Origin of the sequence: Polaribacter sp. PL03 (assembly GCF_033875165.1) — a bacterium.
In the GTDB taxonomy this organism is placed as follows: Bacteria; Bacteroidota; Bacteroidia; order Flavobacteriales; family Flavobacteriaceae; genus Polaribacter.
In genome coordinates this window covers 519,043-576,713 of sequence record NZ_JAWZSV010000001.1, presented here as the reverse complement: position 1 = coordinate 576,713, position 57,671 = coordinate 519,043, and the positions used below count along the sequence as shown (strand labels likewise).

Annotated in this window: 56 protein-coding genes (2 of these 56 only partly in view); 22 read left to right on the top strand and 34 right to left on the bottom strand. The window is 29.7% G+C overall.

Going from position 1 to position 57,671, the window contains the following annotated elements:
• The 5 genes from SHK09_RS02590 to SHK09_RS02570 form a co-directional block, all read right to left on the bottom strand.
• Positions 1-813: the 5' end (the start) of a T9SS type A sorting domain-containing protein gene (locus tag SHK09_RS02590; RefSeq protein WP_319809210.1), read on the bottom strand. The gene continues 1,860 nt to the left of window position 1, outside the view; only the first 813 of its 2,673 coding nucleotides appear in the window; the start codon lies at positions 811-813; its stop codon lies off the left edge, out of view.
• 51 nt (positions 814-864) lie between these two features.
• The gene (locus SHK09_RS02585; protein WP_319809338.1) at positions 865-2,202 is read right to left on the bottom strand and encodes a deoxyguanosinetriphosphate triphosphohydrolase; all 1,338 of its coding nucleotides are present in this window, start codon (positions 2,200-2,202) and stop codon (positions 865-867) included.
• A 70-nt stretch (positions 2,203-2,272) separates the two neighbouring features.
• Entirely contained in the window at positions 2,273-2,938 is a 666-nt protein-coding gene (locus tag SHK09_RS02580) for an SMI1/KNR4 family protein (RefSeq protein ID WP_319809209.1), read from the bottom strand.
• 221 nt (positions 2,939-3,159) lie between these two features.
• A complete protein-coding gene (locus SHK09_RS02575; protein WP_319809208.1) occupies positions 3,160-4,938 on the bottom strand; it encodes a ribonucleoside-diphosphate reductase subunit alpha in 1,779 nt (592 codons plus the stop codon).
• 4 nt (positions 4,939-4,942) lie between these two features.
• Positions 4,943-6,217, bottom strand: coding sequence for a ribonucleotide-diphosphate reductase subunit beta (locus SHK09_RS02570; protein ID WP_319809207.1), 1,275 nt, complete (start codon positions 6,215-6,217; stop codon positions 4,943-4,945).
• A gap of 415 nt (positions 6,218-6,632) precedes the next feature.
• On the opposite strand from SHK09_RS02570, the gene SHK09_RS02565 reads away from it, so the two are divergent.
• Positions 6,633-7,658, top strand: coding sequence for a COX15/CtaA family protein (locus SHK09_RS02565; protein WP_319809206.1), 1,026 nt, complete (start codon positions 6,633-6,635; stop codon positions 7,656-7,658).
• Positions 7,659-7,736: 78 nt separating this feature from the next.
• On the opposite strand, the gene SHK09_RS02560 is transcribed toward SHK09_RS02565, so the two are convergent.
• Positions 7,737-8,159, bottom strand: coding sequence for a molybdenum cofactor biosynthesis protein MoaE (locus SHK09_RS02560; protein WP_319809205.1), 423 nt, complete (start codon positions 8,157-8,159; stop codon positions 7,737-7,739).
• Between the two features lie 87 nt (positions 8,160-8,246).
• Here SHK09_RS02560 and SHK09_RS02555 point away from each other — a divergent pair, with 87 nt between their 5' ends.
• Positions 8,247-8,525 (top strand): DUF3817 domain-containing protein, encoded by a 279-nt coding sequence (locus SHK09_RS02555; protein ID WP_319809204.1) that lies wholly within the window; start codon positions 8,247-8,249, stop codon positions 8,523-8,525.
• 30 nt (positions 8,526-8,555) lie between these two features.
• Here SHK09_RS02555 and SHK09_RS02550 read toward each other — a convergent pair whose 3' ends face one another.
• Together SHK09_RS02550 and SHK09_RS02545 are read right to left on the bottom strand one after the other, a co-directional pair.
• Positions 8,556-8,798 carry a MoaD/ThiS family protein gene (locus SHK09_RS02550; protein WP_319809203.1) on the bottom strand — a complete coding sequence of 81 codons (243 nt, stop codon included), beginning with the start codon at positions 8,796-8,798 and terminating at the stop codon, positions 8,556-8,558.
• Between the two features lie 10 nt (positions 8,799-8,808).
• Positions 8,809-11,283 (bottom strand): DUF5686 and carboxypeptidase regulatory-like domain-containing protein, encoded by a 2,475-nt coding sequence (locus SHK09_RS02545; protein ID WP_319809202.1) that lies wholly within the window; start codon positions 11,281-11,283, stop codon positions 8,809-8,811.
• 295 nt (positions 11,284-11,578) lie between these two features.
• Between SHK09_RS02545 and SHK09_RS02540 the strand changes: the two genes are divergently transcribed.
• The 6 genes from SHK09_RS02540 (at position 11,579) to SHK09_RS02515 (ending at position 23,128) form a co-directional block, all read left to right on the top strand.
• Positions 11,579-13,861, top strand: a complete 2,283-nt coding sequence (locus tag SHK09_RS02540) for an NADP-dependent malic enzyme (protein WP_319809201.1) — start codon at positions 11,579-11,581, stop codon at positions 13,859-13,861.
• 33 nt (positions 13,862-13,894) lie between these two features.
• Positions 13,895-14,476 (top strand): Holliday junction branch migration protein RuvA, encoded by a 582-nt coding sequence (gene ruvA, locus SHK09_RS02535; protein ID WP_319809200.1) that lies wholly within the window; start codon positions 13,895-13,897, stop codon positions 14,474-14,476.
• 4 nt (positions 14,477-14,480) lie between these two features.
• Positions 14,481-21,596, top strand: a complete 7,116-nt coding sequence (gene sprA, locus SHK09_RS02530; protein ID WP_319809199.1) for a cell surface protein SprA — start codon at positions 14,481-14,483, stop codon at positions 21,594-21,596.
• Positions 21,597-21,621: 25 nt separating this feature from the next.
• A complete protein-coding gene (gene gcvH, locus SHK09_RS02525) occupies positions 21,622-22,002 on the top strand; it encodes a glycine cleavage system protein GcvH (RefSeq protein ID WP_319809198.1) in 381 nt (126 codons plus the stop codon).
• Positions 22,003-22,054: 52 nt separating this feature from the next.
• Entirely contained in the window at positions 22,055-22,339 is a 285-nt protein-coding gene (locus SHK09_RS02520; protein ID WP_319809197.1) for a VanZ family protein, read from the top strand.
• A gap of 69 nt (positions 22,340-22,408) precedes the next feature.
• Positions 22,409-23,128 carry an energy transducer TonB gene (locus SHK09_RS02515; protein WP_319809196.1) on the top strand — a complete coding sequence of 240 codons (720 nt, stop codon included), beginning with the start codon at positions 22,409-22,411 and terminating at the stop codon, positions 23,126-23,128.
• Positions 23,129-23,509: 381 nt separating this feature from the next.
• Here the strand turns inward: SHK09_RS02515 and SHK09_RS02510 are convergent, their stop codons facing one another.
• Positions 23,510-23,860 carry a nicotinic acid mononucleotide adenyltransferase gene (locus SHK09_RS02510; RefSeq protein WP_319809195.1) on the bottom strand — a complete coding sequence of 117 codons (351 nt, stop codon included), beginning with the start codon at positions 23,858-23,860 and terminating at the stop codon, positions 23,510-23,512.
• Positions 23,861-24,020: 160 nt separating this feature from the next.
• Here SHK09_RS02510 and SHK09_RS02505 point away from each other — a divergent pair, with 160 nt between their 5' ends.
• The 3 genes from SHK09_RS02505 (at position 24,021) to SHK09_RS02495 (ending at position 25,858) form a co-directional block, all read left to right on the top strand.
• A complete protein-coding gene (locus SHK09_RS02505) occupies positions 24,021-24,221 on the top strand; it encodes a dodecin family protein (protein ID WP_319809194.1) in 201 nt (66 codons plus the stop codon).
• Positions 24,222-24,370: 149 nt separating this feature from the next.
• A complete protein-coding gene (locus SHK09_RS02500; RefSeq protein WP_319809193.1) occupies positions 24,371-25,048 on the top strand; it encodes a hypothetical protein in 678 nt (225 codons plus the stop codon).
• A 9-nt stretch (positions 25,049-25,057) separates the two neighbouring features.
• Positions 25,058-25,858, top strand: a complete 801-nt coding sequence (locus SHK09_RS02495; RefSeq protein ID WP_319809192.1) for a mechanosensitive ion channel family protein — start codon at positions 25,058-25,060, stop codon at positions 25,856-25,858.
• On the opposite strand, the gene tsaB is transcribed toward SHK09_RS02495, so the two are convergent.
• From tsaB to SHK09_RS02420, 15 genes are all read right to left on the bottom strand, one after another.
• Positions 25,848-26,534 (bottom strand): tRNA (adenosine(37)-N6)-threonylcarbamoyltransferase complex dimerization subunit type 1 TsaB, encoded by a 687-nt coding sequence (tsaB, locus tag SHK09_RS02490; RefSeq protein ID WP_319809191.1) that lies wholly within the window; start codon positions 26,532-26,534, stop codon positions 25,848-25,850. The two genes, SHK09_RS02495 and tsaB, sit on opposite strands and share 11 nt — an antisense overlap.
• Before the next feature lie 96 nt (positions 26,535-26,630).
• Positions 26,631-27,959 carry a TolC family protein gene (locus SHK09_RS02485; RefSeq protein ID WP_319809190.1) on the bottom strand — a complete coding sequence of 443 codons (1,329 nt, stop codon included), beginning with the start codon at positions 27,957-27,959 and terminating at the stop codon, positions 26,631-26,633.
• 216 nt (positions 27,960-28,175) lie between these two features.
• On the bottom strand, positions 28,176-28,400 hold the full coding sequence (locus SHK09_RS02480; RefSeq protein WP_319809189.1) for a hypothetical protein: 225 nt from the start codon (positions 28,398-28,400) through the stop codon (positions 28,176-28,178).
• Complete coding sequence (locus SHK09_RS02475; RefSeq protein WP_319809188.1) at positions 28,393-28,932, bottom strand: DUF420 domain-containing protein; 540 nt, start codon at positions 28,930-28,932, stop codon at positions 28,393-28,395. Before SHK09_RS02475 ends, SHK09_RS02480 begins: the two co-directional genes overlap by 8 nt.
• Positions 28,925-29,569 (bottom strand): SCO family protein, encoded by a 645-nt coding sequence (locus SHK09_RS02470; RefSeq protein WP_319809187.1) that lies wholly within the window; start codon positions 29,567-29,569, stop codon positions 28,925-28,927. The genes SHK09_RS02475 and SHK09_RS02470 overlap by 8 nt, the downstream gene beginning before the upstream one ends.
• A gap of 6 nt (positions 29,570-29,575) precedes the next feature.
• Positions 29,576-30,166 (bottom strand): hypothetical protein, encoded by a 591-nt coding sequence (locus SHK09_RS02465; RefSeq protein WP_319809186.1) that lies wholly within the window; start codon positions 30,164-30,166, stop codon positions 29,576-29,578.
• Between the two features lie 148 nt (positions 30,167-30,314).
• A complete protein-coding gene (locus SHK09_RS02460) occupies positions 30,315-30,653 on the bottom strand; it encodes a cytochrome C oxidase subunit IV family protein (RefSeq protein WP_319809185.1) in 339 nt (112 codons plus the stop codon).
• Positions 30,654-30,671: 18 nt separating this feature from the next.
• Positions 30,672-31,652 carry a cytochrome c oxidase subunit 3 gene (locus SHK09_RS02455; RefSeq protein WP_319809184.1) on the bottom strand — a complete coding sequence of 327 codons (981 nt, stop codon included), beginning with the start codon at positions 31,650-31,652 and terminating at the stop codon, positions 30,672-30,674.
• A gap of 58 nt (positions 31,653-31,710) precedes the next feature.
• Positions 31,711-32,295: a cytochrome c oxidase subunit 3 gene (locus SHK09_RS02450; RefSeq protein ID WP_319809337.1), complete on the bottom strand. Its 585-nt coding sequence runs from the start codon at positions 32,293-32,295 to the stop codon at positions 31,711-31,713.
• A 9-nt stretch (positions 32,296-32,304) separates the two neighbouring features.
• Positions 32,305-33,207: a heme o synthase gene (cyoE, locus tag SHK09_RS02445; protein ID WP_319809183.1), complete on the bottom strand. Its 903-nt coding sequence runs from the start codon at positions 33,205-33,207 to the stop codon at positions 32,305-32,307.
• A 200-nt stretch (positions 33,208-33,407) separates the two neighbouring features.
• On the bottom strand, positions 33,408-35,480 hold the full coding sequence (locus SHK09_RS02440; RefSeq protein WP_319809182.1) for a gliding motility protein RemB: 2,073 nt from the start codon (positions 35,478-35,480) through the stop codon (positions 33,408-33,410).
• Complete coding sequence (locus tag SHK09_RS02435; RefSeq protein ID WP_319809181.1) at positions 35,473-36,054, bottom strand: acyltransferase; 582 nt, start codon at positions 36,052-36,054, stop codon at positions 35,473-35,475. The genes SHK09_RS02440 and SHK09_RS02435 overlap by 8 nt, the downstream gene beginning before the upstream one ends.
• A gap of 2 nt (positions 36,055-36,056) precedes the next feature.
• The gene (gene deoC, locus SHK09_RS02430) at positions 36,057-36,803 is read right to left on the bottom strand and encodes a deoxyribose-phosphate aldolase (RefSeq protein ID WP_319809180.1); all 747 of its coding nucleotides are present in this window, start codon (positions 36,801-36,803) and stop codon (positions 36,057-36,059) included.
• A gap of 67 nt (positions 36,804-36,870) precedes the next feature.
• Positions 36,871-37,617 (bottom strand): energy transducer TonB, encoded by a 747-nt coding sequence (locus SHK09_RS02425; protein WP_319809179.1) that lies wholly within the window; start codon positions 37,615-37,617, stop codon positions 36,871-36,873.
• Positions 37,618-37,726: 109 nt separating this feature from the next.
• Entirely contained in the window at positions 37,727-38,296 is a 570-nt protein-coding gene (locus SHK09_RS02420) for a DUF3109 family protein (RefSeq protein WP_319809178.1), read from the bottom strand.
• Positions 38,297-38,382: 86 nt separating this feature from the next.
• On the opposite strand from SHK09_RS02420, the gene SHK09_RS02415 reads away from it, so the two are divergent.
• Together SHK09_RS02415 and SHK09_RS02410 are read left to right on the top strand one after the other, a co-directional pair.
• Positions 38,383-38,967, top strand: coding sequence for a MarC family protein (locus tag SHK09_RS02415; RefSeq protein WP_319809177.1), 585 nt, complete (start codon positions 38,383-38,385; stop codon positions 38,965-38,967).
• A 1-nt stretch (position 38,968) separates the two neighbouring features.
• On the top strand, positions 38,969-39,574 hold the full coding sequence (locus SHK09_RS02410; protein ID WP_319809176.1) for an FAD-dependent oxidoreductase: 606 nt from the start codon (positions 38,969-38,971) through the stop codon (positions 39,572-39,574).
• Positions 39,575-39,629: 55 nt separating this feature from the next.
• On the opposite strand, the gene glmS is transcribed toward SHK09_RS02410, so the two are convergent.
• From glmS to SHK09_RS02395, 3 genes are read right to left on the bottom strand one after another with little or no spacing between them, the layout of a single operon-like run.
• Positions 39,630-41,486 (bottom strand): glutamine--fructose-6-phosphate transaminase (isomerizing), encoded by a 1,857-nt coding sequence (gene glmS / locus SHK09_RS02405; protein WP_319809175.1) that lies wholly within the window; start codon positions 41,484-41,486, stop codon positions 39,630-39,632.
• A gap of 24 nt (positions 41,487-41,510) precedes the next feature.
• A complete protein-coding gene (locus SHK09_RS02400) occupies positions 41,511-43,112 on the bottom strand; it encodes a DUF4270 family protein (RefSeq protein WP_319809174.1) in 1,602 nt (533 codons plus the stop codon).
• A gap of 11 nt (positions 43,113-43,123) precedes the next feature.
• Entirely contained in the window at positions 43,124-43,933 is an 810-nt protein-coding gene (locus SHK09_RS02395) for a glycogen/starch synthase (RefSeq protein ID WP_319809173.1), read from the bottom strand.
• A gap of 97 nt (positions 43,934-44,030) precedes the next feature.
• Between SHK09_RS02395 and panC the strand changes: the two genes are divergently transcribed.
• The 4 genes from panC to radA all read left to right on the top strand — a co-directional run bounded on the left by panC (position 44,031) and on the right by radA (position 47,765).
• Complete coding sequence (panC, locus tag SHK09_RS02390; RefSeq protein WP_319809172.1) at positions 44,031-44,879, top strand: pantoate--beta-alanine ligase; 849 nt, start codon at positions 44,031-44,033, stop codon at positions 44,877-44,879.
• 27 nt (positions 44,880-44,906) lie between these two features.
• Positions 44,907-45,257: an aspartate 1-decarboxylase gene (gene panD / locus SHK09_RS02385; RefSeq protein ID WP_072556258.1), complete on the top strand. Its 351-nt coding sequence runs from the start codon at positions 44,907-44,909 to the stop codon at positions 45,255-45,257.
• Position 45,258: 1 nt separating this feature from the next.
• Positions 45,259-46,203 (top strand): lysylphosphatidylglycerol synthase transmembrane domain-containing protein, encoded by a 945-nt coding sequence (locus tag SHK09_RS02380; RefSeq protein WP_319809171.1) that lies wholly within the window; start codon positions 45,259-45,261, stop codon positions 46,201-46,203.
• A gap of 200 nt (positions 46,204-46,403) precedes the next feature.
• Positions 46,404-47,765: a DNA repair protein RadA gene (gene radA / locus SHK09_RS02375; protein WP_319809170.1), complete on the top strand. Its 1,362-nt coding sequence runs from the start codon at positions 46,404-46,406 to the stop codon at positions 47,763-47,765.
• Between the two features lie 106 nt (positions 47,766-47,871).
• Here radA and SHK09_RS02370 read toward each other — a convergent pair whose 3' ends face one another.
• Both SHK09_RS02370 and SHK09_RS02365 read right to left on the bottom strand, forming a co-directional pair.
• Positions 47,872-48,618, bottom strand: a complete 747-nt coding sequence (locus tag SHK09_RS02370; protein ID WP_319809169.1) for a uroporphyrinogen-III synthase — start codon at positions 48,616-48,618, stop codon at positions 47,872-47,874.
• A gap of 18 nt (positions 48,619-48,636) precedes the next feature.
• Positions 48,637-49,278, bottom strand: coding sequence for a DUF4271 domain-containing protein (locus SHK09_RS02365; RefSeq protein ID WP_319809168.1), 642 nt, complete (start codon positions 49,276-49,278; stop codon positions 48,637-48,639).
• 81 nt (positions 49,279-49,359) lie between these two features.
• Here SHK09_RS02365 and SHK09_RS02360 point away from each other — a divergent pair, with 81 nt between their 5' ends.
• From SHK09_RS02360 to SHK09_RS02345, 4 genes are read left to right on the top strand one after another with little or no spacing between them, the layout of a single operon-like run.
• The gene (locus SHK09_RS02360) at positions 49,360-50,082 is read left to right on the top strand and encodes a polyprenol monophosphomannose synthase (protein ID WP_319809167.1); all 723 of its coding nucleotides are present in this window, start codon (positions 49,360-49,362) and stop codon (positions 50,080-50,082) included.
• A 6-nt stretch (positions 50,083-50,088) separates the two neighbouring features.
• Positions 50,089-50,550 carry a GNAT family N-acetyltransferase gene (locus tag SHK09_RS02355; RefSeq protein WP_319809166.1) on the top strand — a complete coding sequence of 154 codons (462 nt, stop codon included), beginning with the start codon at positions 50,089-50,091 and terminating at the stop codon, positions 50,548-50,550.
• 8 nt (positions 50,551-50,558) lie between these two features.
• Positions 50,559-51,899, top strand: a complete 1,341-nt coding sequence (locus SHK09_RS02350) for a dihydroorotase (RefSeq protein WP_319809165.1) — start codon at positions 50,559-50,561, stop codon at positions 51,897-51,899.
• A gap of 1 nt (position 51,900) precedes the next feature.
• The gene (locus tag SHK09_RS02345) at positions 51,901-52,380 is read left to right on the top strand and encodes a DUF4296 domain-containing protein (RefSeq protein WP_319809164.1); all 480 of its coding nucleotides are present in this window, start codon (positions 51,901-51,903) and stop codon (positions 52,378-52,380) included.
• 4 nt (positions 52,381-52,384) lie between these two features.
• Here SHK09_RS02345 and SHK09_RS02340 read toward each other — a convergent pair whose 3' ends face one another.
• Entirely contained in the window at positions 52,385-53,383 is a 999-nt protein-coding gene (locus SHK09_RS02340) for an NAD-dependent epimerase/dehydratase family protein (RefSeq protein WP_319809163.1), read from the bottom strand.
• 100 nt (positions 53,384-53,483) lie between these two features.
• On the opposite strand from SHK09_RS02340, the gene tyrS reads away from it, so the two are divergent.
• On the top strand, positions 53,484-54,776 hold the full coding sequence (gene tyrS, locus SHK09_RS02335) for a tyrosine--tRNA ligase (protein ID WP_319809162.1): 1,293 nt from the start codon (positions 53,484-53,486) through the stop codon (positions 54,774-54,776).
• 102 nt (positions 54,777-54,878) lie between these two features.
• Here tyrS and SHK09_RS02330 read toward each other — a convergent pair whose 3' ends face one another.
• The 4 genes from SHK09_RS02330 to SHK09_RS02315 all read right to left on the bottom strand — a co-directional run.
• Positions 54,879-55,316 carry a YHS domain-containing (seleno)protein gene (locus SHK09_RS02330; protein WP_319809161.1) on the bottom strand — a complete coding sequence of 146 codons (438 nt, stop codon included), beginning with the start codon at positions 55,314-55,316 and terminating at the stop codon, positions 54,879-54,881.
• A gap of 107 nt (positions 55,317-55,423) precedes the next feature.
• The gene (locus SHK09_RS02325; RefSeq protein ID WP_319809160.1) at positions 55,424-56,296 is read right to left on the bottom strand and encodes a nuclear transport factor 2 family protein; all 873 of its coding nucleotides are present in this window, start codon (positions 56,294-56,296) and stop codon (positions 55,424-55,426) included.
• A 95-nt stretch (positions 56,297-56,391) separates the two neighbouring features.
• Entirely contained in the window at positions 56,392-57,270 is an 879-nt protein-coding gene (locus tag SHK09_RS02320; RefSeq protein WP_319809159.1) for a helix-turn-helix domain-containing protein, read from the bottom strand.
• Positions 57,271-57,351: 81 nt separating this feature from the next.
• On the bottom strand, positions 57,352-57,671 hold the 3' portion of the coding sequence (locus tag SHK09_RS02315) for a MarC family protein (RefSeq protein ID WP_319809158.1). Its footprint extends 304 nt past the window's final position; the window shows 320 of its 624 coding nt (coding positions 305-624); the start codon falls outside the window, past its right edge — the gene reads right to left on this strand; its stop codon occupies positions 57,352-57,354.

The following is a 57,671-nucleotide window of genomic DNA, read 5'->3' as shown; positions in this document are numbered from 1 at the left end:
AGTTGTACCACCGTCTGCAGATCTAAACAAATCTGTTCCATCAGATTCTACATCATCTGTATCTTCCATAGCAGCATATATAACTCCCATTTCACCACCTTCATTTCTAACTACAATATCAAATACATATTCGAAATTTGCAGTTGCAGCTAAATTAGACCAAGTAAGACCTCCATCTATACTTTTCCAAATTCCCGCTCCATTAATAGCATCTACATTTCCCCAACCTTCACCAGTAGCAGCATAGAATGTTGTTGTTACTATTGGATCATAATCCATTGCAGAAATTGCAAAATTAGACATATCTGCATCTACAAAACTCCAAGCAGAATTTTCATCTGTAATATCATCATTTTTCCAAATTCCACCAGATACTCCTCCAGCAAAAACTCTTTTATCTGTTGTGTCATTAGGGTCAAACATCATTGCTCTAACTCTACCAGCAACTGTTTTTGGCCCTCTAGATTCCCAATTAAAATTGGTTCCAGCAGTTTTTCTAGATGTAGCTTCTTGTTTTACTTTTTTACCATACTTTAAAGCGTTTACCAATCTATCTTGGTGTAACTTTTTTGTATTAGGATCCATAGTTCTTAAGAAATCTTGTTCAAATGCTAAATCTGGACGGTCTTTTTTAGGAATTGCTTTTAACTCTTCTCTACTTAAAGGAGCTCTGTTAGCATATGGATGATTTGCTAAATACGCAGCATATTCTTTTTGTTTCTTTTCGAACTTAGATTCTTTATTGCTATTTATTAAAACAGTTGCAGAAATTGCAACAACAACAATAATAGAGAGGGATAATTTTTTATTCATATTTTATGTTTTCTTTAAAAAAGTAATCAAATTTAACAAAAATTAACAGTTTTATCGGATATTTCCTGTTAATTTTTTATGCATTCGTATTGCGTAACTATCCGAAATCCTAGAAACATAACTACAGATTTGCATTATTCTGTCATATAAACTAGTTGCTTCTGTTTTGTATTCTTCTGGTAATAAATTTAAAACTAGCTTATCAAAATTTGATGCATTGCCATCAAATTTATTATTAAGCGCAGTAACAAATACATCTAATAAATCTGCTATAATTCTATAACCAGCAACTTCTTTTTCTACAACTTCTGTGCTTTTATAGATTTTATCTACACTTATCTTTATTATGTCGTTAATCTGTGCCTCATACTTACACTTATCTAATAAAGATTTTTCGAAAGTACCATTTAAAATAGCTTCTTCATTGGCTAAAAAGATAGTTACAGCTTCGTTTATTAAAACACCAATTGCCAAAGCACGCAAATAACTTATTCTATCTGTTTTGTGTTTTAGTGAATGGTATTTTTTAATATCTATAGTATCTTTTACTAATTTAATCATGTATTCTAAAGCGAATTCCTCATCGATTAAACCTAAATTAATACCGTCTTCAAAATCTATAATTGTGTAACAAATATCATCTGCAGCTTCTACTAAATAGGCTAATGGATGTCTATAAAACGAAATAGCTTCTGTAGATTTTTGCAACATTCCTAAATCTTCTACAACCTCTAAAAAGGCTGCTTTTTCCGATTGAAAAAAGCCGTATTTTTTATCTACTATATGATTGGTTGGTTTCTTTGGCAGACTTTCTTTTGGATATTTTAAAAAAGCACCTAAGGTTGCATAAGATAATCTTAAACCACCAGAAATACCTTCTCTAGATTCTGTTAAAATTTTGAATCCGTTTGCGTTTCCTTCAAAATCTATTAAATCTTGATATTCTTTGGCTGTTAATTGTTCTTTATATTTTGCTCCATTACCTGTTTTAAAATACTCGCCAATTGCTTTTTCACCAGAATGCCCAAAAGGCGGATTCCCAATATCGTGCATTAAAGAAGCAGTACCTACAATGGCACCAAAATCGTTAAAAGTGTAACCTAATTTTTGTAGGTTTGGGTGGCGCTCTAACAACACTTTACCAACTCTTCTACCCAAAGTTCTACCAACTACAGAAACCTCTAAACTATGCGTTAAACGCGTGTGTACAAAATCGGTTTCAGATAACGGAATTACCTGTGTTTTATCTTGAAGGCTTCTAAATGCTGATGAAAATATAATTCTATCGAAATCTACATCGAAACCCAAACGAGTTTCGTCTTGTGCTATTCTTTCGCGTTTTTGTGTATCGCCAAAGCGTTTTAAAGAAAGGAGTTGTTCCCAGTTCATCATAATTATAAAATATTGTCGAAATTAAACAAAAAAGAGAAGCTTTTCTATTTTTTATGTTTGAATACGTTTATCCTAAACCAAGTTCTTCTTCTGTATCTAAGACTCTAATAACTTCATAACCATCTTTTGCTAGAATATTTAACCATTCTGTAAAGTTTTCTACTTTATAATGTAGTTTTTGATCGATATAATATGCTAGAGCCCATTCATTGTCCTTTTTCTCTTCTGAAGTTAACCAACACCAAGCGCCTCCATTAGAATCTTCTGTCATTAAACAAAGTAAACTATCTACATGTATTATTTGTTTGTCTAATTGAATGGTTTCTCCTAAACTTTTATTATAATTTTTTAGATAAGAATGGTTTTGAATACTGTCTATATATTGACTAAAAACCCAAGAACCACCGTCTCCAAAATACTTTAAAAATATTTTATATGATACAGGTAATTCTAATTGTAGTTTATTTTCTATGGATTTTATTTCCTCTTCGTTTAATTTATTTCCAACATCATCATGTATCTCAAAATTTTCTAATAAATGAACAATAGAGGTTGAAATAGGATGCTGAGAATCTAATGAGTTTTTAAATTTCTCTATGTTTTTAGCTTGGTTAACTTTTGCCAACATTCGCTCTCTTGTTTTGTTAGATTCTTCTTTATTCTTCTTAACCAATAAAGAAACTCCAAAAGAGACGATTCCTAAAACTATAAAGAGTATTGTTTTTAAAGTCATTAATAGATTTTTATTTATTAAAAAAATGAAGATACAAAAAGACACTTCCCTTTCTCTCTTGTTAAAAGCAAACAAAAAAGTTTAGCCCAGATTGAACGGTTTGTTTGAGCTCTTTTTTATTCTTTTTCTGAATAAAAAAAGCGAGTAGTGAAAGCTGGAAATAGCTTCAAAAAAAAAGAGAAGCCTTTCGACTTCTCTCCTTAATTTATTTAATTTACTAATTACCCTTCACAAGAAGCACAATCTTTCTTTTGTTTAAATTTCTGTGCAGCATTCATACTGTGTTGGTAATACATAGATTTTACACCTAGTTTCCATGCAGTAATATATACATCGTTTACTTCTTTAATTGGCATATCTGGATGTACCATAATGTTTATAGATTGCCCTTGATCTATATGGTTTTGTCTATTTGCCGCTTGGTAAACAATTACTTTTTGGTCTATTTCTGAATACGTTTTAAATACGTCTTTTTCTGCTTCTGTTAAAATACTTAAGTGTTGTACAGAACCATCGTTGTCTCTAATGCTTTTCCAAACATCTGATGTATTTTGTCCTTTTTCTTCTAAAAGTTTTTCTAAAATAGGATTCTTAATTGTTGTTTTTATCTTCGCAATATCTTTTACATAAATGTTAGACCAAATTGGCTCGATACCTTGTGATACTTGTCCTAAAATAAATGCAGATGAAGTTGTTGGTGCAATTGCGTTTAAAGTTGCATTACGTCTTCCGTATCCTTTTAAAACTTCTGGCTCGCCGTATAGTTTAGCCATTTCTTCAGATGCTTTATAAGATTTTTCTTTAATAACTTTAAAGATTTCACTATTTAAGTCATATGCTTCTGGGCTATCAAATGCTAGCATTTTAGATTGTAATAAAGAATGCCATCCTAAAGCACCTAAACCTAATGCTCTATTTTCTTTTGCAAATTTATAGGCTTTCTCCATAAAACGAAACGTAAACTGGTCGTCTCTATCTTCAGATTCTTTGTAAACTTCTAATTTATTAATAAACTCCTGCATTACTGCATCTAAAAAGAATGCTAATGTTTCTACTGCATCTGTATCTTTCCATTTGTCATAATGTACCAAGTTAATAGATGATAAACAACATACAAAAGACCAATCTTCATTAGATGGTAACATTATTTCTGTACAAAGGTTACTTGCATAAATTTCGTGGTTTTTGTCTTTATAAACATCTACCGTTCCGTTGTTTGCATTGTCTCTAAAAAGAATATAAGGGTATCCTATTTCTCCTCTTCTTTGTAATATTTTTGCCCAAATACCTCTTTTTTCTACATCACCATCAATCATTTCTTGCATCCAATCGTTACCAACTGTAACACCGTGCGTTAATTCTTGTATTGGGTTTCCTTCTGTACCTATTTCTAAAAATTCTTTAATGTCTGGGTGATCTACTGGCAAGTATGGTGAAAAACGACCACGTCTTACAGAACCTTGACTAACAACATCAACCATTTTTTCAAACAATTGCATAATGTGTACAGAACCAGATGATGAACCATTATTTTTAACATCTGCACCTCTTTGACGTAGTTTACCAAAATAACCAGAAGTACCTCCACCTAACTTAGACATCATACCAACTTCAGATTGTGAGAATAAAATATCTCCCATATCATCTGCCACGTGCGAACCAAAACAACTAATAGGCAAACCTCTTTTCTTACCAAAATTAGACCAAACTGGCGATGCTAAAGAATAGTAACCCGCAGCCATGTATTTATAAAACTTATCTGAAAAACCCGGTTTATTTAAAAGACTTTCTGCATTGTCTGCTATCTCGCGTATTCTTTCTTCTGGGGTTGTGTCTCCTGTTAAATAACCAGACTCTAAGAACTTACGACTATTTTCTGTTAGCCATTCAATTTTTGGTTCATTTTTATCTTTAAGCATTTTCTCTCTAGCGATGTTTCTAGCTTGAATTAATTGTTCGTGTTCGGTAAGTTCAGTTGTCTTTTGGTCGTTTAGGTTCATAAATTTAAAATAAGTCGTCGCTGGTTATACTTTTTGTTCTTTTACTATAATTAATAGATCTTTTTACAAAGAAATCTCCGTGTTTGGTTCCAATAATTTCATCATCAAACCAATCTGTTTCAGATAATAACTTTTCATCAATATCAAATACCGTTGGTACACCAATACTTGCTAAAGATTTGTTGAATCTATTTTTAAGAAATTCTTTAATTACATCTTTTGGTAAGAAGTCTAATTCTCCTTTTTCGAAAATCCAATCTATTAGTTTACTTTCAGATAAGAACGCTTCTTTACACGTTTCTTGTACTAACAAACTATGGCTTTCATCAAACCAATCTGGGTTTTCTTCTTTAATAATTTTAATAATATCTATACCAAAATCTCCATGAATTTGCTCTTCTTTAGAAGTAGCTTCTACTACATTAGAAATTCCTTTTAATACATTTTTATGCTTGTTAAAAGCCATTATAATAAGAAACTGAGAGAATAAAGATACGTGCTCTATAAAAAGAGAAAATAAAATTATAGATTCAGAAAAATCTTTATTGTCTTCGCTATTAACATTTTTTAAAGCTGCTTCTAAATAGTTAACACGCTTCATTATTACAGGATTCTTCTTTAAGTTTTTAAACTCATTATTTAATCCTAAAATTTCTAATAAATGCGAATAAGCATCATGATGGCGAACTTCACTTTCTGCAAACGTAGAACCTACAGAACCAATTTCTGGTTTTGGCATTCTTTTATAAATGTCTCCCCAAAAGGTTTTAACTGCAACTTCTATTTGAGAAATAGCCAACATGGTATTCTTTATAGCATTTTTTTCTACTTCTGTAAGAGAAGTTTTAAAATCTTGTATATCGCTTGTGTAGTTAAATTCTGTATGAATCCAATAAGAGTGTCTAATAGCATTTACATATTCTCCTAAAGCAGGGTAATCGTAAGGTTTTAAATTAATTCTCTTTTCGAAAATATTTGGTTTTCTACTTCTTGTTTGTTCATCTCTATATAAAATGTAAGCCTTTGCAACGTCATGAAAAGGACTGTCCATTAATTTATACTCTACAATATCCTGAACCTGTTCTACTGTGGGTGTATAATCTGGTTCGTTTAATTTTCTCTCTAATAGAGTACCATTTACAATATTTGAAATTGCAATAGCGTCTTGTCTAGTACCATGATTTACAGTAATCATTGCTTTTTCTATAGCGTTGGTAATCTTATCTAACTCGAAAAGTGTAGTTTCAGAGTCTCTTTTAATTATTTGCGTAATTTCCACGGTAAATTGGCGTTATTTAAATGTTAATTAATCGTTAAGTACGACTTCTACAAAGATTGCTTTTTTTGTTCCAAAATGAAAGTCATAGTTATTCACAAATCCCTTGAAGTTTTTAACAATAGCGAAAAAAATATCGATATATCGAAAAAGCAACGTTTTTTCAAACAAATGATAATCAATATTTTAAAAGCTCTAAAAAGCCTAAGTTACTGCTACTGTTGACATTCTTAAAACCTTATTTTTAGAACAAAATCTATCAAAAAAAAATAAAAATTAGGTTATCAAATAAATTTGAAAAATAATTTTTACTTGCAAATAAACTTGCTTTATTTAGAATTTTTACAGATAACAGAAGACCGCTTAAAATCTTTTAAACGCTCTATTTTTGAAGTATCTTTGCAAAAAGTTTTTTCTAATGAAAAATAGGTTTCCACAAGTAGTACAAATAGCTATTATTTCTGTTTATTTAATATTTTTAGCAGGTTCTGTTGTTAGAATGACAGGTTCTGGAATGGGATGTCCTGATTGGCCAAAATGTTTTGGTTATTACATACCGCCAACTTCTGAAGAACAAATTACCTGGAAACCAAACACTATATATAAGGAAGGTTTTATTATTATAAAAAATGAAACGTTGTTTGTTGCAGAACACGATTTAAGAACAGAAGAAAACTTCAATAAAAAAAACTGGGCAAACTATACAAAACACGATTATGCTAAGTTTAACAAATACCATACTTGGACAGAGTATATTAATAGATTAGCTTCTGTTTTAGCTGGTTTTGTATTTCTATTTTTAATTTACGGAGCATTTAAACGCAGAAAAAAAGATAAAAGAATTCCAATACTTGCATTTAGTGCCTTCTTTTTAATGCTTGTAGAAGGCGCGCTGGGTAAAATGGTTGTAGACACCAATTTAAAACCAGGTATGATAACTATTCATATGGTTCTTGGCTTGGTTATTATTGCGCTTTTATTATGGTTAAAATTTATAATTTCTGATAAGAAAACAACCTTTAAATACAATGCTGTTTTTAATAAATTATTAATTGCTTCTGTAATTTTTTCATTGATACAAATTGCAATGGGAACACAGGTAAGGCAATTTATAGATGAACAAGTAAAACTTTTTGGTTTCGAAAACAAGAATTATAGCTTAATGAACCCTAGTTTTAAATTCTATTTTCATAGATCTTTTACTATTGCAATTGTTTTAGTAAACATAGGAATGTTTTACCTTAACCAAATTAAAAACTTAGGATACAAACTTGTAAATTGGATTATTGCTTTAATATTCTTAGAAGTAATTTCTGGTATTTTAATGTATTATGCAGAGATTCCTTTAGGTACGCAAGCAGTGCATTTATTGGCAGGTGCAATTTTATTTGGGTTGCAATTTTATTTGTGGCTGCAAAGCAGAAAGGCAATTAACAAAAACTAAAACCTATTTATATCTCTTACTTAATTCTTCAGTAAAAAATAATACTTTTTGCTGAAGAATTAAAAACTGAAAATAGAATTACGGATGTGCGTTTACCCAAACTTGTCCGTCAGAAAAATGTTCTTTTTTCCAGATTGGTACAGATTCTTTTAATGTATCAATAGCAAATTCACAAGCCTCAAAAGCAGCTTTTCTATGCTTAGAAGAGACGGTAATTATTACAGGAACTTCGCCTATTTGTAACATTCCTTCTGCATGATGAATGGCTATTTTTTTAACATCGAATTTTTCTAAAACCAAATCTGCAATTTTCTGCATTTCTTTAATAGCCATTGGTTTATAGGTAGAAAAATCTAACTGTGTTACCACTTTACCTTGCGTATCATTTCTTACAGTACCTACAAATACAGAAATTCCGCCGCAAGAATCATCTTCAACAAAACTGTAGCATTCATTTAAATCTAATTTCTCTGACGATATTTTTATGGAAGTTCTCTGCATTGTTCAACAAAAATAGGGAAACAAATTTGTATTTTTGCAATATTATATAATTTCGAAATTACTCGAATAGACATTACCTAAATACAGATGAAGAACATATTCAGAATTATTAGCTTTTTAGAAGGAATCTCTTACTTATTGTTACTTTTTATAGCTACACCAATTAAATATTTTCAAGGCGATGCTTCTTATGTAAAAATGCTAGGTATGCCTCATGGTATTTTATTTATGTTATATGTTGTTTTGGCAATTGTAATTAAAAAAGAAATGAACTGGAACAACAAAACACTTGCAATTGTTTTAGTTGCTTCTATAATTCCTTTTGGTACTTTTTATGTTGATAAAAAATACTTTAGTAAAAAATAATTAAGTTTATTTTCTAAAAACGCACAACAATTAACCTCCGCTAACTGGCGGAATTATAGCTACAACATCATTTATTTTTAAAAGTAAATGATCTTCTGCGTACTCTTCATTTACAGCAATTGCGTACGAGTTAATATTTTTTAACTGTGGATGTTTTTCTTTTAATGCCAATTTAAAATCGGCTACAGAAATTAAGTTCTGAAACTCAATTTCTAGTTGAGTTTCACCTATTAAATCTGCAGTAATACCAAAAAAAAGGACTTCTATTTTCATTTGTAACTAATTAATTGAATAAACTAAATCTAAATAAGAATCCGTTTTCTGAAACACCATTGTAATTCGATTTCACATAATCTAAGCGCAAAAAACGCCATTTACCAAAACCAAGATTATCTAAACCAACAGAATACTCTGTATATGGTTTTGCATCTGCCATAACCAACGCCTTAGAACCTAAAACTAAATGATAATTCAACTTATTTAATAAAGGAATTTTACCTAAAAGAGCGCCTTTAAAATTATGCTGAATATGCGCTTCTGCATATTTATCATTCGAATAAAACTTGTAATATTCTAACAAGCCAAAACTATTTATTCCGCCAGTTTGAAGAGGATATGTTAATTCGTTTCCGTTTGGTTGAAGGAAATCCATAAAAGCAATCTCTTTCTTTTTTAAGAAAACTCCACCTCTAAGGTTATATCTAAAGTTTCCAAAATTACCTGCATTTATTATTTGTTTAATGTTTGTAATAAAAACGTCTGAATTTAATTCTGAATTTGTGGCTGCAAAAGTTTTACGATATCTTAGATCTATACTTGGGTATTTATCATTTCCTATATTTTGTTTGCTATCTGGGTACGATAAATACTTCTGACCAAAAACAAACTTTGTTGCTAAATTTAAAGTTGCAATATTATGTGTTGCAAACGCACCAACTGTAAAATCTGTTGGATCTAAAGGGTTATTAGATGTATACCCACCATTTTTATCGCCAGAAACCCAAGAAAAATCTGTAGTATTAAACAATGGTTTTCTTTTTGCGTAACCTAATGACCCAGATACAAAAATTCCGTTTTTAAGCTCCTGAGAATACGATATTTCTGCAGCTTGTTTCTCATAAATCTTTAAGTAATTTAAGTTACTAATTAGAGAACTAAGGGTATTATTTAATCTATTTATAGGTTCTCTCTCATTAAATTGAGGTGTAGTTACACCAATTGTTGCATACAACCTTGGTCTAGAAATATTATTCCATTTTTTCGAAAAATAAGCGGTTGGTCTAATACGTTTATCAGAAAAACCATAATTAGCGTTTACACCTGCTCCCCACCATTTTCCTTTTTTATTTAAAGATTTAAAATAGCTAAAACCTGCGCCAGTGTAAAAACCTTGTACTGTATTAAAACCCGTTTTTAGTAAAGGCCCGTTATAAGAGAAAGATTTATCTTCAAAAGTATTACTAAAAGTGTACCCAGTTATTGGATCTAACCAACCAAATTTATTTCCTTTAGCATCTAAAGAATCTAAATATTTTTTAGATTTTCTAAGTACCTTAATACTGTCTTTAATTTTATAATCTGAAATTTCTTCTTGCGTTAAAGGAACAGGTCTTAATTTATTCCAAAAAACAGTGTCTTTTTTAGTTGCATTTTCATCAAAAGATAAAACTTCATTTGTAAATGTACTTTCTGTAAAAGTTGGTTTAAAATTATAATCTGAATAAGTATAAGAAAATTTTCCACTAGGTTTAAAACCAAAAATAGAAATATCGAAATCTATTGTTTGGTTAATTAAAACCCAACCATCTATTTCTTCAGAATAATTATAACCTTGTTTTAATTTTAGTGAATTTACAATTGGTATATTTACTTGTGCACCTGTTGCCGTAACATCTGTACCATATAAAGCCCAATCATCTTCTACAATATAAATAAAACCTTCAAAAACACGATCGTTCTTACGCTTAGGAATTAATTTTATTTTATTAATTAGTTTTCCGTTTTTATCATAAAATGTTCCTACCAATTTGTATTTATAATAACTAAATCCGTTTGAAGAAATTGGAGAAACCAAACCATTAAAAACTTCTAAACTATTTTCATACAAATCTAACTTAGACTCTTCTGCTCTATTAAAACTAATACCATTGTCTTGCCCAGATACTTTAGAAGCAGATATTTTTTCTTTAAATTTCTTTGGATTTTTCTGAAATGAAATATTAGAAAAAGTTTCCGATAAATAAATAATACCACTTCTTGTTGAGTCTAAACCTCCACCAAAATCACCTGTACTTTGACCAAAAAACTTTTCTGGTGCGTCTTTTATTCTAGTTAAACCTCTAGAGTAAAATTTAGCAGTATAATTAGCATACTTATCTGTATTCTTATCTTTATTGGCAATTACATTTTTTATAATTCTGTTTGCAGGATTGTCTTTTGTAGAAATAACAATTTCTTGTAGTTGTACGTTTTCCTCTGCTAAAACCACATTTAATTTAAAAGGAAAAGAAGTAATATTTACCTCTTTTTTTAAAGTGGTAAAACCTATAAACTGAAAGATTACAGTATACTTTCCTGTTTTTTTAAGGTTTAGAATATAGTCTCCATTATCATTTGTAGTGGTTCCTGTAACTGTTTTATTTAAATAAACACTTACAAAAGAAAGCGGCTCTCCGTTTTTATCTGTAATATTTCCTTTTATCTGTGCATTTATAGAAAATGCAATAAATAATAAAATAATAAAAGTAATTTTCTTCATAGATAGGTTTGTTAGTTAACGCAAACATAAAGTTTATGTTACAACCAAATGTTTAATATTTGTTAAACCAAATATAATTTGTTCTTAATTTTTAAGACGTCTTTAAAACATTAAAAGTTGTCTGGGTATAAAAATACTGTTAAAATTTTAATAATAAGATCGAAATTTCGTCTTAAAAAAGATAGAAATCTTTAGTTTTATTAAAAAAAACCTATTTGCAAAAGATTGCTTTTCTTGGTTTTCTCTTCCATTGAAAACCATATCTTTGCCGCTTAAACAAGCAAACAAATATTATATGAGCGATTCTAGAAAAAGACACGAAGCTTTACTATATCATGCAAAACCAAAACCAGGAAAAATTGCGGTTGTTCCTACTAAGAAATATGCAACCCAACACGATTTAGCACTGGCATATTCTCCTGGAGTTGCAGAACCTTGTTTAGAAATTGCAAAAGACAAAAACAACGTTTATAAATATACTGCTAAAGGAAATTTAGTAGCTGTAATTTCTAACGGAACTGCTGTTTTAGGTTTAGGAGACATTGGACCCGAAGCTTCAAAACCAGTAATGGAAGGAAAAGGTTTATTATTTAAAATATTTGCAGATATAGATGTTTTCGATATTGAAGTAGATGCTACAGATGTAGAACTTTTTATACAAACAGTAAAAGCAATTGCACCAACTTTTGGTGGAATTAACTTAGAAGATATAAAAGCACCCGAAGCTTTTGAAATTGAAAGACGTTTAAAGGAAGAATTAGACATTCCTGTAATGCATGATGACCAACATGGAACTGCAATTATTTCTGCTGCAGCTTTAAAAAATGCCATCGATATTGCAGAAAAAGATATTAGTAAAGTAAAAATTGTTGTTAACGGAGCTGGAGCTGCTGCAATTTCTTGTACACGCCTATACTTAAAGTTAGGTGTAAAAAGAGAAAATGTTGTAATGTGCGACAGTAAAGGTGTTATTAGAAAAGATAGAGGAAACCTTACGTCTCAAAAAGCAGAATTTGCAACAGACAGAGATTTACAAACCTTAGATGAAGCAATGCACAATGCAGATGTTTTTATAGGTTTATCTAAAGGAAATGTGGTTTCGCCAGAAATGCTTTTAACAATGGCAAAAGATCCAATTGTTTTTGCAATGGCAAACCCAGAACCAGAAATAGAATATGATATTGCTGTAGCAACAAGAAAAGATCTTATAATGGCTACAGGAAGATCAGACCATCCTAACCAAGTTAATAACGTTCTTGGTTTTCCTTTTATTTTTAGAGGAGCTTTAGACGTTAGAGCTACCAAGATTAATGAGGAAATGAAAATGGCTGCTGTACACGCTTTAGCTAATTTGGCTAAAAAATCTGTACCAGAACAAGTAAACATTGTCTATGACGAAGTAAGTTTAGCTTACGGAAGAGAATACATTATTCCAAAACCATTTGACCCAAGATTAATTTATGAAATTCCACCAGCAATTGCAAAAGCTGCAATGGACTCTGGTGTTGCTTTAGAACCAATTGAAGATTGGGAAAAGTATAGAGAAGAATTAATGGAACGTTCTGGTTCTGGTAACAAAGAAATTAGACTTTTACACAACAGAGCAAAAAGCAATCCTAAACGTGTTGTTTTCGCAGAAGCAGATCACTTAGATGTTTTAAAAGCTGCACAAAGAGTGCATGAAGACAAAATTGGTAAAGTTGTCTTATTAGGAAGAAAAGATGTAATTCTAGAACTTAAAGAAGAAATTGGCTTTACAGCAGATGTAACAATTATAGATCCTAAAACAGACGAAGAAAAAGAAAGAAGGAATCGTTTTGCAGAAGCATATTGGAAAACACGTCAAAGAAAAGGACGTACATTTTCTGAAGCAAAAAAATTAATGCGAGAGCGTAATTATTTTGCAGCAATGATGGTAAATGAAGGAGAAGCAGATGCTTTAATAACTGGTTATTCTAGACCTTACCCAACTGTTGTTAAGCCAATGTTAGAGCTTATCGAAAAAGATAAAGATGTTACAAAAATTGCAGCTTGTAATTTAATGCTAACAAAACAAGGTCCTTTATTTTTAGCAGATACTACTATTAATGAGAATCCTACGGCTAAAGAATTAGCTAAAATTGCACAAATGACCGGTAAGTTTGTAAACATGTTTGGTATGAAACCAAATATTGCAATGTTATCTTATTCTAATTTTGGTTCTTCAAGTTCTGAAACTTCTAAGAAAATTAGAGAAGCTGTTTCTTATGTTCACCGTCATTTTCCAGACACAGTAATCGATGGAGAGTTACAAGCAGATTTTGCTTTAAACCCAGAAATGCTAGCAAAAGAGTTTCCTTTTTCTAAATTGAATGGAAAAAAAGTGAATGTTTTAATTTTCCCTAATTTAGAATCTGCAAATATTACTTACAAATTATTAAAGCAAGTTGAAGGTGCAGAATCTATTGGTCCTGTAATTTTAGGCTTTAATAAACCAGTACATATTTTACAATTAGGTTCTAGTGTAGATGAAATGGTAAACATGGCTGCTTTAGCTGTTGTAGACGCACAACAAAAAGAAAAAAGGAACACCAAATAAAAAGTATTACTTTAGAAGCCTGAAAAGATTTTTATGATTACACAAGTTAGAGGAAGATTAGTAGAGAAAAATCCAACAGAGGTTGTTGTAGATTGCAATGGTGTTGGGTATTTGCTTCATATTTCTTTAAATACATATACTGCATTACCTGCAGACGAAAACGTGGTTTTATATACGCATCTTTCCATTAGGGAAGATGCGCACACGCTTTTTGGGTTTATCAACAAAACAGAAAGAGCCATTTTTAAGTTCTTAATTTCTGTTTCTGGTGTTGGGCCAAGTATTGCAAGAACGATGCTGTCTTCTATGACTTCAGAAGAAATTCAGCAAGCAATTGCATCAGAAAATGTAGCATTAATTCAATCTGTAAAAGGTATTGGTGCAAAAACAGCACAAAGAGTTATTGTAGATTTAAAAGATAAAATTCTAAAGACCTTCGATATAGATGAAGTTTCTGTAGGTGCAAGCAATACAAACAAAGATGAAGCGTTATCTGCTTTAGAAGTACTAGGTTTTCAGAGGAAGCAATCAGAAAAATTGGTTTCTATTATTGTTAAAGAACATACCGATGCTTCTGTAGAACAAATCATAAAATTAGCCTTAAAAAGTTTATAATCAATTGAGTACATTTTTTAAAAGTACGTTTTTATTTATAGTCATTACTTTTACAGTAAGCTTATCTACTTACGCCCAAGACAAAACAGAAAAAGATTCTACAATAGTTACAAAAGAACCTGTAGATCTGCGATATGACTTTAAAAACACTCAAAAAGGGGGTTTATATTTAGATGATTTAGCACAAAAAGAAATTATTTTCGATAAAGTTTTAAACAAGTATGTTATTGTTGAAAAAATAGGAAATTATTACACAAGAACTCCTATTTATTTATCTCCAAGAGAATACCAACAATATCGTTTAAAAAGAGATATGTTGCAATACTTTAAAGAAAAAGTAAGTGCAACAGACGGTAAGAAAAAAGGTTCTAAAGACGCGCAAAAAGACTTACTACCAACCTATTATGTAAACAATAAATTCTTCGAAACCATCTTTGGTGGTACAGAAGTACAAGTAACGCCAACAGGAAGTTTAAATTTAAAGCTTGGTTTTATTTATCAAAATACAGACAACCCACAAATTTCCGAAGAAAACAGAAGTAATCTTACTTTTGACTTTGATCAACAAATAAACGCAAGTATTCGTGCAAAAGTAGGTACGCGTTTAGAATTTACTGCAAATTACGATACACAAGCTTCTTTCGATTTTCAAAATTTAGTAAAAATTGGTTTTGAACCCAATGAAGATGACATTTTACAAGGTTTAGAAGCTGGTAATGTATCTATGCCTATTAAAAACTCTTTAATTAATGGAGCACAAAGTTTATTTGGTGTAAAAACAGATTTAAAATTTGGTAACACAAATGTTACTGCTGTTTTCTCTCAGCAAAACTCAGAAAGTAAAACAGTAGTATCTGAAGGTGGTGCTTCTATACAATCTTTTGAGTTGAGAACTACAGATTATGATAATGATAGACACTTTTTCTTATCTCAATATTTTATAGATAATTATGCTAATTCACTTAAGAATTATCCATTAATAAATAGTCCAATAAATATAACAAGAGTAGAAGTTTGGATAACCAATAGAAATGCTAGTACAGAAGATTATAGAAGTATTGTAGCGTTTGCAGATATTGGTGAATCTAATTCTAATGTTTTAGTTGATGAAAATGGCGTTGTTTTAAGTCCTGCAATTACTCAAGCCCAAGTTGCTGGAAAGAACTTACCTTTTAATGGTGCAAACAGAATTGGTACAGAAATTATTCCTGGAGGTGGTATTAGAGATGTTTCTACTGTAGACAGTTCTTTACAACCTTATAATATGCAAAACGGAACGAATTATTCTGTTTTAGAAAACGCTAGAAAATTAGATGCAAATGAATATCGCTTAAACTCTCAATTAGGTTTTATCTCTTTAAATAGAAGACTAAATGATGGTGAAGTATTAGCAGTTGCTTATGAATATACAGTTGCAGGTAATGTAACAGGAAGTACTAAGAATTCTTTTAAAGTTGGTGAATTTTCTAATGATGGAGTTCTAGCACCAAATAATTTAGCGGTAAAATTATTACGTAGTGAAATTTTACAAACAAAAAGAGCGAATGTTACTACTGGTGAAGATGAGTCTTTTCCTACATGGCGTTTAATGATGAAAAACGTTTATGCTTTGGGTGCTTTTCCTTTAACACAAGATGGTTTTAGATTCGAAATACAATATAGAGATGATGAAACAGGTATTGCCTCTAACGTTTTACAAAACGCACAAACTGCAGGTATTTCTAATTTACCTTTATTACAGGTTTTAAAATTAGATCAATTAGACCAAAGTCAATTTAGAACTCCAGATGGTTTTTTCGATTATGTAGAAGGAATTACTGTGAATTCTGAAAACGGTTTCATTTTTTTTCCAGAACCAGAACCATTTGGTAACGATTTAGAAGATGCTTTATCTAATCCTTCGGATGTGAATTTCTTGTTTAAAGAAATGTATCTAAACACTAAAACAAACATTAAAAATAACTTTCAGAATAAAGATAAATACTTCTTAAAAGGGTATTTTAAATCGGAAAATTCTGGTGGAATTCCTATTGGTGCATTTAATGTACCAAGAGGTTCTGTAAGAGTTTCTGCTGGTGGAAGACAATTGGTAGAAGGTGTAGATTATGTGGTAGATTATCAATTAGGAAGAGTTCAAATTATAGATCCAGGTTTACAGGCTTCTGGTGTGCCAATTAGTGTTTCTACAGAGAATAATTCTGTATTTAATCAACAAAGAAAAACATTTTTTGGTATTGATGTTGAACATAAGTTTTCTGAAGACTTTATTGTTGGTGCAACTTATTTAAATATTGAAGAAAGACCTTTAACACCTAAAGTTAATTTTGGTGCAGAACCTATAAATAATACCATGTTAGGTTTCAATTTTAACTATTCTACAGAAGTACCCTATTTTACAAAATTAGCAAACAAATTACCTTTTGTAGATACAGATGCACCGTCTAATTTATCTGTTAGAGGAGATATGGCATATTTAATTCCTGGCTCTCCAAGTGGTATTGATGTTACTGGTTCTGCAACTTCTTATATAGATGATTTTGAAGCTTCGCAAGTACCAATTAGTATTTTATCTGCCTTAGATTGGCACGAAGCGAGTACGCCAAAATACTTTCCTAATTTTAACGGAGAAAGAGACGATTTATCTTACAATTACAAGAGAGGTAAATTGGCTTGGTATAGTGTAGATCAGATATTTTATGGCGTTGGGGACACACCTGCAAGTATAGATGCAGATGAACTTTCTAGAGCAGAAACAAGACAAATTAATTACAGAGAATTGTTTCCTAATGTACAATTAGATATTACACAAAACTCTTTGGTTAGAACATTAGATTTAGCTTATTTTCCGCAAGAAAGAGGTTCTTATAACTACGATCCTTCAGCAACAATACAAGGTGATAAAGTAACACTACCAAATCCTGAAACAAGATGGGGTGGAATTATGCGTGCTTTAACAACTAACAATTTTGACCAAGCTAATGTAGAGTACATGCAATTCTGGATTATGGATCCGTATCAAAATTACTCTATAACCGCAGAAGAAGGTTTACCAGAAGGTGTAGACCCAACAAACCCTACAAACCAAACAGGAGATTTATATATAAATTTAGGTAATATTTCTGAAGACGTTTTAAAGGATAATCGTAAAATGTACGAAAATGGTTTACCAGAAGATGGTTTAAAGGTTAATGGTAGTAATGTAAACAGAACAACTTGGGGAGATATTCCTAGAAACCCATCAATTATATATGCTTTTAATGAGCAGGACGACGCTAGAACAAACCAAGATATTGGTTTTGATGGTTTAAATGATCTTGAAGAAAGGAACTTACCAGGAATAGGACAATTTGCAGCTTTAAATGATCCTGCAGCAGATAACTTTCAATTCTTTAGAGGTGCTAATTTAGATGCTATAAATGCATCTTTAGTAACAAGATATAAAGACTTTAATAATACACAAGGAAACTCACCAACGTTAAATCAATCTAACGAGTCTTACCCAACTTCATCTACAACTTACCCAGATACAGAAGATATTAATAGAGATCAAACAATGAATACCGTAGAGAGTTATTACGAGTATAAGATTTCTATGAACCAAGCAAATCTAAGAAAAGGTGTTGGTTATGTTGTTGATGAAAAAACAACTACAGTTACACTAGAAAACGGAAGTACACAACAAACAAAATGGTACCAATTTAGAGTTCCTGTAAGAAGTGGAAGTCCTGTAAATGGAATTTCAGATTTTAATAGTATTCGTTTTGTAAGAATGTTTTTAACTAATTTTAAAATGCCAATTGTTATTCGTTTTGGTGAATTAGATTTAGTTCGTGGAGATTGGAGACGTTATGTTAGAACTCTAGATCCTGCAACAGACCCAGACAGAGAATTAACACAAGATGAATTAAATGATTTTGAAGTTGGTGTTGTAAGTATAGAACAAAATGAAGGAAGCTACATTCAGCCTCCAGGTATTGAGAGAGAACTTCTACAAGGAAGTACTACCGTACAATTGCAAAATGAACAATCTGTAACTTTAAAAGTAAACAGATTAAAACCAGAAGAAGTAAGAGCTATTTACAAAAATATAAGTATAGATTTAAGGCGTTTTAAGCAGTTAAAAATGTTTATGCACTTAGAACAAACAGAAGGAGAAGTTTTTGTTGAAGACAATGAAATGTCTGCAATTATTAGATTAGGTACAGATTTAAATGAGAATTTTTATCAAATTGAAATTCCTCTTAAAGTTACAAGAAACGGAACATCTGCATTAGATATTTGGCCAGAAGCAAATAATTTAGATGCTTTCTTAGAAACATTTGGTAAAGTAAAATTAGAAAGAAATAGTGCAAATTTTTCTGTCGCAGAAATTTATCAATCACAAGAACAAGACCCAAATTTACCATATACAATTAGCGTAAAGGGAAACCCTACTTTAGCACAATTAAGAACAATTATGCTAGGTATTAAAAATAATTCTTTAGCAAATAAAAGTGCAGAAATTTGGTTTAATGAATTGCGTTCTGCTGGTTTTGATAATAAAGGTGGTTGGGCTGCAGTAGTAAATGCAGATGCAAATTTTGCAGATGTTGCAAATATATCTTTAGCAGGAAGTATGTCTACTGTTGGTTTTGGTAACGTAGAAGATAGAGTAAGCCAACGTAGTTTAGATGAAACTAGACAATATGACATTGCTACTACTGTTCAATTAGGAAAAGTGTTAACTCCACAGAAATGGGGAATTCAATTACCAATGAGCTACAGTGTTGGTGAAACTTTTATAGATCCAAAATACGATCCTCAATACCAAGACGTAATTTTAGAAGATGCTTTAGAACAAAACCCAAATAGTGAGTTTTCTAGAGATTATACTAAAAGAACAAGTATCAGTTTTATAAATGTAAAGAAAAATAGAAATCCAAATTCAACAAAAAAACCAAAATTTTACGATGTTGAAAATGTGTCTGTTTCTTATGCACATAATAAAGAATTTCATAGAGATTATAACATACAGAAATACATAAATGAAAATGTAACAGCAGGTGCAACTTATAGTTATAACTTTCAAGCAAAACCTATAGAACCTTTTAAAAATGTAGGTTTTCTGCAGAATAAACACTTAAAACTAATTAAGGATTTTAACTTTAACCCAATTCCTTCTACAATAGCGGTAAATTCTAGAATTAATAGAAATTTTACAGAACAACAGTCTAGAAATTTAGTTGAAGGTTTGTCTGATCAGCCAGAATTAAAACAACGTAGGTTTTTATTCGATTGGGATTATACAGTAGGTTTCGATTTAACAAAATCACTTCAATTTAACTTTAATGCAACCAATAGTTATATTTACGATACTTTTGATTCTAATGAAGATATTCAAATTTATGACGACTTTTTTAATACTGGAAGAGCAAGTCATTATCATCAAAAATTAAATGGTACTTATCAATTACCAATAGACAAGGTTCCTTTTTTAAGTTGGATAAAAGCAGATTATGCATACACAGCAGATTTCGATTGGCAAGCTGCTGCACAAAGTACAATAGATATAGATGGTGTAGATGTTGCTTATGTAGATTTAGTAGGAAACGTTATTCAGAATGCGAATACACATAATGTAAATACCACATTTACATTCGATAAGTTTTATAAAGGACTTGGTTTTGAAAAACTTTTAATGTCTAAAACGCAAAGAAAGAATACGAAAGGAGCTATAGGAAATGGATTACCTCCTACCCCAGGAAGAAACAATAAAAAGAAAAAACTATCATTAGGTAAACAGATTTTAAAAGGTGTTTACAATGTAGTAACTTCTGTAAAACAAGGTAAGGTAAGTTATTCTGAAAACAACGGGCAATTTTTACCTGGTTATACAGAAGAAGTTGGTTTTCTTGGTGGTGCACCAACTTCATTTGCTTTTGGTAGTCAAGTAGATATTAGAAACAAAGCTTTACAAAATGGTTGGTTAGTAGGTCCTAGAGACCCAGATAACAGCGAATACTACAATAAAACATATAGTAGAACCCAGTATAATAAATTAGATTATACATTTACAGTAAAGCCTTTTAAAGATTTAAATATTGATGTAAGAGGTAATAAAATTAAAACAAGAGATTTATCGCAACAATTAGATGTTGTAGACAATGGTTCTTCTACTGGAGCATTAGATTTTAGTGCACCAGCTTTTGAAACAGGAAACTTTAGTGCGAGTCATTCTATGATTTCTACAGCATTTACAGACGGAGATGTATTGTTTCAAACAATGAGAGATTATAGAGATATAATTGCAAACAGGTTAGCTACAGAAAATGGTGCACCAGTTGCAGGTTACGGAAAAAATAGTCAACAAGTATTATTACCAGCATTTATGGCAGCATATTCTGGTTCTAACCCAGATAAGGTAAATACAGGTTTATTTAAAAACATTCCAATTCCTAATTGGACTTTGCGTTACACAGGTTTAATGAAACTTGGTTTCTTTAAAAAGAACTTTAGCAACTTTGTGGTATCTCACGGTTATAAATCTTCTTATACAGTATCTAGTTTTACAAACAACCTACAATATGATGGTTTAAATAAATTTTCTGAAACAAATTCTGCAGGAAATTATGAACCAGAATTATTAGTGTCTGCCGTAACTTTAGTAGATGAGTTTTCTCCTTTAATAAAAGTAGATATGAAAATGAGAAATTCTTTTTCTTTAAGAGGAGAAATTAAAAGAGATAGAACATTAACCATGAATTTTAACAACAGTACTTTAACAGACATAAAAGGTACAGAATATATTTTTGGAATGGGTTATGTCTTTAAAGATATAAAAGTAAACACACGTTTTACAGGTAAAAAACAAACCTTAAAAGGAGACATTAATTTAAGAGCAGACGTTTCTTTACGAGATAATTTAACACTAATTAGAGCAGTAGATGAAGATAATGATCAAATTAGTGGTGGACAAAGATTATTTTCTATTAAATTTACAGCCGATTATAGATTAAGTAGTAATTTAACAGCGTCGTTTTATTACAATCATCAAACGTCTAAATATGCTATTTCTACCACTTTCCCAAGACAAGCGATTAATGGTGGATTTAATATTATTTATAACTTAGGAGGAAATTAAACAATTAACAATAATATATATTAAAATGAATATCCCAGCAGACTTAAAATACACAAAAGACCACGAGTGGTTAAAAATAGAAGGTAATGTTGCAACTATAGGAATTACAGATTTTGCACAAGGAGAATTAGGAGACATCGTATATGTAGATGTAGATACTTTAGATGATACTGTAGAAGAAGGAGAAGTTTTTGGTTCTGTAGAAGCAGTAAAAACAGTCTCTGACTTATTTATGCCTTTAAGAGGAGAAGTTATCGCCTTTAACGAAGAATTAGAAGACGAACCAGAATTAGTAAACTCAGACCCTTATAACAAAGGCTGGATGATTAAGATTGAAATTTCTGACAGCTCTCAAATAGAAAATTTATTAGATGCTGAAGCATATCAAAGTCTTATTAAAGGGTAAAATATTTGTAATTGCAATATTTATAACTATTACAATACTGTATTTAAGCTTAATGAAAATGCCTAAATACAATGTTAGTATTAGTCATTTAGATAAGTTACAACACTGTTTTGCATATTTTACACTCTCTGTTTCTTGGTTATTAACCTTTTACAGAAAAAACAAAAAGCATCTAGTTGTTTTGTTTTGTATACTATTTGGCATAATTATTGAAATATTACAACACACAATAACAAATTATAGAACAGGAGATTACTTAGATGTAATTGCGAATTCTCTTGGTGTTTTACTAGGTTTATTCGTTTTTAATCAAGTTTTTAAAAAAAAATGTGGTTAAAAAACAAAAAGACTTGTAATTAACACAATAATTTAGTTAAATTAGCGAACTATAAATAACTTTTATTCCATGGAAATAAAGAAGAATCCCAAATCGAATTTAGAAAATTACAGTAAAATATTTATGCAAATAGGTCTAGTATTGGCTTTATTTATAACATATGCTGCAATTGAAAAGAAAACTTATGATAGAACTACTAGTGACTTAGGTGTTATTAGTATGAATGCAGATATGGAAGAAGATATTCCAATTACGGAAGTAAAACCACCTGCACAACCTAAAACTCCACCACCACCAACACCAGAAAAAATTGAAGTTGTTGAAGATGAAAAGGAAGTTGAAGAAACTGTAATTGAATCTACTGAAACAGATGAAACAGAAGCTGTAGAAGTTGAAGAAATTGTAGAGGTTGAAGAAGCTGAAGAAGTTATTGAAGATGTAAACTTTATGATTATTGAAGATGCACCTGTTTTTCCAGGATGTAAAGGAAGTAAGAAAGAGTTAAAAGATTGTTTTAGTAAAATGGTACAAAAACATTTCTCTAGAAAATTTGATGCAGAATTACCTAATGAATTAGGATTATCTCCAGGGAAGAAAAGAGTATTTATTGGTTTTAAGATTGATAGACAAGGGAACATTGTTAATGTACAAGCAAGAGCACCTCACCCAAAAATTAAAGCTGAGGTTATTAAGGTAATGAAAATGTTACCTAAAATGAAACCAGGAAAACAAAGAGGTAAGCCAGTAGGAGTTAGTTATAATATTCCTTTTTCTTTATTAGTAGAATAATAAAATACTTACAAAATATATAAAACGCTTAGAATAACTTCTAAGCGTTTTTTTTATGCATATAATATTATTTTATACTTCTTCACAAAAAACTCAATGACAAGCTTAATTTCATTTACAAAAACATATTTTAATATAGTAAGCAAAAGCGATTACATGTATAAAAATGAACTTTACTTTAAGAAGTAAGTCTTGGTGAAATTAGTAAATGTAAATACCTTTAATAATTAAATACATATTAGTAGAAAGTAAAAGAAAACATTTACTAAAAACAAATTAAAACAAATGATAAAAGATTTAGTTTTGGTGAATTATGAACATAAAAAAAGATCCAAAGTAAAATTTACCTTGGATCTTTTTTTAATATTAAACGAGAAGTATCTATTTATTGGTAGCAAGTTTAGATTCTGCTTTCCATAAATTAACATCTTCAATAGTGTTATTATTATAAGTTACTTCTTTTAAAGAACCTTCATTCCAGAAAAACCATTTTCCTGTTTTCTTACCTTCTTTATAAAAAGCTAATTGTGTTTTATTTCCTTGAGTATCAAAACGTGTCCACTTACCAGTTAATTTTTTATCCTTAAAAAACCCCTCTGTTTTAACAGAACCATCTTCATGGTAATAAGTAGCTTTAACTAAATTTCCTTCTACTTCATAAGTAGGTTTTATATCTTGAGAGTATCCTATTGCTGCGATGCAAAAAATTGCGATTGTAAGTATTTTTTTCATGATTTCTTTTTTTAGGGTTTACACTACTTTTACAAATATAGGTTTTTTGTAACAATTTAAAAACAATTACGTAACATTAAATTAACATTAGATTATTTTAACATAAAAATTTAATTCATTTACTTATATTTACGTGATACGAATTTTAAAAAAAAATATTATGGCAATAATGAAAGTTATAGAAGTTTTAGCAAACTCAGAGAAAAGTTGGGAAGACGCAACTAAAAAAGCGGTAAAACAAGCATCTAAATCAGTAAAAAACATTAAATCTGTTTTTGTACAATCTCAAAGTGCAGTTGTAAACGGAGATGAAGTTGCAGAGTTTAGAGTTAATCTGAAAATTACATTTGAGGTAAACTAATTCACTTCAAATAAATAAAGCGATTTAATAAACCAATTAAATCGCTTTTTTTTATTGAGATAATTCTAAAAACACTTATTAAAAACGCTTTATTTTTAAGTTCAAAAAAATGAAGCATATATATTAACTTTGTTAAAATTATAATCGCCATGAAAAAAATAACAATCGTAGTAACAGCGCTACTGTTAATACAATCTATTACTTTAACAGCACAATTAGAAAGACAAAACGGCTTATCTATTACGTTAAAAGGACCAAACACAAAAATTGAAGGAGTTACAGCTGTAGATGCTTCAGCAAAAACGCAACATTTAAGATTTCTTTCAGAAGGATACAAAAAAGCTAAATTAAATGAATTAAAAGATGAATTTCTCTTCCGTTATAATATTTTTGCAGACGAAATGGAATTTATAAAGGATGGGGAAATATATTTTTTATCTAAAACAAAAAATCAAACAATTACTTTTCTTGATATAAATAGAACATTTAAAGTTATAGAGTTAGATGGTAAATTACAATATTTAGAAATAAACTACAACGGAAAAGTAGCTCTTTACACAAAACAATCTGTAATTTATAAAGAAGGAAAAGTAGCTACAACTCAATTTGAAACATCTAAAAAATCAAAATTTATAAAAAAGAAAGATGAACATTATATAACTATAGATAACAGTGAAATTATAAAATTACCAAAAGGGAAAAAAGATTTTTATGCATTGTTTGGTGAGAAATCAAACGCTATAAAAAAGTATGCTAAAAACGAAAAAATCAGTAGAAAAAAAGTAACAGATATTATTCAAATATTAAAACATTACAATTCAATTTAAAATTAATTTATGGAAGAATACATTGACCAACTAAAAAAAGTATTAGTAGAATATACACCAAAGATATTAATGGCGGTAGCCATGTTAATTATTGGTTTAATAGTAATTAAAATTATTGTTAAAACAACTAGAAAAATTTTAAAGAAAAGAGGAGTAGATGTTACATTACAACAATTTTTAGGAAACCTAATAAGTTGGGTCTTAAAAATATTACTTTTTATAACAGTTATTGCAAAATTAGGGGTAGAAACAGCTTCTTTTGCAGCAATATTAGCAGCAGCTGGTTTAGCAGTTGGTTTAGCACTACAGGGTTCTTTAGCTAACTTTGCAGGTGGTGTTTTAATAATGATTTTTAAGCCTATGAAGGTAGGAGATTTAATTCAGGCACAAGGTGAAACTGGTGTTGTAAAAGAAATTGAAATTTTTACTACAAAACTTACAGGTTTATCTAATAGAGAAATTATAATTCCTAATGGATCTTTATCTAACGGTAACATAATAAACTTCACTACAGAAGGTACTAGACGTGTAGATTTAGTTTTTGGCGTTTCCTATGATGCAGACATTAAACAAACAAAAGATGTTTTAATGAGTGTATTGGCTGCACACCCTAAAGTATTAAAAGATCCAGCTCCTGGAGTTACGGTTTTAGAATTAGCAGATAGTTCTGTAAACTTTGCTGTTAGACCTTGGTGTAATACTGAAGATTATTGGACAGTTTATTTTGATGTTACAGAAAACACTAAAATTGCTTTAGATAAAGCTGGTATAGAGATTCCTTACCCACATCAAGTAGAAATTAGAAAGTAGGTTTCTTTTTCTTTTCTGGGATAACAACAAAATCTTTTAAATAAAAAGGTTCAAAATAAGCGACATCTTCGATGTCGTTTTTTTTGTACTTAATAAATGATAATTCTGCCATTTCTTTAGATGAAGGAAACTTATCATCAATAAAAAAGGCATTTTTATGTGTTATAATGTCTTTACACTTCTGTGCCCCATCACCTAAAAAATAAACATTTCCTTGCTCTAACTCTTTAGAAAAAGAGTTTTCGTCTATAATTTCTGCTTGTATTTCTCTTATCTGAATATTATCCTTATTAAAAATAGCAGCATATACTTCCATTCTTCTAGCATCTAACATTGGTACAATTGTACCTTCAGCTACAGAAATAGCATAAGAAAGAGATGTTAATGTATCTATAGAAATTAACGGCTTATCTAAAGCAAAAGAAAGACCTTTTGCAGCCGAAACGCCAATTCTTAGACCAGTATAAGAACCAGGTCCTTTACTTACTGCTATAGCGTCTATTTCTACCTTAGAAATATTACCTTCATTTAAAATATTGTCTATAAAGGGATGTAAAACTTCTGCATGGGAATAATTGCCGTTATTCAATTCTTTAATTGCAATAATTTTACCATTATCTGCAAGACTTACAGAACAGTTTTTAGTTGATGTTTCTATGTTAAGGATAATTGCCAATTTCTATATTTTTTACAAAGATAGTATTTCAAAAAAACAAAAACCTCACAGGTTGTAAAAACGTGTGAGGTTGTATTGTAAATTTAATAAATTAAACTAGAAAACTAATTCGCCAGAATAAAACTGTAAAACTTTAGTCTTAAATACATAATCATATTTAGAACGTATCATTGCGCCTTGTGCATTTACTAAACGTGTTCTTACCAAATCGAAATCGAACAACGTCATTGCGCCATAATTATATCTTTCTTGTGCATTTTTAAATGCTTCTTTTTGTGCGTCTAAAGAAATTTTTGCTGCTTCATAAGCTTTTAGACCAGACTTTACATCTAAAAATGCTTGTTCTATTGTTTGTTTTAATTGTAATTTCTGACTTTCTAATCTTGTTTCAGAAATTTCTTTGTTAATGATAGATTGCGCTACTCTATTCTTTGTTTGAAATCTATTAAAAATTGGAATACTAACATTAAAACCAACTCCATAACCAAGGTTATTGTCTAACTGAGTAAATAGAGCAGTGTTTTCTACACCGTCTGGTAGGTTTAAATTAAAACCATAATTAGATGATAAACCAGCAGATGCAGTAATTGTAGGTAAAAAACTACCTTTTGCAATTGCAATGTTAAAATCTGCATTTTCTATATCTAATTTTGCTCTAGCAATTTCTGGCATATAGTTTAAAGATTTCTCAAATACTGCAGATGAATTATCATATAATAAATTGGCAGATGGAGTTTCTACTTCTATAGGAGCAACATCAAAATTTTCTGTAGGTTCTTGTAATAGCTGAGCGATATTTAATAATGCTAAGTCTAAAGCATTTTCTTGTAAAATTACATTTTGTAAATCGTTTGCAGCAGTAGATTGGAAATTTAATAACTCTCCTCTAGCAATAACGCCAGCGTCGAATCTTGCTTTTGCAGCTTCAATTTGTTTTTTACTAATTTCTGCTTGTACCTTTGCAACACCTAAATTTTCTTTAGCAAATAAAACATTTAAATAAGTATTTACAACTCTAAGAGAAATGTCATTTTCTATTTTTTTTAGATCATACAAGCTAGTTTCTACACCTAGTTTAGCCTGTTTAAAAGTATTTGTATTTCTGTAACCATTAAATACTGTATAGCCAGAACTTAAACCAACAGAACCCCCAAAAATACTTGTAGATATTCTATTATTAGAAACAGGATCGAAACCAGAACCAAAGTTTAAGTTACCACCTGTGTTACCACTTAAGTTAGGTAAAAAATTACCTTTAGCAATATCAACATTTTTTTTAGCAAGCTCTACACTCAACTTATTTTGTTGAATAGAGATGTTTTTAGCTAAAGCTTGATCTACGGCCTCTTTTAAAGTCCATTGTTTTTGTGAAAAAGTAGCAATAGAAGTACATAATGCTACAAATAGGATAAGTTTGGTTTTCAAAATCTTTAATTTTTATATTAAGTTGATTGATCTCTCAATAATTACAATAAAAAGATAAAAATAAGTTGATGAAAATCAATTATATAAAACTAATTATACTTTTTTGATACAAAAACGATTGCATTCAATTAAAAACCGAACAATTTTATCTTCTATTTGTTTTAATAAGACGACAAGAGATAAAAAATGTTACAGCTTTTTGTATTTATTTAAATGTTAATCTTTAAAATTCTTTTTATATCTATAAAGTGTATAAAATAAAACACCAATTAAAAGGTAAGGAAAAACCATTAAGTAAGTTATTCCGTTGTTTACACCTTCTGCCATAGACACATCTCCACTTTCTACAACAGCTTTACACATTGCACATTGAGAAAAAGCAGTTTTAGAAGTAAAAACAACTAATAGTAAAAACGAGAAAAATATTTTATTTTTAAACATAGTAAGGAGATATCATTAGATAAACTATAACACCAGTAACAGCTACATAAAGCCAAATAGGAAACGTTTTTTTCGCTATTTTTTTATGCTCTGGAAATTTACCCAACTTCGCTTTCATATAGGTTATAAGTACAAAAGGAATAACAATAATAGATAGAACAATATGAGTAAATAAGATAAAGTAATACACATATTTAATAATTCCTTCTCCACCAAATGAGGTAGAATCTGAAGTCATATGGTACGCGATATACATTAATAAGAATAAAAGAGAACATGCAATTGCAACCGTATTTAATTGCTCATGTAACTTTTTATTTCCTTTTTTTATAGCTATAACTGCCGCAATTAATAAAACCGCAGTTAGACCATTTATAGATGCGTAAATTGGAGGAAGAAACTTTAATGGTTCTACATTAAAACCTAAACTTCTAAGATTAACACCAAATAAACAAGCAACAGCAACTGGTATTATTATTGACAGTGCAGTAATTATTTTCTTATATTTTTTTTCTTGAGCTAAATTATTCATTCAACAATATTTTAATATCTTCTTTTAATTCTTTTATTTGATCTGGAAATATTTGTTCTTTAATAGCTCTGTAGTACATAATTGGGTTACCATGTTCGTCTTTTCTAGATCTTATATAACCTTCTTTATCTACTAAAGCAAACAAACCAGAATGTTCGAAACCACCATGCTCTTCTTCTCCTTTACCAACGTAAAGTTTAAATCCTTTATTAGAAAGCGCATAAACTACATCATCACTCTTACCTGTTAGAAGATGCCAGTTTTTATGTGTAATGCCTGTTTCTTTTGCATATTCTTTTAGAATTTCTGGTGTATCTATTTCTGGTGTTATAGAAATTGAAGCGATTCCAAAATTTGGATTCCCAAAATAATCATCTTGAATGGTTACCATTTTTTTGTTCATTATAGGACAAATAGTTGGGCAAGTAGAAAAGAAAAATTCTACAACATATACCTTACCTTCATAAGACTTGTTAGTAATTGTTTTTCCTTCTTGATCTGTAAATTCAAAATCTGGTACTTTATTAAACTTTACCAAATCTGTATCTTTAAAACGATCTACCACTTTAGGAACCGTATAAATACCAAACAATAAAATAATAAATGCAATACCTATGTAAGAATATTTTTTATTCATTATAATTTATATTTTTCTATCTGCTTTATTTTCATTTCTCTCTTTAAAAGCAGCATAGTATTCATAATACAAAACTTTAATATCGTCTTTTAGTTTGTCTTTTAGTTCTGCAACAGAATTCATATTATAACCAAAAACACTTTCTTCTGCCTCAACACCTACTCTACCTCTTAAACTTAAACCTTTATCGATTAAATAAGCTTTAGATGATGATAAATCTGCATTTAGTAATTCATCTATAGAAAAACTTTTATAAAAACGTTCTATATCTACGTTAGAAGCGGCTAAAAAACGCCAATTCTTCATATCTGTAAATGCTCCTAATTGGTTTTTTAGCTTTTGTGCTTCTACTTCTTTTCCTTTAGGAAAAATAGCTACAATTTGAAATTTCTTATTATCTATAAATTCTTTATAAATTTTCTCATTTAAATTTAAAAGACCTGTTTTATTTTTATCTACATCATTTCCTAAGAAACATATTACAGAAACATTGTCTTGTAATTTATATTGATTTGTATCATCTATCTCTGAAACATCAAGTACATTTTTTGTTACAACAGGTAGTTTCGTAAAATTATTCTGTCCTGTAGAAAGCAATAAAAAACATATTAACGGAAAAATAAATAACAAAAATAATACTACTCTTTTTTTAGTAAAAAACTTCATAAGCGACTTAAGTAATGCGTTATTTAATTAATTATAGTGTATAAAAAAAGGTGGTTAAAACCACCTTTTAAATTTTATATTACCATTTTACAAGTGGTGATAGTGTGTCGAATAAATAGCCTCCTTCAATTAATAGTAGTGTAACTAAATAAGTGATTAGAAAGACTCCTGCCCAAACAATAGAGCGTCTAAACCATTTTTTTTCTCCTTCTAAATGCATAAAAACCCATGCAATACCGTAAGCTTTAGCTAACGTTAAGATTATAAAAATCCAATTTAACCAACTAGTTCCTGGACCGTGTAAGTGTAAAGCTTCTGGTTTAATAATACCTAAATAAACCTCTACTAATGTTATAACAGAAAGAATACCAAAAACTATCCATATTCTTTTTGTATTTGATTCGTGTGCGTGTGCCATCTCTATCTATTTTATTTATTATACTAAGTAGAAAAAGGTAAATACAAATACCCAAACTAAATCTACAAAGTGCCAATATAAACCAACCTTTTCTACCATTTCATAATGTCCTCTTTTTTCGTAAGTACCTAAGATAACATTAAAGAATATGATGATATTTATTATAATTCCTGATAATACGTGAAAACCATGGAAACCTGTAATAAAGAAAAAGAAATCTGCAAAAATTGTATTACCATACTCATTTGCCTTTAGGTTTGCTCCTTCAACAACCATTTTAGTTTTTGCTAATTGAAGCGATCCTTCTTCTCTAGAAAGAATTGTTTTTTGTTTTTTATCTAAATCGATTAATTCTGTTCTAACTTGAATTGCAGGATTCGCATTATATGCTTCTACAACTTGTGCTACAGAATAAGTAGAAATTGTTCCTTCACTTTGAAACCATAATCCGTTTTTTCTAGTATGCTCTTCTCTATGATCTGTTCTAGCACCAGTAACAAAGTCTGCCAAAGCAATCTGTTTACCATCTTTTACAAATTGTAAGACTTTACCTTCTGTTGTTTTTACAGCTCCGTAAGAACCTTTTATAAAAGTATTCCATTCCCAAGCTTGTGAGCCAACAAAAATAATACCTCCAATAATTGTAGCAAACATATACCAAGCTACTTTATTTTTTTTCATTTGATGACCAGCGTCTACAGCCAATACCATTGTTACAGATGAAAAGATTAAGATAAACGTCATAATTGCAACGTAAATCATTGGAAAATCTCCATGAACAAAAGGAACGTGAGTAAAAACCTCATCTGCAATTGGCCATGAATCTATAAACTTAAAACGGGTTAAGCCATAAGCAGCTAAAAACCCTGAAAAAGTTAATGCATCTGATAAGATGAAAAACCACATCATCATTTTACCATAACTAGCGCCAAATGGTTTTGCACCACCTCCGCTCCAGATTTCTTTTTTGTCAGTTGGTACAGCAATATTTGCTTCCATAAATGTATTCTATTAATTAGTAAGTTAAAAATAGTTGTGCAAAATTAATCATTTTTCATCACCTAATAAAATAGAAAAAGAAAAATAGATAAATCCATAGTATATCTACAAAATGCCAGAAGATTGCACCGAGTTCAAACCCCAGCAAATCATTTGGTTTGTACTTATATTTAAAATGATTATAAATAACAACAAAAAGTACAACTACACCAGCAAATATATGTAAAACATGCATTAATGTAATACCAATTATAAACGAAGTTGATACTGTACTTCCTTTACCTGTAAAATATAATCCTAAACTTTTTAATTGTTCAAAGCCTTCGTATTGTTGCCAAATAAAAGCAATTCCTAAAATAAAAGTAATAACTACAAGTATAAGAGACAATTGTCTTTTACCTTGTTTTAAAAATCTTTGAGATAACATTAATGTTATACTGCTTCCTATAATTAAAAATGTACTAATAAAAAAGGCATCAGGTAAATCGAAAGTTACCCAATCATCTCTTTTCATACTAATAACATAAGCACTTGTTAAGCCTGCGAAAAACATAACCATACTTATCATAGAAACCCATAACATTGGTTTTGCAGATTTTCTTTTCGCAGCAGTTAGTTCTTGTTGTAACGTTTGTTCCTCCATCTTCATTTTTTAATGTAAAAATTTATCTACTACATATATAATTTGCACAACTGTTATGTACAAAACACTAGACAACATTAATTTTCTTGCGTCTATATTATCTTCACTCTTATAAAGCTTTACACCATAATACAACATTATAACTCCTAGTAAAGCTACAATTACAGCAGTTGCAGGATAAATGTAAAATGCTCCTGAGACTCTTAAAACTGGTGCTATTGAAACTAAAATCATAATTACAGTGTAAAAAATAATCTGTTTTATTGCTCCTTTGTCTTTAGTTCCCATTGGTAACATATTAAAACCAGCCTTTTTATATTCTTCGAACTGTAACCAACCAATTGCCCAAAAGTGAGGGAATTGCCAGAAAAATTGAATCATAAATAAAAAACCTGCTTCAATACCAAAATTATTTGTTGCTGCAACCCAACCTAACATAAAAGGAATTGCACCAGGAATTGCACCTACAAAAACAGTTAAAGGCGTTACCGCTTTTAAAGGAGTGTAAACACATGCGTATAGAAATATTGAAATAGCACCAAATAATGCCGTTTTAGGGTTGATACTATATAAAATTGAAAGCCCTAAAATTGTAAATAGAATTGCAATTGCTAATGCTACGTTTACAGACATTCTACCAGTTGGTAAAGGTCTGTTTTGGGTACGTTTCATAATTGCGTCTGTATCTTTTTCTATAATTTGATTAAATGCATTAGAAGCACCTACCATAAAAAAACCACCAAGACCTAAAAGGAAAAGCGTAAAATAATTAACAACTTCTACAGCTAAAAGATAACCTGCAATAGAAGAAAACACAACACTTAAAGACAAACCAACTTTGGTAAGTTGTTTAAAGTCTGAAATAATAGTTTTCATAGATATTTTATTGTCTGAAATAACTGCTGTATTCATATAAACACAATTAGCTTGCAAAGATATTTGATAAATATGAATTTACCATAGTTTTTAAAGCTTTTGATGTGAAATAAAAAACCCACTCAATAAATTGAGTGGGAAAATTGCTATGAAAAAGAAAAAGTGTGATCCTTTAGAAGAATCACACTACAAATATATACATTATTCCAATATAAATTACAAAGAAATAATAAATTTTAGAAATCTAAATACCAATTAAATAAATCTGCTTTAACACCTGCAGAAAACCATACTGTATTTCCTCCTGGAAATGTACTGGTAGATACTTTAGGAGAAAATTTTCTATAAGTAAAACCTGCAAAAAGATTTAAATTATTTGCGGGGTTAATTAAATAAGTAGCTTGCAAGTCTGCAATAAAGATATTTGCTGTATTACCTTGTGCTAATTCATTTCCTGTGTCTCCAAATCTATCTTCATAAGATTGGTAAATATTACCACCATAACTTACTACCTCGTCTTCGAAATCGAAACCTTTTTTACCTAATGTTAACTTACCACTAAAAGACCATCTGTCTTTTTTATAACGAGCAATTGCTATTGCTTCATAAAAATTTGCTCCCCATAAATGCCCCATTGGTTGGCTATAATTACCGTAATTTAAAATTGGAGATTTATGTGCAAAAGTATAAGGTCTAGCATAATTGTATTCAAACTGAAGAAATAAATCATCTACCTCAAATGCATTAAAATATTTTGCTCCTAATTGATATGCAAATTTATTTTGCCATTTTCCTAAATCATTTAAGTTACCAACAGAAAATTCATCAATAATTAATTGAGAATAAAGAGAAATATTATTAGTTAATTTATATTTCCCAGTTAAACCTATAATTGCATTTCCAGAATCTTCTCCTCTATTAAACTCTACAGATCTATAAAATATAACAGGATTTAGAAAGCCTGCATCAAAACCATTTTCTCCTGTAGAAATAGCTGTTTCAAAGAAACCTATATTTAGTTTATTTGTTAAATTTAAACTTAAATAATGCGCTGCAATGTATTTTCTTGCATGTTCGTTAGGATTAGAAATTGATGATATTGATGGTTCTGTATTCCACATCCAAATATTAGTATATTGTATCTTCCAAAAATCAACCTTCATTTTTAAATACGTAGTTGGTGCTGAAACATCTGATAGTATAAAAGATCGATAACCATCTCCTATAAAATTTCTACCATTACCAAATTGAAATTGCATAAATTTATTTGGCTGAAAAGACAAATATCCTTCTGCAACTGGGTAATCGAAAGAATCATCTTTAAAGCTTTTTGCCTTTCCTCTACCAGGAACCAAACCTTCAGAGTTTTTAGGTCTTGTTAATAATGAAGGATTAGATATATAACTGTTTACATAATCTGCAAACCTTGCCTGACTCTCATAAATAGTTGCAGAATAAGAAAACTTATCTCCCAAGCCTCCATTTACAGTAAAAATTCGAGAGTTATTATAAGTATAAGCAGCATCTGAATTATCTTTCCCTAATTGAACATCAACCAAAAAGTCTAACGTAAACCAAAAATCTTTTTTCTTTACTTGTAATAAATGTTCGTTCCAAAGTTTTCTACCTAACCAAGATTTTTTCTCTGGCTTTAAAAACTTCTTTTTTTGTTCAGATAAATCTAAGTATTTATTAATCTCGCTATAAACATAAGGTTTAGAAGCAGTGTGCGTTCCATTTGCTTTATGTAGAGCAAATTCATAATCTACATATTTTTGATGTGTAAAAGGTATATTTAACTGGCTGTTGTGCTCTAAGAAAACAGAATCTGCAATTCTATTCTTTTCTACAGTTACAAATAAATCTTCTTTTAACGCAATGTTACCTTTTGTTTTAGTTGTTGTCTTTACCTCTATATTTCTTTCAATAGGAAATTTAACTGGCAGTTCGAATTGCATTTCTACATCTCTATTATTATACTTTGCAGGCACAACTCTAGGAAAAACCTTAAAAGCTCTTTCTACTTCTTTTTTTATCTCTTCATAAGGTGTATTCACATAAATTATTTGAAAATCACCTTCTTTAGTAACTATAAACAAAACGTTTGCGGTTCCTTTATAATTTTCATTTGCTACAATTACAGGTGTTTTAAATTCTGCAAAAAAATGTTTTTTTGTTGTTGCAAAAAAACAATCTTCTATCGCAGAAATTTCTAATCCTTTACAACCGTCGTAAACAGGATACCTTTCTGACTGTGCATAGAATATTGATGGAAATAGTAAAGCTAAAAACAAGTATTTTTTAATCATTTTTTAATTTTATAACGGTATTATTTTTTAATTGATATTCTTGTTTGCTCTCTTTGCAAATAGCAAAACCTTTTTCATTAAATTCTAATCGATGCCCATATTCACTAACCCAACCTATTTGTTTAGAAGGATTACCAACAACTAAAGCAAAAGGAAAAACCTCTTTAGTTACTACTGCTCCTGCACCTACAAAAGCATACTCTCCAATATTATTACCACAAACAATAGTAGCATTTGCACCAATACTTGCGCCTTTTTTTACTATTGTTGTTTGATATTCGTTTTGTCTTTTAATAGCACTTCTAGGGTTTATTACGTTTGTAAAAACCATAGACGGACCTAAAAAAACGTCGTCTTCACAAATAACACCCGTGTAAATAGATACGTTATTTTGCACTTTTACATTTTTTCCTAGAATTACTTCAGGAGAAACAACTACATTCTGACCAATATTACAACCTTCACCAATGCTACAATTTGGCATAATATGGCTAAAATGCCATATTTTGGTGTTTTTGCCAATACTACAATCTGCATCTATAACAGCAGTTTCATGTGCGAAAAAATCTCTCAAAATTAGTAACCTTGGTTTAAGTTTTGTTCTTTATTAATTATCTCTTTTGATGATGAAGTACCTATTCTGTCTACACCTAAAGAAATCATTTTTATAGCCATTCCATAATCTCTTACGCCTCCTGCTGCTTTAATTTTTAATGGTTTTGCATTTTCAGAAATTAGTTTTATACTTTCTAAAGTTGCGCCATTTGGCTTGTTGTTTTCAGTCTTAAAAAAACCAGTAGAAGATTTTACAAATACATGTTTTGCATTTTCCTCTCCATAGGTATCTAAAACAACTTGTTTTACAAGCTGTGAAATTACAATTATTTCTTCATTTGATAATGCAGCAACTTCTATAATGAATTTTGCTACTTTGTTATTTTTTAAACAAAGCGCTACACAGCTAATCACTTCATTTTTTATTAAGGCTACATTACCTTCTTTAAAAGCAGTATAGTTTATTACAAAATCTAATTCATCTGCAGCCAAGTTAATTGCTTTTTGTGCTTCTGTTAGTTTTTTTTCTAGGGTTGAATTTCCATTAGGAAAATCGATTACTGTACCAATTAAAACAGTAGATTTTGCAGCAATCAACATTTTTCTTACCGTTGATATATAATTAGACCTTATCATAATTAATTTATAATTATGAGCAATAGCTTCTTCTGCAAGTTTTATAACATTTTGCAAGTTCTCTTCTTCCGTTATAGCTGCTTGTTTAGCTGTTTTTAAATATGTAGCGTCTAAAAATTGATGGATCTTCATGCTACAAAAGTAATAAAATCTAAATTACAGGTATAAAAAAACCCAACCATTTGGTTGGGTTTCTATTTTATTCTACTCTAAAAGCTATTGGCAATGTATATCTAACTCTTACAGGTTTGTTTCGTTGTTTTCCAGGAGTAAATTTAGGAAGTCTTTTTATTAACTTATCTGCTTCTCTTTCTAACTGTTTATGTGGAGCTCTAATTTTAATATCAACAACATTGCCTTTATTATCAATTAAAAATTGCGTGTGAATTTTATGTACTCCAGTATCTAAACCTAATTCATTCGCTAAACCAGCATCGAAATTATTTTGTACAAATTGTTTCATTTTTTTATCGAAACAAATTTTATTCTCTTTTTTAGACAAACCTTCACAACCTTTAAAAACAGGTGCGTCTTCTATATTTATAAAAGGAACATCGTCTATTATTGGATCTTCATCTGGTATATCTACAACTATAATATCATTTACATCTACAATAACAGGTATGTCTTTTGGTGTATCAATTATCGTTTTCTCTACAATATCATTATCTCCTTGTTCTATTTTCTCATCTAAAAGAAATTTTTGAGTTTTAGGCATTACTACCTTTGGCTTCATTTTTACTTCTTTTTGAAAAACAGGAACCTGATCTGGTTGCATTATAAATATATCTGTATTACTCTTTGCGAGCGTTTCAACAGTTTTATTCTCAGTCTCATGCTCTAACGAAATGTAAACAACAAAGAGTACCAAAACTAATCCTAACTGGGTAAAAATGTTAGAGAATTTTTCCAACTGTTTTGTTGGTAATTTTTTCAGGTTTTTCATAATTAAAAAGTTTTTATGTTAAGACTTTGTTAAAACAAAGAACGTGCCATAAAAAAAACAGCATCAAATTTCTTTGATACTGCTTATATATTTTTAAAAATAAAAAGTTTTATTCTAAATGTTTTGCCGCAACTTTTTCTAATTCATCATACCAATTTTGTCCAAATTTCCTAACCAAAGCTTGTTTAACGAATTTATAAACAGGCACCTGCAACTCTTTACCTAAAGAACAAGCATCATCACAAATTTCCCACTTGTGGTAATTTACAGCAGAAAACTCGGTATAATCTTTAACTCTTATAGGGTATAAATGACAAGAAACTGGCTTTTTCCAATCTATTGCCCCAGAGTTATAAGCCTCTTCAATACCGCAAAGTGCTGTTTTCTTTTCATCAAAGATTACATATGCACAATCTGCATTATTAATTAAAGGAGTTTCTAATTCTCCCCATTCACTTGTTACCCAAGTTCCTTGTTTTTCTATCTCTTCGATTCCTTCTTTTCTTAAAAAAGGTTTTACCTTCGGATAAATTTCTTCTAAAATTTTGATTTCTTCTTTATCTAAAGGAGCACCAGCTTCACCGTCTACACAGCAAGCTCCACCACAAGCAGAAAGATTACACACAAAATCTTTTTCTATAATATCTTCTGAAACTATTGTTTTTCCTAGTTGAAACATATTGCAAAAATAGGCTAAATATTTTCTTTAATTTTACACTTTGATAAAGTTAGTTAACTAATTTTGCAAAATAAATAAAAACAATCATGAATTTTAATCTTAAAGAAATTGTTACAGCCTTTATGGTATTGTTTGCTGTAATAGATATTATTGGAAACATACCTATTATTATAGATTTACGTAAAAAAGTAGGTCATATTCAATCTGGAAAAGCATCTATAATCGCTGGTTTAATTATGATTGTTTTCTTGTTTTTAGGGCAAAGTTTATTAGGTTTAATTGGTTTAGACGTTAATTCTTTTGCAGTTGCCGGTTCTTTTATTTTGTTTTTTATTGCTTTAGAAATGATTTTAGGAATTACACTTTATAAAGACGACGAAAACCAAGCAACAATTACAGCAACCGTTTTTCCTTTAGCATTTCCATTAATTGCTGGTCCTGGAAGTTTAACAACGTTACTTTCTCTTCGAGCAGAATTTTATATAGAAAACATAATTATAGCTGTGTTACTAAACGTCCTTTTAATATTTATTGTATTAAAAACTTCTTCTAAAATAGAACGTATAATTGGTCCTAACGGAATACAGATTATTAGAAAAGTTTTTGGAGTAATATTATTAGCAATTGCAGTAAAATTATTTGCCCAAAATATTAAAGCTTTATTTATTTAATATGAATTTTGATGCATTAATTATTGGTGGTGGCGTTTCTGGTTTACAATGTGCTTTGGTTTTAGGTTCGGCAAAGAAAAAGCCCTTTGTTATTGATAAAAAGATAGGTATTATTATGCATCAAAAAACATCTCATTTACAAAATGCTATGTTTAATAATGTGTTAGGTTTATCTCCTAAAACATTAGGAGCAGATATATTGGTTGATGGTAAAGAACAATTATCAACTTTGTATCCTAATATTTCTCAAATAGATAACGAAAAGGTTCTTTCTATTGATGTTTTTAATAACGAATATAAAGTAGTTACTAATAAATGTACTTACCAAGCTAAAATTGTAATTGTGGCTTTAAACTACTCTAAACCTTTTACTATTGATGGTTTAGATGATTTTATTGAACCACATAAGAAAGCTAATCTAGAAAAGGACAGAATTCAACTTAGAAATAAAGATCACCTAATTAAAAAAGATCTTTATTGCTGTGGTACAATTGCTGGTCTTCGAAGTCAGTTTGCAATTGCAGCAGGAAGTGGTGCATCTGTTGCCACAGACATTCTAACACTTTGGAACAACGGAAATCATGTTAAAATTCATGATAAAATATAACTAAAAAATCCAGCTAAATAGCTGGATTTTTTTTTATTTAAAAACAAAAATCAAATTACTCTACAGTAACAGATTTTGCTAAATTTCTTGGTTGATCAACATTTTTATTCAACATAACTGCAATATGATAAGAAAGTAACTGAAAAGGAATTGTTGTTAACAATGGTGTTAAAGCTTCTTCAGTTTCTGGTATTTCAATTACATGATCTGCAATTTCTTTTACTTGTGTATCTCCTTCAGTAACAATTGCAATAATTTTACCTGCTCTAGATTTAATTTCTTGAATATTACTTACAACTTTTTCGTAATGCCCTTTATTTGTTGCAATAACAAAAATTGGCATATTCTCATCGATTAAAGCAATAGGACCATGCTTCATTTCTGCAGCAGGATATCCTTCTGCATGAATATAAGAAATCTCTTTTAACTTTAAAGCACCTTCTAAAGCAACCGGAAAGTTAAAACCTCTACCTAAATACAAACAGTTTTTAGCATCTTTATAAACAGCTGCAATTTCTTTTACTTTATCGTCTATCTTTAATAAATCTTCTACCTTCTTAGGTATTAATTGCATTTGCTGCAAAAATGTTCTAAGCTCAGATTTTGAAATCTCTCCTTTTTTAGAAGCTAATTTTAAAGCAATTAAAGTTAAGACAGTAATTTGAGTTGTAAATGCTTTTGTTGAAGCTACCCCTATTTCTGGTCCTGCATGTGTATATGCTCCTGCATCTGTTTCTCTAGCAATAGAAGAACCAACAACATTACAAATACCAAAAACAAATGCTCCTTTAGATTTTGCTAACTTAATAGCAGCTAAAGTGTCTGCAGTTTCACCAGATTGTGAAATAGCAATAACCACATCTTTAGATGTTATTATAGGATTTCTATATCTAAACTCTGATGCATATTCTACTTCAACAGGAATACGTGCTTTATCTTCAATAAGATATTCACCTACTAAACCAGCATGCCAAGAAGTACCACAAGCAACAATAATTATTCTCTCTGCATTTAAGAATTTATTCATATGCTCATCTATACCAGACATTCTTATGATTCCTTCATCTGCAATCATTCTACCACGATACGTATCAATAATAGCTTTTGGTTGTTCATGAATCTCCTTTAACATAAAGTGTTCGTAACCACCTTTTTCAATCTGCTCTAAACTAATTTTTAATTTTTGAATATCTGCAACAACTAAAGAATCATCTTTAATTTTACGTATCTTAATTTCTTTGTGAAGTTTAATAATTGCCATTTCTTCATCTTCTAAATAGATGGCATCTTTAGTATACTCTATAAAAGGTGAAGCATCTGAAGCTACAAAAAACTCAGAATTATCTTTTCCAACTCCTATTGCAATAGGGCTTCCTAAACGTGCAACAATTATTTCGTTAGGTCTTTTTTTATCGAAAACAGCAATTGCATAAGCACCAATAACATTATTTAAAGCCAACTGTACAGCTTTACCTAATTTACAACCTTCTTTCTTTTTTACTTCTTCAATTAAATTTATAAGAACCTCTGTATCTGTATCACTTTTAAAAGTATAACCTCTAGAGATTAATTCTTTTCTTAAAGTATCATAATTTTCAATAATACCATTATGAACAATTACTAAATCTCCTGTTTGAGAAGAATGTGGATGAGAATTCACATCATTAGGAACACCATGCGTTGCCCAACGTGTATGCCCCATACCTATTTTACCTACTTTTCTTTCTACTTCTTTATTTGTAATAAGTTCTAATTCAGAAACTTTTCCTTTAGTCTTAGAAAGGTGAATATTCTCACCATCGTACATCATAATACCAGCACTATCGTATCCTCTGTACTCTAATCTTTTCAGTCCGTTTATAACAATAGGATAAGCATCTCTAAATCCTATATAACCAGTAATTCCACACATAACAATTCTATTATTAGTTGGTTATTAATTCTTTTTCTTTGTATAAGATATCTTTAATTGTGCTCTTCTAACACCATTTAAAGATTCATCTCCATTTAAAATTGAAACCGCTTTAGGATTCCAATTATAGCCTCTAAAAATAGTATCTGTTATTTGAGAATCAGAATTATTATACACTTTTAACCTAAAAGGTGGATTATAATTTGAATTTCCATTTAATAAATCAGAAACATAATCTGTAACTCTAAAAGCGTAATGATCTTTCTTATTGTCTTTTCTAACTAAATTCCCTCCAAAAGTTGCAGGTTCTGTATAACTATCTTTAATATAACTTAAAATAGGATTTCCATTTAAAGCTTCTCCTCTTTTGTATAAGTGTAATCTACTTGGAGCAACAGTTGTATCTGAAGATTGATTTATATAAAAAGTTAAAGCAGCATCATTAATTAGCCAATTTTTACTTTTTAAATCTGTTAATTGCCCATCATTTAATATTTCAATTTTTGCTTCAGAACCAGCAGTACCCTGTAACTTAACTTCGTTATTAACAGCATATGTTTTGTTGTTAGAAGTATACTTACTGTTTACAATACCACCTAGTTGAAAGGTATGAGTTCTTGTTATAACGGTATCTATTTCTGTACTATTTGCCTTAAAAAAGGTATTAGTGTAATAAACTTCTATTAAAGAATTTAATGCTACTGTAGCAGAACTTCTTAAATTAAAAGCAACTAATGCACCACCTTTATCTCCAGAAGCATGTGCTTTCTCTTTTGCTTGTATAACAATACCTCTAAAATAATTATTAAAATTATTCTGAGAATCGAAATTTGATGTTTCATAGTTATCTAAGAAAACATCCTTTACAAAACTTTTCTTTAAAGGAATAATAGCCATAGGTAAAGGAATATCTGAGTTTGTACTTGCCGTATACCTTATTGTATCCATTTGATGCAAAATACCATTGCTGTTTTTTCTTTGAATAATAACTAAAGTATCATTAGGAGTTGGAGTAAAATCCATATTTTCTACATAAGTTAAAGATGTAGCTTTCATATTGTACACATCATCTGATAAAAACTTATTCGTCTTCGTAGGATCAGATGGGTCTAATGTATTTAAATACGTTTCTAACTCGTAGATATTTAATGTAAATGGTAATGCTTGGTTTCCTATTACTGAATCCAATTCATAAACAGGTCTATCTGTATTAGATATTAATGTAGCATGATAAGGCAATCTTAAAAAAGCAGTATCTATACTTGTTTCGAAAGCCAAATTATCTGGGTTTTCGTAAGTAACCAACTGTAAAGCTGTATTAATATTTATTTGAGACACTATAGAAGCTTCAATACTTTCATATTCGTCATTAATATAAGTACCTAACAAATATTGCCCTTGAAGACCAAAGTACGGGGTTGCTGCTAAACTTAAACCATCTGCCCTAACATTATCTACAGTAGCGTTAGAAACCAACACCTCTAAAATAGTATCATTAACAGTAAATTTTGTATTACTTACAACACCACTATTTATATCTGTAAAATCTTTTTCGCAAGAAATAACACCTGCAAACACAAAAAGTATAGCACCAAAGTAGGTGCTTTTTCTAAAAATATTTTTCACACTAAAAACAATTAAGTAGCTGAAACTAAATCAGCATAAAAATTTAAATAACTTTCTTTAAAATTCTCTTCTTGAAACCCTAAAACAGGAATATCTTTTTCTTCAATAAAAGAAATTAATTCTTCAGGAATATCTTCACTACCGTGAATAATTGCATCAGAATTTTCAATAGCACTTTTTAATATGTTTGTATGATTAGGTACGTTAATTGTAGCTATTTTTTTATTATCATTCAAATCAAACTTTACTTTATCTGCAAGCCCTTCGTCTAAAGTTCCTTCAAAAGGGTTGTTATAGATAGAAGTAATAATCTTACTTTCTGTAAATAACGGCTCTTCTTTGTAAAACTCTTTTAAATAAAGAGGTAAAAGTGAAGCCATCCAACCATGAACATGAATAATATCTGGCGCCCAATTTAATTTCTTAACAGTTTCTACAACTCCTTTTGCAAAGAAAATTGCACGTTCATCATTGTCTTCAAACAAATCGTCGTCTTCATCTGTAAAAACGGCTTTTCTTTTAAAATATTCTTCGTTATCAATAAAATAAACCTGCATTCTTTCTTTTGGAATAGATGCAACCTTAATTATCAATGGCATATCCATATCATTAACAACTAAATTCATTCCAGAAAGACGAATAACTTCATGTAACTGATGTCTTCTTTCATTTATAACACCATACCTTGGCATAAAAATTCTGGTTTGTACTCCTTTAGAATGTGCATTTTTTGCAGCATTAAATGCTGTTGACGATAATTCGGTTTCGGGTAAGTATGGTACTACCTCAGACGAAACAAATAAGATTCTCTTGTCCTTCATTAAATCAAACTCTTTTATGAGATTGGCAAAAATACAAATTTTTATGCTAATATCGTGTTAAAATGGTAAGTTTGCACACTTTAGCAACATATTAAGAATGGAAATATTCAACAACAAAAAAGACCTAAAGAGCTGTCTTTTAGAACATAAAACAAACAAAAAAACCATTGGTTTTGTTCCTACAATGGGTGCATTACACCAAGGCCATTTGTCTTTAATTGAAAAAGCGAAGAAAAAAAATGACATTGTTGTGGTAAGTATTTTTGTAAATCCTACACAGTTTGACAATGTAGAAGATTTAAAAAAATACCCAAAAACCTTAGAAAGCGATATTAAATTATTAGAATCTATTTCTTGTGATATTTTATTTTCTCCTTCAGTAGAAGAAATTTACTCAGAAAATATAGCATCAGAAAAGTTTAATTTCGATGGCTTAGAACACCAAATGGAGGGCAAGTTTAGAGACGGGCATTTCGATGGTGTTGGTACTATTGTAAAAACACTTTTCGAAATTGTAACACCAAACACAGCTTATTTTGGTCAGAAAGATTTTCAGCAACTACAAATCATCAAAAAAATGGTGAAGAAAAACCACCTAGATGTAAAGATTAAAGGTTGCCCTATTTTTAGAGAAGAAGATGGTTTAGCAATGAGTTCTAGAAACACAAGACTAACCAAAGAGCATAGAGAAATTGCACCATTTATTTATAAAACTCTTAAAAAAGTAAAAAAGAAATTTGGTACAAAAAGTGTAGTTGAAATTAATAAATGGCTAGAAAAGAAATTTAAAAAACAAGGTTTATTAGAATTAGAATACTTTACAATTGCTGATGAAAAAACATTAGAAACAGCAGAAAAAAAAGAAGCCAATAAACAATACAGAGCCTTTATTGCTGTTTTTGCCGGCGAGGTAAGATTGATAGATAATATTCAATTAAAAAATTAATCATTAAAAAAATACTATTTTTGTAATATGTTAGTACAAGTTGTAAAATCAAAAATCCACAGAGTTAAAGTAACTGGTGCAGATTTAAATTATATAGGAAGCATTACCATTGATGAAGATTTAATGGATGCAGCCAACATCATAGAAGGAGAACGCGTTCAAATTGTAAACAACAATAATGGCGAGCGTTTAGAAACATATGCAATTCCTGGTCCTAGAGGAAGTGGTGAAATTACACTAAATGGCGCTGCGGCAAGAAAAGTAGCAAAAGGCGATGTTTTAATTTTAATAGTTTATGGTTTCTTAGAATTAGAAGAAGCTAAAAAGTTTAAACCATCATTAGTTTTTCCTAACGAAAAAGATAATACACTTACATAATTTGGATATTAAAAAGATATTAAAAATCATATTACCTCTCGCTTTGGGAGGTTTTTTAGTTTGGTACTCACTCTCAGATATTTCTCTAGAAACTTTAGGTACATATTTTAAAGAGGCTAATTATAGTTGGATTTTCCTAGGACTTTTCTTCGGAATTTTAAGTCACCTTTCTAGAGCATATAGATGGAAATTTATGCTAGAACCATTAGGTTTTAAGCCCAAATTTATAAACAGCGTTTTAGCCGTTTTAGTTGGTTACTTAGTAAACTTAGCCTTACCAAGAGCAGGAGAAATTTCTAGAGCAACAGTAATGGCAAACTATGAAAAAATTCCGTTCGAAAAAGGTTTTGGAACTATTGTGGCAGAACGTATTGCAGATTTAATAATGATGCTTACCATAGTTGCAATTACACTTTTTATTCAGTTCGATTTTATTTACGAACTACTCACAAAAAACTTCGACCCTTCTAAAATAATTATTGGTTTAGCAATTTTAGTAATTGCCTTTTTAATCTTTAGATCCTTTGTGAAAAAAGCAAAATCTGGCTTTTTATTAAAAATTAAAACCTTTGTTTCTGGTTTAATAGAAGGTGTAACAAGTATTTTCAAAATGAAAAATAAATGGGCGTTTATTTTTCATACCGTTTTTATTTGGGCAATGTATGTTGCTATGTTTTGGGCAACAATACCTGCAATTAGCGGTTTAAATGTTCCTTTTGGTGGTATTTTAATTGGCTTTATTGCTGGTGGCTTTTCTATTGCTGCTACAAATGGCGGCATTGGTTTGTACCCAATTGCAGTTGCCGGTGCATTGGCTTTATTCGATATTCCTACAGAACCTGCAAAAGCTTTCGGTTGGATTATGTGGACAGCACAAACAGCCATGATTGTTATTTTTGGTGGTTTAGCATTCCTTTTTCTGCCTATTTACAATAAAAACAAGTAATTTTTTTGGCGTTCCCAAAAGGTCGCGCTTTCATTACTCGCTTTTTTTCTGAAAAAGAAAAAAGAGCTCAAACACGCCATTCAATCGCTAACGCAACTACTTGCTAACTTTTAGAAAAACTTATTTTATAAGATTTTTTTAAAGACTAATATCAAGATTACTTTGTACTTTTGGTACTTTAAAAACCTGTAAAAAAACAAATGGCTAAAACCAAAACAACTTTTTTCTGTCAGAATTGTGGTACTCAACATGCAAAATGGGTTGGGCAATGTGGCGCTTGTAAAGAATGGAATACTATTGTAGAAGAAGTTATTCAAAAAGAAGAAAAACGAGTTTGGAAACAATCTACAACAGCAAAACAAACTATAAATAAGCCTTTAAAAATTGCAGACATACAATTAAACCCAGAAGAAAGAATAGTTACTAATAACAACGAACTAGACACTGTTTTAGGCGGTGGTTTAGTAAAAGGCTCTGTAACACTTTTAGGAGGAGAACCAGGAATTGGAAAATCTACTTTATTATTACAAGTAGCCTTAAACATCAGTCAAAAAGTATTGTATGTTTCCGGAGAAGAAAGTCAGTCTCAAATAAAAATGAGAGCAGAAAGATTAGAAGCAAAAAGCTCTAATTGTTTAATTCTTACAGAAACCAACACACAACAAATATTCAAAAACATAGAAGAAACAGCACCAGAAGTTTTGGTTATAGATTCTATACAAACATTACACACAAGCTCTATAGAAGCTTCTCCCGGAAGTATTTCTCAAATTAGAGAAACTGCTGCAGAACTAATAAAATATGCCAAAGAAACCGCTACGCCTGTTTTATTAATTGGCCATATTAATAAAGATGGAAACATTGCTGGACCAAAAATTTTAGAACACATGGTAGATGTTGTTTTACAGTTCGAAGGAGACAGAAACCATACATATAGAATACTAAGATCTCAAAAAAATAGATTTGGTTCTACATCTGAATTAGGAATTTACGAAATGCTTTCTAACGGATTAAGAGAAATTTCAAATCCGTCTGAAATTCTAATCTCTAAGAAAGATGCAGATTTAAGCGGAACCGCAATTGCCTCTACCTTAGAAGGTATTAGACCTTTAATGATAGAAATACAAGCCTTGGTTTCTACTGCAGTTTACGGAACACCACAACGTTCTACAACGGGTTATAATTTAAAAAGATTAAACATGATTTTAGCTGTTCTAGAAAAAAGAGCAGGTTTTAAGTTAGGTGCAAAAGATGTCTTTTTAAATATTACCGGAGGAATAAATGTAGATGATCCTGCAATAGATTTAGCAGTTGTTGCAGCTATTTTATCTTCTAACCAAGATGTGGCAATAAACCCAAACGTTTGTTTTGCTGCAGAAGTTGGTTTAGCAGGAGAAATTAGACCCGTTTCTAAAATAGACCAAAGAATTTTAGAAGCAGAAAAACTAGGTTATAAAACACTTGTTGCATCCAAATACAATAAAATATCTTCTAAAAACCACGGAATAAGATTAGTTTTAGTTGGTAAAATTGAAGAAGCTTTTGCTACTTTATTTGCTTAATAACAAAACTAAAACTATTCTTTTCAATTGAAAAAAAAGTTTATAAAACATAAAAAAACCGAACATTTCTGTTCGGTTTTTTTATGTTTTAACTTTAAATAAGAACTTATTTCTTATTTACAGTTTTTATATATTTATCTAAAGCCATTGTCATAGAAGGTGTTTCTGGCGACGGTGCTTCTATATCACACTTAAAACCAGCTTCTGTTACAGCTTTTACTGTAGAATTACCAAAAGCAGCAATTCTTGTATCGTTTTGTTTAAATCCTGGGAAATTTTGTAATAACGACTCTATTCCAGAAGGACTAAAAAATACTAAAACATCATAAAAAACATCTTCTAAGTCAGATAAGTCACTTACAACGGTTCTGTATAAATCTAAACGCTTCCATTTTATTCCTAATTTATCTAATTCTTCAGGAACTAAAGGTTTTAATTTATCTGAACTAGGTAATAAGAAATTCTCTGTTTTATGTTTCTTAATTAATTTTACTAAATCTGGAAAAGTTCTACTACCAACATAAATTTTACGTTTTCTATATACAACATACTTTTGTAAATAAAAGGCAACAGCTTCAGACTGACAGAAATATTTCATATCATCTGGCACTTTAAAACGCATTTCTTCAGCAATTTTAAAGAAATAATCAACAGCATTTCTACTTGTTAAAATAATTGCACTAAAGTCTTTAAAGTCTATTTTTTGATTTCTAATTTCTTTTACAGAAATTCCTTCTACATGAATAAAAGATCTAAAATCAATTTTTACTTTTTGTTTATCAGACAAATCAAAATAAGGAGAAGTTTCTGTCTTTGGTGCTGGTTGTGATACTAAAATCGTTTTCACTTTCATACGCTTTGGTTTTTTAATTTAAAGCATCAATTTAAACAGTGTTAATAGCGGTGCTATTTCAAGAGCGCAAATGTACAAAATAAAATAAAACAACTCGCTAAAAATCAGGTTTTTATTATTCCTCGCATGAAACACGAATCTTAATAAAAATAAAACTGAAGCAATATATATATAAGACGAGGTATTTAAAGGACTAAACAGGAACACAATATAAAATATTAGAAGGAAAAAACTAATAGAATATAAGTAGCTTAATTTAGAAATTACAAAAAAACGAAGCTGTTTATTTATAAAAAAGAGTCTAGTAATAACAACTTCAAGTAAGTTTTTAACAATTAAGTAACCAAAAACGATTCCTAAAATAGATAAGAAAGACGAAAAATTAAGAGGGAATCTTGTACTTTTTTCAGCAGCAAATAAACTAATGGTTAATGCTAAAACTGTTGAAGAAAAAACAAATAGCACACCATAAAACGAATTAAAGAATGAAGTATCTTCCTCTACCTCATCTTCGATAAACCCTCTATTAAACAGCGCAAGAAAATAACCTCTTAACTTTTCTGCGTCTATTACTTTTAAAACAGCAATAAGCGAGAATAGAAACACCAAAACCATGGGAATCCAATTTGTATTTATAGCTATTCTTTCTAATGCTTCCACTTTTTGTTCTTTGATAAGATTAACACAAAATTAGTAATTAAAAAATGTATATTTGTCTTCTTACCACATGAAATTTCATTTATGTTAGATACTCTTGTTATCATACCTACTTATAACGAAAAAGAAAATATAGAAGCCATTATTAGAGCGGTTTTTAATGAGGAAAAAATATTTCATGTTTTAGTAGTAGATGATAATTCTCCTGATGGTACTGCTTCGATTGTAGAAAAACTAATATTAGAATTTCCTAATAAACTTTTTATAGAGAAAAGAACCGGTAAAAATGGCTTAGGCACAGCATATATTCATGGTTTTAAATGGGCTTTGGCTAGAGAATATGATTACATTATAGAAATGGATGCAGATTTCTCTCACAGTCCAAAAGATTTAATTCGCCTATACAACGCTTGTAAAAAAGACGGTGGCGATGTTTCTGTTGGTTCTAGATATGTAAATAATAAAGTGAACGTAATAGATTGGGATATTAAACGATTATTACTTTCTTACTTTGCTTCTAAATATGTGCGTCTTATTACTAGAATACCAGTATTCGACACTACCGCTGGTTTTGTTTGCTGGAACCGTAGAGTTCTAGAAACCATAAAATTAAACGAAATTAAATTTATAGGTTATGCTTTTCAAATTGAAATGAAATTTAAAGCTTGGAAGCATAAGTTTGATATAAAAGAAGTTTCTGTTGTTTTTACAGATAGAGATTTAGGAACTTCTAAAATGAATGGAAATATTGTTTCTGAAGCTTTATTTGGGGTAATAAAAATGAAACTAAAAGGGTTGCCAAAATAGCTATTAATGACTAATTTATCTATAAGAACTGCTACTTTAAAAGATTTAAATACCCTATTAGAATTTGAACAAGGTGTTATAGAAGCAGAAAGACCTTTAGATCCTTTTTTAGGAGAAGGAGACATAAATTACTACAATATTCCAGAATTAATTACTTCAGAAAATATTTACTTTATTGTTGTTGTTTCCAATAACAAATTAATAGGTTCTGGCTATTTAAGAATAGAAAATTCTAAACATTATCATAAAAACCCAAAACACGGTTACATTGGTTTTATTTTTGTAAAACCCGCTTTTAGAGGCAAACGAATTAGCAATTTAATTTTAGAATCTCTAAAAAAATGGGCAAAAGAAAAAGATTTAAAAGAACTAAGATTAGATGTTTATAGCAATAATTATGGCGCTATAAAATCTTACGAACGTTTTGGATTTACGAAGAGTTTAGTTAACATGAAAATTGATATTTAAGACGAAAAATGACAAAATCAACTTTAATAAAAAACGCAACAATAGTAAATGAGAACAAAACTTTTAAAGGTGATGTTTTAATTGAAAACGAAATTATAAAAGAAGTTTCTACTGAAATAAAAGCTACAGGAAATGTAGAAATTATAGATGCAGAAGGTAAGTTTTTAATTCCTGGTTTTATAGATGACCAAGTACATTTTAGAGAGCCTGGTTTAACACATAAAGCAAATATTGCAACAGAAAGTAGAGCTGCAATTGCTGGTGGAATTACTACTTTTATAGAAATGCCAAATACAGTTCCGCAAGCTACAACACAAGATTTATTAGAAGACAAGTTTAAAATTGCAGCAAATGATTCTTATGCAAATTATTCTTTTATGTTTGGTGGAACAAATGACAACTTAGAAGAATTATTAAAAACCGATCCTAAAAAGGTAGCAGGAATTAAGTTATTTTTAGGTTCTTCTACAGGAAATATGTTGGTAGATAATGAAGCTGTTTTAGAGAAAATTTTCTCTTCAACAAAAATGATTATTTCTGTACATTGTGAAGATGAAGCTACCATAAGAAAAAACACAGAAGAATTTAAAGTAAAATACGGCGATGATATTCCTGTAAAATATCACCCAATTATTAGAAGTGAAGAAGCGTGTTATTTATCGTCTTCTAAAGCTATCGAATTAGCGAAGAAAACAGGAGCAAGATTGCATATTTTTCATGTATCAACAGAAAAAGAAACTCATTTGTTTAGAAATGATATTCCTCTAGAAGAAAAACAAATTACTTCAGAAGTTTGTATTCATCATTTATGGTTTTCAGATAAAGATTATGAAGAAAAAGGAACTCATATTAAGTGGAATCCTGCTGTAAAAACAGAAAAAGATAGATTAGGCTTGTGGGAAGCTTTGTTAGATGACAGAATAGATGTTTTAGCAACAGACCACGCTCCTCATACTTTAGAAGAAAAAACAAATTCATATTTAAAAGCGCCAAGTGGAGGGCCATTAGTGCAACACGCAGTTATTGCTTTGCTAGAAAAAGTAAAAGAAGGTGTAATTCCTATTGAAAAAGCAGTTGAAAAAATGAGCCATAATCCTGCAAAATTATTTCAAATTGAAAAAAGAGGTTTTATTAAAGAAGGTTATTTTGCAGATTTAGTTTTAATAGACACTAACAAACCTCAAACTGTTTCTAAAGATAATATTTTATACAAATGTGGTTGGTCTCCTTTCGAAGGAACTACTTTTTCATCTACAATAACGCATACTTTTGTAAACGGAAACTTAATGTATAATAATGGTGTTTTTAATAATGAAATAAAAGGAAAAAGAATAACTTTTAACAGGTAAAATGAAGAAAATTAGCTACTTATTAATTTTTATAATGATTGCTTCTTGTACAAGTAATACTATTTTCGAGAAACCAAAAGATTTAATTCCTAGAGATACAATGAGTCTTTTATTACAAGAAATGATGATTGCTTCTAGTGCAAAATTTATAAAAAATAAGAACCAACAGAAGAACATTAATTACATGCCTTTTGTGTATGATAGATTTCAAATAGACAGTACTCGTTTTGAAGCTAGTAACTTTTATTATATGTCTAAAATAGATTTGTATCAAGAAATTTTAGAAGAAGCTAAAACAAGTATAATAGCAAGAGGAGATGTCTTTAAAAAAATACAAACAAGATTAGATTCTGTTAAAAAAGACTCTACAGACAAGGTAAGAAATTATCAAAAAAGATTAGATAGTCTAAAAATATTAGGAAAACTAGATACTTTACAACTGAACAATAAACTTTTAGACGAAGTTATTACAAAAGAATAAGTACTTACTTTTTATAATTATTACAAACCTCTTTAACTACAGTTTCTATTTCTGTAAATTGTATCTTAAAAGTTTGTTTTATTTTTTCTGAAGAATATTTAGATACTTCATGTGCACTTTTTGCTGCATATTTACCCAATAAAGGTTCTTTTCTAGTGAAGATAGAAAGTATTGAAGATACGCGCCAAAGAATATTTGTTTGCCACGATTTAATCTTTCTTAATGGCCTTTTTTTACCTAAAGCATCTGCAATTAAAAAGAGCACATCTTTATAACTTTTATTTTCTGAAACTAATATAAAACGCTCGTTTTTAACATTAGAATTCATTAATAAAATCATAGCTTGTACAACGTCTTTTACACCTACAAAACCAGTTACTCCTTCTGTATAATACTTAAACCCATTATAAACCTGACTAAATAATTTACCTGAACCAGCAAACCAAAATCCGCTTCCTAAAATAACACCAGGATTTACAATTACAACTTCAACATCTTCTTGGCTAGCTCGCCAAACCTCCATCTCTGCACCAAACTTAGTAATAGAATACCCACTATTATCTTGCTCTTTATTCCATTCATTTTCTTCTGTAATTAACTCCCCTTTTAAAGAATCTCCAACAGCAGCAATAGAACCTACAAAACACATTTTTTTAACTTTTGCATCAATAGAAAGGTTTACAATAATTGCAGTTCCATGAATATTTACTTTTCTCATTTCTCTATAATCTCTTGGCTTAAAAGAAATAAAGGCTGCACAATGATAAACTTTGTTAATATTAACAAATGCAGGAATCATAGAAGGAACATCTGTAATATCTGCTTTAAACCATTCTATTTTAGAGATTAACGAAGTATCATCTGTATAATAAGAAAACACTTTTTCTACTGCTTTTATTTTTTCTTCTGAACGATAAATCGCACGAATTTTTTCATCATTTTTAATTAAATGATATAATAAATGCGCTCCTACTAAACCTGTTCCTCCGGTAACTAAAATCATACTGCAAATTTATGGTTTTTTCATTGATAAGTTTATCTTTGCTTTGATAAAAAGAGTTCGTTGTTTCTATAACCTTGAGGTCTAAAAATATACTTTTATAATGACAAATTTTGTTGAAGAATTACGCTGGCGTGGGTTATTACATGATATTATGCCAGATACAGAAGACTATTTATTAAAAAATAGAACTGCAGGATACATTGGTTTCGACCCAACTGCAGACTCACTACATATTGGTAGTTTGGTACAAATTTTTATCTTAAAACACTTTCAAAATGCAGGTCATAACCCAATTGCTTTAATTGGTGGCGCAACTGGTATGGTTGGTGATCCTTCTGGAAAATCTGCAGAACGTAATTTGTTAGATGAAGCTACATTGGCTAAAAATATTGCTGGTGTTAGAGAAAATTTAGAACGTTTTTTAGATTTTGATGCTACTGCAGAAAATAAAGCAGAATTAGTAAATAATTACGATTGGATGAAAGATATTTCTTTAATCGATTTTGTAAGAGATACAGGTAAACATATTACTGTAAATTACATGATGGCTAAAGATTCTGTTAAGAAACGTTTAAGTTCTGAATCTTCTGTTGGTATGAGTTTTACCGAATTTACATATCAATTATTTCAAGGGTACGATTTTTACCACTTATACAAAGAGAAAAATTGTAGACTACAAATGGGTGGTTCAGACCAATGGGGAAATATTACCACGGGTACAGAATTAATTCGTAGAAAAGCACAAGGAAAAGCGTATGCAATTACAGTTCCTTTAGTTACAAAAGCAGACGGAACAAAGTTTGGTAAAACAGAAGGTGGTAATGTTTGGTTAAATACAGATAGAACTTCACCTTATAAATATTACCAATATTGGTTAAATTCTTCAGATGAAGATGCAGAAAACTTTATTAAGAAGTTTACATTTTTAGACAAAGAAACTATAGAAAACTTAATTGCAGAGCATAAAGAAAATCCGCATTTACGTTTATTACAAAAGAAACTAGGAGAAGAAGTAACAATTTTAACGCATGGTAAAGATGCATATGAGAACGCTTTAAAAGCTTCTAATATTTTATTTGGAAAATCTACTGCTGCCGATTTAAAAGCTTTAGATGAACAAACATTTTTAGATGTTTTTGACGGTGTACCACAAGCAACTGTTTCTATTACAGATATAGAAGAAGGTTTAGACATGATTGGTGCTTTAGCTGCAAAAACAAACTTCTTAAACTCTAATGGAGATGCGAGAAGAGCTTTAAAAGAAAATGCAATTTCTGTAAATAAAGAAAAAATAAAAGAAGATTATTCTATTACTAAAGAAGATTTAATTGCTAACAAATATGTGTTATTACAACGTGGTAAAAAAACGTATTACTTATTAAAAGCAGAGTAACATTAAACTGTACAAAACTAAAAAAGAGCTGAATTATTAATTCAGCTCTTTTTTTTTGCCCTTACATTCACAAATCTCCCCCAAGACTGCTTTCAACTATTTTTAATTGTTAATATTTTTCCAGTTTTTATCTGCTTTTATTCTTAATTGCTCCGCTCCTTCTTGCTCCCATAACTCTAACGTATTTGTTCCCCAAGAATTATAGAACAAGTATAATTTTCCGTCTCTTATTTCAAATGTTTTTGGGTCTATAGATACTTTTTTACTTTTTGCTCCTATTGCATAAGCACAAAACCCACCATAAGCAGGAATATATTTTTTAGGCGATTTTTTAAAAGTCTCTAAATTTTCTTTTGAGGAAAACTTAAATTTTACACCATCATAATTAAAACTAAAGTCTTTATTTCCTTCTATTGCTTTATTTTCAAAATAAGAAACAACATCATAACCTTCTGCTACATATCCCTTTTTTAAGTTATAATCTTGTGCAAAAAAGGTTGCTGATATTGTTAAAAATAGAACTGTAAATGCTTTTTTCATCGATTTTGTTTTTCTTTTGGTCGATTAAATTCTAAATAAATTACAAAAAAAGGTTGCCAAATAATGGCAACCTTTTTTAATTCTTAAAAAAATAAATTCTTTTATTTTTAGAAATTAAACTTTCCGTTTGTATTTTTTCTATCTCCTTCAGGAATAATAGTTTCCAATATATCCCAATGCTCTGCTATTTTATTATTCTCTACTCTAAATAAATCGTAGTAAGAAGTTGGTTGTCCTGCAAAAGTTCCTTCACTAACTGTTAATACAAAGTTACCTTGCCCTAATACCTTATGTACTGTTGTATAATCCATAGTAATACCTTGTTTAGCCATAGCTTCTAGCGCTTGACCTAAACCAGATAAACCATCTGCAATATTCGAATTGTGTTGTATATATTTATCTCCATCAAAATAACCTGCAAATTTTTCCATTTTACCGTTTACTAAAATATCGTTTACAAAATTTGCTACTAATACTTTATTTGCTTCAGTTTTATCTAAATCAGTTACAGCGGTAGTTCCATCAGTTTGTGTATGACCACTAGGATTTGCTGCTACTTTTTCAGTTAAATTATCCCAATGTTCAACAATTTGTCCGTTTTCATATCTAAAAATATCGAAACCAATTTTCGGTCCAAAAAAGTCGTATTCTGTTTGTGCAAAACCATAATCACCATCTTGAAAAGCTCTTACTGTATTTACTTTAAAACCTCCTTCTGGTGCGTGTGATAATAGCGCTCCAAAACCAGCCAAACCATCTGCTACAGCAAGATTATGTTGTACATAATTTGTAGGATTAATATAGCTTACTGCTTTTTGATCTCCAGTTTCAATACTTTTTAAAACCGCTACAGTTTTGTCTTTATTTGATAGTTCCATTTTTGTATTTTTTTTAGTTTCCGTTTTAGTGTTTTGTACTTTTTCAGATTTACATGCTATGATTGTCATAACTACTGCTAATACTATTATTGTTTGTTTCATAATTGTTCTTATTTATGAGGACAAAATTACAGTAGAAGTATACTTTACTAAAGGTTAAAAAGGTTTTAAAAATGGTAAATATCGAACCAAATTATCTAAATGAAGTCTTTTTTGAATTGATTTGGGCTTAATTCTGTATGTTTCTTAAAGTATTTTACAAAATTTGTAGGCTCTTCAAACCCTAAAGAATATGCTAATTCTGTACTTTTAATTTCTGAATTTACAAGTAATCGCTTAGCTTCTAACACTATAAATTCATCAATAAATTGTTTTGCTGTTAATGAAACAATGTCTTTGCAAATAGTGTTTAAATGTTTGTAAGTAATGTTCAATTTTTTTGCATAAAAATCTGCATTTCTACTCTTAGTAAAATGTAATTCTAAAAGCGATTTAAAATCTAAAAACTTGTTTAATTTATCTGAACGTTTTAAGTGAAAGGTTTGATATTGCTTTAATCGTTCTAATTTTGAAAAGATAATAGAGTATAAAGAATTATAAGTGTTTTCTTGATTGTAATCTTCTTCGATATTTGAATATTCATTATAAAATAACTGAATATATTCTCCTACATTTGATCCTTTTGAAACTTGAATAATAGGTGAAAATAAATGAGAATTAAACAATCTTACAATTTCATTTTTTGGCAGTGTATTTATTTGTTTTTTTAAATACTCGTCTGTAAATAATAAGATATACCCTTTAAGGTTTTCTGTAAACTGAAACGCATTAATTTGCCCTTTAGACAAATGAATAATTGTATTTTCTTTTACTTCATGCCAAACAAAATCTACCAATTGTTTACTTTTTCCTTCCGTATAAAATACAATCATATTAAAAGCAATTTGGTGTACTTTTTCAGGATTATGTGCTATTTCATCTTTACGTTTAGCAAGACTTTCTATGCTTAATAACTCTATACCTGAATTATCGGGTTTTTGAGAATTAAAATCAATATTTGGAATCTCTTTTTGCATACAACACAAATTTAAGTGAATTCAATATATAAAAAAAGCGACTTTAAAAGTCGCTTTTTTTATGTTCTTATAGACGAAAATCTATTTCGCTATTAAATCAAAAGAAATTTTAATTCCCTGTATAATCATACCAGTTCCAATGATTGCTATAATTAATCCCATTATTTTTCCTATCACAGAAATTACATTATGACCAACTATTTTTACAATAAAATCGCTTAATCTAAAAGTAAAATAAGTTATTAAACTCATAGAACCAAAAATTGCAATTACTAAAAACATCTTTAACGGAGCTGCATTAGATACAAAATTCATAGCAGTTACAATAGTACCTGGTCCTGCTAAAATAGGAATAGCTAATGGCGAAACCGCAATATTTTCATCGATATGTACATGTTCAA

Excerpts from the sequence above, each read along its gene's own strand:
- SHK09_RS02545 (WP_319809202.1), bottom strand. The coding sequence starts at position 11,283 with ATGAAGAAAATTACTTTTATTATTTTATTATTTATTGCATTTTCTATA.
- SHK09_RS02440 (WP_319809182.1), bottom strand. The coding sequence starts at position 35,480 with ATGATTAAAAAATACTTGTTTTTAGCTTTACTATTTCCATCAATATTC.
- SHK09_RS02330 (WP_319809161.1), bottom strand. The coding sequence starts at position 55,316 with ATGAAAAAAGCATTTACAGTTCTATTTTTAACAATATCAGCAACCTTT.
- SHK09_RS02320 (WP_319809159.1), bottom strand. The coding sequence starts at position 57,270 with ATGCAAAAAGAGATTCCAAATATTGATTTTAATTCTCAAAAACCCGAT.
- SHK09_RS02470 (WP_319809187.1), bottom strand. The coding sequence starts at position 29,569 with ATGAATAAAAAATATTCTTACATAGGTATTGCATTTATTATTTTATTG.
- SHK09_RS02495 (WP_319809192.1), top strand. The coding sequence starts at position 25,058 with ATGGAAGAATACATTGACCAACTAAAAAAAGTATTAGTAGAATATACA.
- radA (WP_319809170.1), top strand. The coding sequence starts at position 46,404 with ATGGCTAAAACCAAAACAACTTTTTTCTGTCAGAATTGTGGTACTCAA.
- SHK09_RS02350 (WP_319809165.1), top strand. The coding sequence starts at position 50,559 with ATGACAAAATCAACTTTAATAAAAAACGCAACAATAGTAAATGAGAAC.
- SHK09_RS02460 (WP_319809185.1), bottom strand. The coding sequence starts at position 30,653 with ATGGCACACGCACACGAATCAAATACAAAAAGAATATGGATAGTTTTT.
- panD (WP_072556258.1), top strand. The coding sequence starts at position 44,907 with ATGTTAGTACAAGTTGTAAAATCAAAAATCCACAGAGTTAAAGTAACT.
- SHK09_RS02555 (WP_319809204.1), top strand. The coding sequence starts at position 8,247 with ATGAAGAACATATTCAGAATTATTAGCTTTTTAGAAGGAATCTCTTAC.
- SHK09_RS02395 (WP_319809173.1), bottom strand. The coding sequence starts at position 43,933 with ATGAAGGACAAGAGAATCTTATTTGTTTCGTCTGAGGTAGTACCATAC.
- SHK09_RS02455 (WP_319809184.1), bottom strand. The coding sequence starts at position 31,652 with ATGGAAGCAAATATTGCTGTACCAACTGACAAAAAAGAAATCTGGAGC.
- panC (WP_319809172.1), top strand. The coding sequence starts at position 44,031 with ATGGAAATATTCAACAACAAAAAAGACCTAAAGAGCTGTCTTTTAGAA.
- SHK09_RS02565 (WP_319809206.1), top strand. The coding sequence starts at position 6,633 with ATGAAAAATAGGTTTCCACAAGTAGTACAAATAGCTATTATTTCTGTT.
- SHK09_RS02575 (WP_319809208.1), bottom strand. The coding sequence starts at position 4,938 with ATGAACCTAAACGACCAAAAGACAACTGAACTTACCGAACACGAACAA.
- SHK09_RS02355 (WP_319809166.1), top strand. The coding sequence starts at position 50,089 with ATGACTAATTTATCTATAAGAACTGCTACTTTAAAAGATTTAAATACC.
- SHK09_RS02480 (WP_319809189.1), bottom strand. The coding sequence starts at position 28,400 with ATGTTTAAAAATAAAATATTTTTCTCGTTTTTACTATTAGTTGTTTTT.
- SHK09_RS02360 (WP_319809167.1), top strand. The coding sequence starts at position 49,360 with ATGTTAGATACTCTTGTTATCATACCTACTTATAACGAAAAAGAAAAT.
- SHK09_RS02515 (WP_319809196.1), top strand. The coding sequence starts at position 22,409 with ATGGAAATAAAGAAGAATCCCAAATCGAATTTAGAAAATTACAGTAAA.
- ruvA (WP_319809200.1), top strand. The coding sequence starts at position 13,895 with ATGATTACACAAGTTAGAGGAAGATTAGTAGAGAAAAATCCAACAGAG.
- SHK09_RS02500 (WP_319809193.1), top strand. The coding sequence starts at position 24,371 with ATGAAAAAAATAACAATCGTAGTAACAGCGCTACTGTTAATACAATCT.
- SHK09_RS02550 (WP_319809203.1), bottom strand. The coding sequence starts at position 8,798 with ATGAAAATAGAAGTCCTTTTTTTTGGTATTACTGCAGATTTAATAGGT.
- SHK09_RS02510 (WP_319809195.1), bottom strand. The coding sequence starts at position 23,860 with ATGAAAAAAATACTTACAATCGCAATTTTTTGCATCGCAGCAATAGGA.
- SHK09_RS02420 (WP_319809178.1), bottom strand. The coding sequence starts at position 38,296 with ATGTTTCAACTAGGAAAAACAATAGTTTCAGAAGATATTATAGAAAAA.
- SHK09_RS02450 (WP_319809337.1), bottom strand. The coding sequence starts at position 32,295 with ATGGAGGAACAAACGTTACAACAAGAACTAACTGCTGCGAAAAGAAAA.
- SHK09_RS02585 (WP_319809338.1), bottom strand. The coding sequence starts at position 2,202 with ATGAACTGGGAACAACTCCTTTCTTTAAAACGCTTTGGCGATACACAA.
- glmS (WP_319809175.1), bottom strand. The coding sequence starts at position 41,486 with ATGTGTGGAATTACTGGTTATATAGGATTTAGAGATGCTTATCCTATT.
- tyrS (WP_319809162.1), top strand. The coding sequence starts at position 53,484 with ATGACAAATTTTGTTGAAGAATTACGCTGGCGTGGGTTATTACATGAT.
- deoC (WP_319809180.1), bottom strand. The coding sequence starts at position 36,803 with ATGAAGATCCATCAATTTTTAGACGCTACATATTTAAAAACAGCTAAA.
- SHK09_RS02580 (WP_319809209.1), bottom strand. The coding sequence starts at position 2,938 with ATGACTTTAAAAACAATACTCTTTATAGTTTTAGGAATCGTCTCTTTT.
- SHK09_RS02370 (WP_319809169.1), bottom strand. The coding sequence starts at position 48,618 with ATGAAAGTGAAAACGATTTTAGTATCACAACCAGCACCAAAGACAGAA.
- SHK09_RS02560 (WP_319809205.1), bottom strand. The coding sequence starts at position 8,159 with ATGCAGAGAACTTCCATAAAAATATCGTCAGAGAAATTAGATTTAAAT.
- SHK09_RS02325 (WP_319809160.1), bottom strand. The coding sequence starts at position 56,296 with ATGAAACAAACAATAATAGTATTAGCAGTAGTTATGACAATCATAGCA.
- SHK09_RS02415 (WP_319809177.1), top strand. The coding sequence starts at position 38,383 with ATGAATTTTAATCTTAAAGAAATTGTTACAGCCTTTATGGTATTGTTT.
- gcvH (WP_319809198.1), top strand. The coding sequence starts at position 21,622 with ATGAATATCCCAGCAGACTTAAAATACACAAAAGACCACGAGTGGTTA.
- SHK09_RS02425 (WP_319809179.1), bottom strand. The coding sequence starts at position 37,617 with ATGAAAAACCTGAAAAAATTACCAACAAAACAGTTGGAAAAATTCTCT.
- SHK09_RS02520 (WP_319809197.1), top strand. The coding sequence starts at position 22,055 with ATGAAAATGCCTAAATACAATGTTAGTATTAGTCATTTAGATAAGTTA.
- SHK09_RS02505 (WP_319809194.1), top strand. The coding sequence starts at position 24,021 with ATGGCAATAATGAAAGTTATAGAAGTTTTAGCAAACTCAGAGAAAAGT.
- SHK09_RS02410 (WP_319809176.1), top strand. The coding sequence starts at position 38,969 with ATGAATTTTGATGCATTAATTATTGGTGGTGGCGTTTCTGGTTTACAA.
- SHK09_RS02340 (WP_319809163.1), bottom strand. The coding sequence starts at position 53,383 with ATGATTTTAGTTACCGGAGGAACAGGTTTAGTAGGAGCGCATTTATTA.
- SHK09_RS02345 (WP_319809164.1), top strand. The coding sequence starts at position 51,901 with ATGAAGAAAATTAGCTACTTATTAATTTTTATAATGATTGCTTCTTGT.
- SHK09_RS02540 (WP_319809201.1), top strand. The coding sequence starts at position 11,579 with ATGAGCGATTCTAGAAAAAGACACGAAGCTTTACTATATCATGCAAAA.
- cyoE (WP_319809183.1), bottom strand. The coding sequence starts at position 33,207 with ATGAATACAGCAGTTATTTCAGACAATAAAATATCTATGAAAACTATT.
- SHK09_RS02475 (WP_319809188.1), bottom strand. The coding sequence starts at position 28,932 with ATGAATAATTTAGCTCAAGAAAAAAAATATAAGAAAATAATTACTGCA.